This is a genomic window from Terrimonas alba (genome assembly GCF_042434975.1).
GTDB lineage: Bacteria > Bacteroidota > Bacteroidia > Chitinophagales > Chitinophagaceae > Terrimonas_B > Terrimonas_B alba.
The window spans coordinates 1-57,671 of sequence record NZ_JBHMQM010000006.1; the positions used below are offsets into that span (position 1 = coordinate 1).

The following is a 57,671-nucleotide window of genomic DNA, read 5'->3' on the forward strand; positions in this document are numbered from 1 at the left end:
AGGCATTGCGGTCGAACGTGTGTATTTCTGCTAAAATACGCTACTTCTTGTAACAAACAATTTTTTCAACTTGCTCTTTTTAAAGCGATTAGTAAAAAAAACGCTACTTGACTGAGTAGCGCAAATACAACTCAGGTTAGCGGTAAATCATCCAGAGGACTGATGATTTTAAGAAGATCTTTGTTACTTGTATGAAGATAACGCAAGGTCGTTTTGATATCATTATGACCAAGCAATTTTTGTATCATCGTTACATCGGTGCCTTTATCTATCAAATGGGTGGCAAAGCTATGACGCAGGCTATGAATACTACCCGGCTTTATTATGCCTGCCTTATTTTTAGCCGCTTGTATTACCTCCTGCAGACTGCGGGTGCTATAAGGCGTGCCTTTTGTAATACCTTCAAAAAGATAACCACTTTTATCAGGTTTATATTGCATCGCATACTCCCTTAGCATTACAAGCAATACGGGGCTTAGCGATACAATCCTGTCTTTTTTACCCTTCGCTTGTCTGACTAAAATGGTCATTCGCTTACTGTCTATTTCATGAGTCTTTATGGATACTACTTCACTGACACGTAAACCGGCACTATATGCCAGCATCAGCATTGCTTTGTGTTTTTTATTTTTTACACTATTAATGATAGCGGCCACTTCATCCTGGTTAAATATTTTAGGCAATTCGATTGGTTTCTTTGGCCGCGGTATTTCCCAAAAAAATTTTTCCCTTTTTAAAACCTGTTCAAAATAGAACTTGATACTGTTGATCCTGCTGTGCAGCGTATTTTCTGTCAACCCCAGCTTTTCATAGCAATAAACAAAATACCTTCTTAGCTCACCTGTTGTCAATTCACTTACCGGCTTATTTTTCAGAAGTTGCAATAATTGTAAAAACTCATTACGGTAAGTACTAATGGTAGATGGGCTATAAGCTTTCAGTTTTAACTGTTCAATGAATTTTTCCAAAGCCTGAAGGTTTTCTTTGCTTAGCTTCCACGCTGGCGAAACAAGATTAATTGTTTTGGCTTTTGCTTTTACTACTGTAGCCGGCGCTGTGGCAGCCATTACCTGTTTTCTTTTTTGCAAATATGTTTTTAAAGCCGAACTGTCTATTACAGCAATTTCTTTCAACGCTTTTATTGTGATGCTGTACGAATCCTTGTTCAGTGGCAGATACCAGCACTTATTTGTTTGGCTCCATTTAATACCCGGAATCTTTCTCACCACATTATTAATGACGCTGTGATTGGCATAGTATATACCAATACACTCCTGCTGGCGATGGTGAAGCGGCCGGAGGTTTACAGGTGGCATACTTGAATTTACAAAAAATAAAGACCCGATGCTGCATATAAAAGAGTTTCACCGGAGCGAAACTCTTTATAAAAAATCAGGGATATTTTTTAAAAACCCCTTTGGTTAGTTCCTCTTGGTTGTGGTAGTTCTTTGCGTGGTAGTTTTTCATCCCGCATCGCTGCATGGTACACAAAGGATGCTACGATCACGGAGATCTGCTGCAGATCTTCTGCAACCAGGTGATCATACGAATCCATATTGGTATGGTGCGTCCTTGTATCATACTCGATAGGATCCTATATAAACTGGAAACCGGGCAACCCTACGGCATCAAATGACAGGTGATCGGTGCCACCGGTATTGGAGATGGTAACCGTCCCTGCTCCCATTTCATGAAACGGCGCCAGCCATTGCGTAAAAATGTCTTTCACCTTTTCATTGCCCTGCAGGTAAATGCCCCGCACTTTACCGGTACCATTATCAATATTAAAATAGCTGGACAATTTAGCATGTTCCGGTTTCAATACCATATCAGCCGGGTCGGCAAAATGATTTTTTACATACCCTCTCGAACCCAGCAATCCCTGCTCTTCCCCACCCCATAGTGCAATACGGATGGTACGGCGTGGTTGTATGTTCAATGCTTTTAAGATGCGAACGGCTTCCATCATCACAGAGCAACCAGCCGCGTTATCCGTAGCACCGGTAGCTGCCTGCCAGCTATCGAGGTGACCGCCGAGCATGACGATCTCATCTTTCAATAATGGATCAGTTCCTTTTATTTCAGCCACCACATTATAACCCCTGGTGTCTTTCTCGTTGAACATTGTTTTTACATCCACATCCAGCTTGACGGGAACGCCTGATTTTGCCAGCCGGCAAATGGTTCCGTAATCTTCCGCCGTAATCATGATGTCTAAAAAATTATCCGGTGAACCAACGGTATAAGCTCCCCCACCCTGTACAAACAGTGTTCCGTCATGACCTCTCGGGCTGGCACTTAACATGGCGATGGCTCCTTCTTTTTCCGCCAGCGCTTTTAATTTGCCGGCAACAGAACCCGCTCCGCGGCTGCGTTGAAATTCCCGTATGCGGCGTTGCTGCGCCGTATCAGCAGCCTGGGTTTGACTACGGGGTTGTTGGGGTTTGGCATTCGCCATTTTATCCAGGTCTTCATCCGTAAAACGTTTCGCATCAGCCGTGAATGTTTGACGCAGCGTATCATTGCGGTACAATAAAACAATTTTGTTTTTCAGTTTGCCTTTATATTTTTCCAGTTCAGCAGAGTCTTTCGCTTCAATGATGATTATCTCTCCGCTCTGCAAACCTTTGGTACTCTTTGTCCATGTTTTAGGATAAGCGATCATGGGTTTGTAGTAAGGCGCTGTCAGCGCTACATAACTTTTTTGGAGCTCCCATCCTTTTCCAAATTCACCCCATGGTTCCAGGTTGGCATTTACCAATCCCCACTTGGTCAATTCTGTTTTGGCCCAATTGGCGGCTTTGGTATAACCGGGTGATCCCGCCAGCCTTGGGCCATTGGCATCGGTCAGGTGAAAAGCGATGTCCATCACCTTTGAGTTTTTTGTGCCTTCTTCTTTGATCTTGTTGATAGTGGTGAGATCCAGTTTTTCCTGTGCAAAAACGGACAGTGTAACAAAAAGAAATAACCCTAAAGCCGTTAGTTTTCTCATGTTGATTGTTGTTTAAAAAGTAAAATGAATTCCGGGTGAGATTGAAGCCCGGAACTTAGACGAGAGTGGAAAGTAAAAACTTTCGGAAGAACGCAGATTTTTTAAGACGGTTATGTTTAACAGAATTTGAGTGAGAAGTTGGATTCTCCACTATTAAAATTGCATTTATTATTCCCATGCGACCATAACGGATGCATTTCAAATTTTCGCTTTTTATTGTATTAACCCAAAGGCCACAGCAATTTACACAGAGGCCACGAAGGGTTTCTCTGGGGACTCTGCATCTTCCTTGTATATTTCTCCGTGGTTATATTTTCACCTGCTTAGTATAGCGACAAATTGGAGTAGGATCGACCCAAACAGGGTTGCCTCTGGAAAATAACTGCGCCAATCATCATAACCATATTGATCAGCGTTCCGGCTTATTTATTCACCGAAGTATCAGGCAATATAAAATTGATAGTATCCTTGGGGCCGCCGCAGTTCAGCATGCCATCCTTGTACTTCGGATGTTTAGTACCCAGGTAAGGGTTGCGCACCTCGTCGGTCTTGCTGAGCCAATACCCCGGCTGATCTTCACCAAACGCCATGGGACATTCCTGCCAATACAATTTGCCCTGGTCATATTTCACTACAATAAACAAAAGCCGCAGGTTCTCCGATAAATTATTTAAGGCAGTTCGCTTTTGATCAATAGCTGGTTCTTTTAATATATTGGCGATCTCAGTCCTGGCATTGCTCAATGGATCAAGCGCCGATTCGTAAATGCCGGTGGTATCTACCTTCAATTCTTCAATCTTTAAACTGTCCAGGGCTGTTTTCAACAGGTTGCCCTGCGTGGTTATCGCCGCAGTATCCCAGTTGACAAAGGCTTCCGACATGCCATAGTAAGCATCCAGCGCTGTTTGCACCGATTGATTGAATGCCGGGCTGTGTTTACTAACTGAAAGTGCAACTGGTTTAGGCCCTTTAGGCCCCTTTTTACCCTTAAATGCATACCATATATAGCCAGCCAGTAGCAACAATATAATGCCGAGAATAGCGAAAACCTTTTTCATGAGCCGTTTAAAATTTTACACAAATGTAAATCAAAGCCCGTAGAGCCGGTAATCCTTATTTTTGCGGCGAATTTTTCGGCGGGTGTGGAACTGTGAAAATGCCGAAATGGATGATTGGCTGAATAAAATTTGAGGAACCAAACTGCAGAATTGAAAAATTAAAAACTTTAAAACTTTCCATGTTAGCGGGACTACAAAATGTGACGTTTGAATTTGGCGCAAGGGTGATCATTGAAGATGCAACCTGGCATATACAACCCAACGAACGTATCGGCCTGATCGGGTACAATGGCACAGGCAAATCAACTATTTTAAAATTATTGGTAGGACAATACTCGCCTTCTGCCGGCACGGTAGAACGCAGCCGTACCACTTCTATTGGATACCTGCACCAGGATCTGTTGAGTTTTGATTCCAACGACAGCATTTTACAGGTAGCATTGGGCGCCTTTGAAAAAGTGTTGCAACTGGAGAAAGAAATTGAAGAGTTGGGTAAAGAACTCGAAAAAACGGGTGATGAAAAAACCTTGTATGAATACACCGATAAGTTGCACGAGCTGGAAACACTGGGTGGCTACAACATTCATCATAAGACGAAAGAAGTATTACAGGGGCTTGGTTTTTCCAATGCCGATCTCAATCGCCCTTATAAAGAATACAGCGGTGGATGGCGGATGCGGGTATTGCTGGCCAAAATGATCTTGCAGCAACCCGATTTGCTGTTGCTGGATGAGCCGACCAACCACCTTGACCTTCCTTCTATCGAATGGTTGGAAAAATATTTGCAACATTACCAGGGATCGGTAGTAATTGTGAGCCACGATAAATATTTTTTAAACCGCATGGTGACAAAGATCGTGGAAGTGTACCAGCAGCAATTGCATATCTACAATGGCAACTATGATTTTTATGAAAGGGAAAAAGCTATTCGTATTGAGATGCAGCAAAAGGCCTACGAAAATCAGCAGGACTACATCCGGCAGAATGAAAGACTCGTAGAGCGTTTCAGGGCCAAAGCCAGCAAAGCGGCTATGGCGCAAAGCATCATGAAAAAACTGGATAAGCTGGAACGGATTGAAGATGTGGCCATGGAGCGTCCTGATATCCGCATCAACTTCCGCGTGGATAAAGTGCCGGGCCGGGTATTGACAGAATTAAAACATGTATCCAAATCATTTGGTGATAATGTAATCGTGGAAGACACGTCTATTGAAATTGACCGCGGCGATAAGATCGCTTTGATCGGTGCCAACGGTAAAGGAAAGTCTACCCTATTGCGCATTATTGCCGGTGTAGAAAAAATAGACAGCGGTGAAAGAAAGTGGGGGCATAATGTTGAAGAAAGTTTCTATGCACAGCACCAGCTGGAAGCATTGAATGTGAACAATACGATTTTGGATGAAATGAAAGAGTGCGGCAGCCAGATGAATGAACTGGAATTACGGGGTTTATTAGGCTGCTTTTTATTCAGCGGTGATGATGCAGATAAAAAAATCAAGATCTTAAGTGGTGGTGAAAAAGCAAGAGTGGCATTAGCAAAAGTAATTGTCAGCAAAGCGAATTTCCTGATGCTGGATGAGCCCACTAACCACCTTGACATGCATAGTTGTGACCTGCTGATCGATGCGTTGCATAAATACCAGGGTAGTATTATCCTGGTAAGCCACGACCGGTATTTTGTTTCCAAAACAGCCAACAAAATTTGGGAGATCGTAGATCACAAGGTAAAAGAATTCAAAGGTGGCTATGACGAATGGGTGGTATGGAAAGAGAGAATGGCTAAGCAGGAAGCAGAGGCCAGGAAGGTACAAGGTGCAAGGAACAAGGAACAAGTAGAAATTAAGAAACCTGAAGTCAGCAATCAGAAGCCCGAGAAGTCAGAAAAGCACCTTCCCCCTGTTCAACCTTCTGACATCAAACCTCAGACTTCCGTTCCTATTAATAAAGAGGCAAAAAAGGAACTGCAGAAACAGCAACGTATTTTTCAACAACTGGAAGAACAGATCGCTGCGCTGAATACAAAGAAGGCGGTACTGGAATCTTCCCTGAGTGATCCTGCCACTTATTCTGATAAAAATAAATTTTTGCAGGCAGAGACAGAATATAAAAAAGCTGCGGAAGAATTGGAGAGATTAAATGCTCAGTACGAAAAGACTTTTGAACTGATCGTTTCATTGGAAGTCAAGTAGCCATTTTTTTGTTGGTATAAACTTTGTGATACCTTTTCTTTTGCAGCAATAGCATGCAAAAGAAATACCAGACATGTATCAAAACCTAAAGCCAATGAAAGTAAGCCACAATCATGTTTGTTGAACGCAGGCAAGGTTGTGGCAATTTTATTGGGTAAAAAAATTAAAACCATGCAAATGAAACAAAAAATCAGCAGGTTGCTATTATTATTTACCACGGTAGCACTTATCAGCAGTACATCGCCGGGATGCAAGTCGAAACCAAAGGATGCGGATGTAAAATCATCTGTTGAAACCGCCCTTCGGGCAAATCCTGAAACCAATGGATTAATGGTGGATGTAAAAGATGGCGTTGTTACGCTGAGTGGCGAAACAAAAAATGAAGAAGCAAAAACAAAAGCATCAGAACTGGCGACTGCCGTCAAGGGTGTAAAATCAGTGCAGAACAATGTTAATGTTGCGCCGCCGGCAACACCGGTTGAGATCACCGCCGATGATCCGCTTACAGCAGCGGTACGTGACGCTACCAAGGATTTTCCCACCGTGACGGCATCGGTAAAAGAGGGCGTTATCTCCGTGTCCGGAGAATTGAAATCAGCTGACTGGAAGAAATTGAAAATGTCATTGGATGGTTTGAAGCCTAAACGGGTGGATGCGTCCGGATTAAAAATTTCTAAATAACAACTAAAAACTACAACGATGGCACTACAGGATAAATACAAAGAACTCACTGATGCCGCAGCTACATCAGGGGTAAGCAATTTGCAGGTTCGTGAGCAGGACGGTGTTTTATACATCGATGGTGTGGCGCCCAATGGTTCGGTAAAAGATCAGCTTTGGAATATTTATGGGAAAATAGATCCCGATTTTCTCTCAGGAGATGTAGTGATGAATGTAAACGTGGCTCCTGCTGCACCCGGTACCAAAGCTAAGGTGACCACGGAGAAATCGAACCTGAATATCCGTAAAGGCCCTGGTACGGATCAGCCGATAGTGGGCAAAGCTGCTCATCATGAAATAGTAACCCTCGTTAGCAGGACCAACGACCAGTGGTGGCTGGTAAGAACAAAGGACGGAGAAGAAGGCTATGCCTATGCCCGATATCTCACACCGGAAGGAAGCTAAAAACTCAGCGTCTATAACAGAAAGGTTGTTTGCAAATGCAGGCAACCTTTTTTATTAGGTAGTCCTATCAAAAATCATTTGACCCCTGTTTACGCTTTTCGCCCCTACCCGTGCATTTTATCCCTAAACCCTTGCTGCACATCCCTGTAATTTGGCAAGGCCTTTACCGCAGGTATAGTTTTGTTGAACAACAAGATCACAATGAACAAAAACTTATTCCTGCTCTGTTTCCTTTTGTTATCGCTGCGGCTGGCGTCGCAGGTCACCATTTCAGGTGCTGTGAAAAATCAAAAACAGGAACCACTGAGCGGGGCCAGCATTTCCCTCGCAAACAGATACGACGGAACAACCTCAGCAATGGATGGCAGCTTTTCCTTTTCTGTGGACGATACCGGAACAGTAAAGCTTATTATTTCAAGCAGTGGTTACAGGTCATTTGAAGAAATAATCACGATCGGCGCAGCTCCTCTTGTTTTTAATGTGATATTAAAAGAAACTACAACAGAATTGCAGGCTGTTGTTATTTCGGCCGGAAGTTTCGAAGCCAGCGATAAAAAAAGAGGTACCGTATTAAAATCAATTGATATTGTTACCACAGCCGGTCAGCAGGCCGATATTGTAGCCGCATTAAAAACTCTGCCCGGCGCTCAGCAGGTAGGTGAAACGGAAGGGCTTTTTGTAAGAGGCGGAACCGGCGCCGAAACAAAAGTATTTATTGACGGAATGATGGTAAGCCATCCTTTCTATAGCAGTGTACCGGACATTGCACAACGCGGTCGTTTTTCACCCTTACTGTTTAAGGGCACGCTTTTCAGCAGTGGTGGTTATTCAGCGCAGTATGGCCAGGGCTTGTCTTCCGCATTACTATTGGAAAGTCTTGATTTACCTGCCCGGTCAGAAAGCAACTGGATTATTTCATCTGCGCAACTAAGCGTTACAGGACAAAAATTAAATCGCTCAAAAAATGGAAGCATCGGCGGTGGCGTGGCTTACTCTAATCTTGCTCCTTACTTCGGGATGGTGAAACAAAAATTTCAATATAACAAAGCGCCGGAGTTGATCAATACAGAGTTTCATGGCCGTCAAAAAACAAAGGAAGGAATGTTGAAGCTTTATGGCTACGTCAACGCCAACACTATTGCTTTTGCCAAACCAGGTGTAGAAAATGAAAACTGGCAGGAACAATTCAAATTGACCAACAAAAACCTGTACACCAATCTTACTTATACTACTGCGCTTAAAAGCAAGTGGAAATTGTATACCGGTATTTCGTTGAGTTATAATAAAGACAACATTCAGCGTTACGTGATCGCCAAAGACACGCTCAACAATTACTTTCTTCCTCATCTTGTTAATAGTACACACCATGCCAGAATCGTTCTTACACGAAACCTGGCAGGGGCCAGCAAATTGAATATCGGCGCTGAATGGCAGCGCATGACGGATAAGATAGAAGCAAAAGACAGTATTCCGTTTATAACGATACATGATAATTATATAGCGTCTTTTATGGAGGCGGATATTTATATCAGTTCAAAATTCGCAGGAAGAGCCGGTATGCGCTCAGAACACAGCAGCCTGTTACACCAGTCTGCATTTTCACCGAGACTTTCTCTGGCCTACCAATTCAATGATAAAAGCCAGGTATCATCAGCGTTTGGTTTTTTTTACCAGAAGCCGGAAACTCCTTACCTGTTTCGCAACAGCGATCTGTCTTTTACAAAAGCAATACATTATATACTCAATTACCAGTATGCCGCCGATGGAAAAATGCTTCGCCTGGAGTTATTTCATAAAGAGTATAAAAATCTGATAAGATATCCTTTCAATAATCCCGCCGCATTGCATAACGATGGTTACGGCTATGCAAAAGGGATAGAACTTTTCTGGAGAGATAAAAATACATTCAAAGGTTTCGATTACCGGGTGGCTTATTCCTGGCTCGATAGTAAACGCAAATTCCTGGATTATCCAAACAAGGTACAACCTGCGTTTGTAGCTACACATACAATCAATTTTGTTATCAAAAAATTTGTAGCCCCTATCTCCACTCATTTTTCAATGACCTATACTTACGCAAGCGGACGTCCTTATTATAACCCCAACCGTGCCGTTGCCGGCTTTATGAAAGACAGGACGATTGATTTTAATACTATGGGATTTCAGTTTAATCATCTCACACAAATCGGCAGGGCCTATATGGTATGGATATTTAACATGAGCAATGTGTTAGGTAACCGGCAGGTATATACCTATCGCTTCGCCGCTTCTAAGGACAGCCAGGGCAATTATCGGAGCGAAGCCATCACACCTATGGCAAAAAGATTCTTCTTTATTGGCGCCTATATCAGCATTGGTGTTGACAGGAGAAAAACAGTTATTGATTAGAGAGGAACACGGTTAATACGGACAGAACGGATTTGCACGGTAACAGAAAGCGAATACAATAATACAAGCAAAAAAATCTGTGTGTATCCATCTTATCCGTGTCATCCGTAAAAAAATAATTCTTTCAACTTAAAATTAAACACATGAAAAAATCTATCATCGCTGGTCTGTTGCTTATAGCAGCCAGTTGTAAATTGACCGGCCAAACAGCTGTTGAGTCAACCACCGGCATGAGCAAAAAATTTGTTGCAGCTATGGAAGCCAATTTGAAACTGCTGGATACTGCCAATGCTCCCGCTACTTTTATTATGCTGGCCAATAATTTTGAGCGCATTGGTAATGCAGAAAAAAACCAATGGCAACCTTTTTATTATGCCGCTTTTTGCTATGCGATTATGGTGGCTAACGTTCCGGATAAATCAAAAATTGACTTTTTTGCGGAAAAAGCGGCAAGCTATCTTGTATCCGCTGATGATTTGGAAAAAAATAATTCCGAAATCAGCAGTCTGCACGGTATGATACTTTATACACGTGTCTTGGTTGACCCGATCAGTCGCTGGCAAACGATGGGTAAAGAAGCTATGGATTACTTAGTAAAAGCCAAACAGCAGGACCCGTCCAATCCACGTCCCTATTTAATTGAAGCCAGGGCCAAATTGCACACACCCGAAGGATTAGGCGGCGGAGCCAAAGCTGCAAAATTGGCCATTGAAGAATGTCTCGCCAGGTTTAAGACCTTTGTCTCCGCAAACTCTTTAGCCCCGTCCTGGGGACAGGCGCAGGCTGAACGATTGTCAAAATCGATAGTTGCTCAATAATGATGCTGACGTGTTTAAATAGATATCTTCGTACCAACAGGTAAATCAGTATGCATATTTTCAAACAAAGCTTTCCCTTTACTTCTTCCTGGAAAAGCCAGCTAAAAACGGCACTGGGCTTTGGCTTATTCGTATTGACTTTCCTGTTGGTGTTTAAACCGTTTGGTTTGGACGCTATTCCCATGAACTGGCTATGGCTTGTCAGTATCAGTTATGGTTGCATTACATTCGGCTGTATTTTTTTAATGTTACTAACATTACCGTTTCTGTTTCCGCATTTTTTCAAAGAAGATAAATGGACTACCGGCAGGCAAATCCTGCATACCATCGCAATAGTAGTAGTGGTAGGTTGGGTCAATTATCTTGTGTCGCCTTTCCTGGTAGAGACCACTTACTCATGGCGGGATATGTTATGGTTCCAGGGAATTACATTGGCCGTTGCCTTGTTGCCCGTCACAGTTTTTACTTTATGGAAACAAAACAGTTTATTAAAAAAATTTGAGCGGCAGGCTGTGGTGCTGGAAAAAAAATTAAAAGAAAAACTGGACATTGAAAAGCAACAGGAATCTTTCGCTTTACCACAAGAAAAAAAAATTGATTTTCCCGCGATAGAGCTCACCGGCGATTACCAGGGAGAAAAAATAGTATTACAACCTGAAGACCTTTATTTTATTACCGCTGCCAATAATTACATCAAAGTTTATTTTGTCAAAAATGCCCGCCTGCGTGAAAAGGACAATGATGACAAGATACAGCTAAAACCTTCCTATTCCATTATCCGCATGACCATGAAAAAAGCTGAAGAAATGCTGGAAGCATGGCCGGTCTTTTTCCGTTGTCACAGGGCTTATATTATTAACCTCGATAAAGTGGCGCATGTGGAAGGCAATGCCCAGGGATACAAAATCCGGTTGGCACATACGGAAGAACTTATTCCTGTATCCCGCAACCTGAATAGTGAATTTTCGGACAAGCTGCTGGCGATAAGAGATAATGCGGCTTTGTCAACTGGTAAGTACTGATCAATAAAATTCATCCTTGCGTTTCTACTGCCGGCCACAAATTTTCAAACCTTTTTTGATAAGGATGCCGGCCTTCTTGCAGATGAAAGTGATACGGCTACATAAATCGCTTCCTGCTATTTTCTTTTCTCCCCATTCTCCAATAATCTTCTTAACTTTTATGAACAATCACATTGACCATGAAACCAAAGCCACTTCTTATTCCGGCAACCATAGTTGTTACCCTGCTTCTCGCTTTTCGTATTCATGAAAACAACACCCATTCATCCCGCTTATCTTCCATCCGGGAATATAAATTGGAAAATATTATCCGTTGCACCCCGGACTGGAATGAGCTGAAAGATTGGCTCGAAGAAGTGGACATCCCACCTATGCCCGGCGCCGGCAATTATAAATGGAACATCCATTCCAACAGCGATAGTGCCCAATTTTATTTCAACCAGGGCATCAACATGTATTATGGCTTTCACATTATTGAAGCCATGGCATCCTTTAAAAAGGCGGCAAGGTTTGATTCTTCCAATGCTATGTTTTATTGGGCACAGGCTTTGGCCTATGGACCGAATATCAATGATGGCGGCAGTTATACTGAAAAACAAGACGCTTACGCCACTGCACAAAAAGCATTGGCGATGTCAGCTAATAGCAGCGATAAAGATAAAATGCTGATCCTGGCGCAGGCCGTTCGCTATTCAAAGGATTCTGCTGAGAGCCGTGAAAAGCTGAATCAGTTGTATGCCGATAAAATGAAGGAAGCTTATGCAAAATTCCCCGATGATGCCGATATTGCCGCTTTATATGCCGATGCATTGATGCTGCAGCATCCCTGGGATCTTTGGTACACCAATGGTAAACCAAAAGAATGGACGCCCCGTATCAGGGAAGTGCTGGAAAAACTATTGAGCAATAATCCCAATCATCCCGGCGCCAATCATTATTATATCCATGTGATGGAGCCTTCTCCTTTTGCTGCCAAAGCGTTGCCCAGTGCTGATCGGCTGGGTGAGTTAAACCCTGGCCTTTCTCATTTGATACACATGCCATCACATATTTATTTGCGCACCGGCAATTATCAAAAAGGTTCGTTGGTGAATGAAAACGCCGTGAAGGCTTATAAAAATTATTTGCAATTGTTTGCACCGGTAGCTGCCGGCGATTTTATCTATCTCATACACAATCTGCACATGCAGACCAACCATGCCATGATGGAAGGTAACGCGGCATATGCTATTCAATCAGCCAATGAAACGGTGAATAGCGTTCCTTTGGCGTATTTGAATACAGGCGATGCATTTGGAAATTATGCGCAGTATATCCAAATGACTCCCGTGTTGGTCTATATCCGTTTTGGTAAATGGAATGAATTATTGTCGATGGCGCCGCCGGATAAGAGCCATGTGTACTCAACTATTCTTTATCATTTTGGAAGAGGCATGGCCCAGGCCCGCCAAGGCAAATTAAAAGAGGCCAAACAGGAGTTGGAAGCGTTGCTGTCATTAAAATCCGATTCATCATTAACATTGCGCATGCCTCCTTTCTCACCAGTGCTGGATGGTGCAATCGTTGCAGAAAATTTACTCAGGGGAAGCATTGCCCTTGCCGGGAAAAAATTTGATGAATCAATCGCTGCTTATAAAAAGGCTGTTGCAACGGAAGACGATATCGTGTATAACGAACCCCGTGACTGGATGCTTAATCCAAAACATTATTTAGGCAATGCTTTGCTAAAAGCTGAAAAATTTGATGAAGTAAAAGATATATTTGAAAAGGACCTGCGTATCAATAATGAAAATGGCTGGGCCCTGTTTGGTTTATACCAGGTATTCATGAGCCAGGGCAGAAAAAATGATGCGGAAAAGATGTTGGCCCGTTTCAAAAAGGCTTTTGCAAAAGCAGACATCCAGTTGTATGGCCCTGTTCTTTAATGTGTTTTTTTCAGTAACCAATATTAACATCCCCGGCTTTATTTGATTACGAAATCAGGATGAAAGGAATTAATTTCACGTAGTGATCAATTATTCCAGCCTGATGAAGTTTGTGATTTCTGTCTTTTCTCTTATTGTCTTTTCCTGTTCGGCCCTGGCACAAACAAATCCCGCCCGTCCAAAAATCGGCGTGACATTTAGTGGAGGTGGCGCCAAAGGGCTGGCACATATCGGTATTTTAAAAGCTATTGACTCTGCGGGTCTAAAAGTAGATTATGTTACCGGCACCAGCATGGGCGCCGTAATTGGAAGTTTGTACAGTATTGGGTATTCGGCTGACTCACTGGTGAAAATTTCCCGTTCTATCGATTGGGACCTTTTGCTGAGTAATCAATCGGGACTGCGTAGTTTGTTTATGGAAGAAAAAGATGAGTATTCCAAGTACGATATTGAACTGCCCTGGGTGAATAACCAATTTAAAATATCTACCGGTTTTTTAGAAGGCCAGGAGTTGTGGCTAAAATTTTCAGAACTGTATTTTCCTGTCAGCAATATCAAAGATTTTTCACAGTTCAATATCCCATTCAGGGGCATTGCAACAGACGTCGGAAATGGTGAGGCCATTGTTTTAAAAGATGGCGAGATCATTACGGCGATTCGTTCCAGCATAGCGATTCCGTCTTTATTTACCGCTTCCAGTCATAATGGAAAGTTATTGGTGGATGGGGGTATCAGCCGCAACTTCCCGGTAAGGGATGTAAAGGAAATGGGTGCCGATTATGTAATAGGCAGCACCGTCGCTACGGGATTGTTGCCACCGGAAAAAGTAAAAAATATTGTTCAACTGTTATTACAAATCGCTTTTTTCAGGGAGGCGGAGGATGTAAAAAATGAAGTGCCGCTTTGCGATATCTATATTCCGTTTAACCTGGAAAAATACAGCATGGCCAATTTTAATGATACTGAAGAAATACTGGAGATCGGTCTCGAAGAAGGAAGAAAAATGTATCCTAAGTTCAAGCATTTGGCTGATTCGTTAAATGAAAAATATGGGATACAACCGGTAGATCATCAACGCCTGCCTGTTTTGAAAACTGTTTATATCGATTCGGTGCGGGGCAATGGCTTTGATAACACGACCAAAGCTTTTTTTCTGAATACCATGAATTTCAAATTGCATAAAAGCTATACGGCCGTTGAAATTGCCAATATGGTGCGACAGGCATTTGGAACAAGGTATTATAATCGCATCACGTATTCACTGGAACAAAGAGCTGACAGCAATTATACCATCGTTTTTGATGTGGCTGAAAACCCGCTGAGTTTTTTAAAAGCGGGGTTGCATTTCAACCGGTTTTCGGGCATCGGCGTTATCGCCAACATCACGACCCGCAATTTTCTTTTACCCAATTCACGCAGCCTGGCCACCGTGAATATTGGCGAAAGCTTTCGTATCAAAGGGGAACATCTGCAATACCTGGGGCGGCGGAAAGATTTTGGGTTTACATTAAAAGCACAACTTGATCGTTTTGATGTTACCACCTATGACCTGTATAAACGAACAGGTCTATACAAACAAAATTTTGCAGAAGTCAGTGAAAAATTACATTTCTCACCGGGTAAAAGTTTTACGATTGGCATTGGGCACCGCTTTGAGTGGATCAATTACAATCCCCGCATTTCATCTTCTTTTGAATTCAAAGGGAAAAATAATTTTTCAACGGTATTCTCTTATTTAAAACACAATACGCTGGATCGAAATATTTTTCCGCGAAGAGGTATTAAACTGGATGCTGAATTTGGAAGAGTATTGACACAACAAGTAAGAATCAATTTCCTTATCAGTGGTGAGCCGCCAACAAATCCTGATTCATTGAGGACATCTGGTCATCCCTATTGGCGGACATCTTTTTCAGCAGAAGGTTACTTACCGCTCAACCACCGATTCACCGCCTTTGCCAATATGCAAACCGGCATCAATTTTAATTACTCCCGCAATATCATGAATGAATTTGTGATTGGCGGCCTGACAAAGATTGTGCGCAACCAGGTATTGTTTGCAGGATTGCAGGAAGCTGTTATTTACTCCCCGGCCATTGCCACTTTCCAGGGTGGACTGCGAACTTCTTTGTTTACCGGTGCTTATTTGACCGGCCGGGCCAATGTTCTCTTTAATAATTTTATCAGCCGGAGCCACTTTTTTAAATACGAAGATTTGTACACGGGTTATGCCCTCACCTTCTCTTATAATTTTGCCTTAGGCCCTCTTGATGTGAGTGTGATGTATTGTGACCAGACAAAAAAAGTACAGTCCTATATTAATCTTGGAATTCCTTTTTAAGACGATTGATTGAAATATCGTGGTCGCGGGCCAACATCATCATGCCTGTTTACGATATAATACAGACCAATTTCGCCATTGAAAAATTGTCTGGTCGTCGTAAGTGTCAATTTTGTTTTATTCGTTGGTTCAGTAAACAACGGAATGCCTTTTCCAAAAATCACCGGGTTCACAAATATCCAGTAGCTATCTATTAAATCAAGCTGCATCAGCGTTTTTGTCAAAACCGGACTGCCAAAGAGTAAAATGTTTTTTCCGTCCCGGCTTTTGATAGCATTAATTTCATCCTGTATATTTTCACGGATGACGCTTGTATTGGGCATACCTTCATCTGTCAGCGTTTTTGAAACAACGATTTTGTGAGCCTTATTATACCAGGTCGAATAGGCAACGGTGCCACCAGAAGCATTAGGAGTATCTTTAGCCGCCGGCCAGTAACTATTTAATAATTGATAAGAATTTCGTCCAAATAAAGCGGCATCCGCCTCTTCCGTCAACTGGCATACGAAATCAAGATTTTCTTCACCCCCGGGAAAATCATCAAATTCACCCTTAAGGCCGGCTACAAAACCATCCAATGAGGTATGAACAACCAGAATTAATTTTCTCATCTGTTTCGTTTGTGGAGGTTAAATTTTCTTTTGGCCTGGTTCGTTTTTGACTGCATGCTTTGTGAAGCTCATGCTTCGTCAAGCTCAGCATGACAGAAATTAATTACCGTTTTTCAGCTTCATATAATGCTCCCTTTGTTTGGCATCGAAATGTTCTATCGAATAGCGCAATAAGGTACGCGGCATGGTAGCAGCATGTTTATCCAAAAAACTCAACAGTCTTTTTTTATCCTTAGCACCTGCAAAGCGAAGCATCCAGCCTGTTGCTTTATGAATCAAATCTTCCTTGTCTTTTACCAACAGCTCAGCGATCTTAAAAGTGTCATCGAGGTCACCCTGTCGTATAAAGTAACAAGTACTTAAAATGGCGGTTCGCCGTTCCCAGATATTCTTTGATTTAACAAGCTTGTACAATGAATTCCTGGGCTTGTCAAACAGGTAACTACCAGTCATATGTAAACAACCGAGGTCAACAAGATCCCAATTGTTGATCCTGTCATGTCGCTTCATATACAAATCATAAAATGACTTGAGTCGATCCGCTGTTATCTTTTTTGTTCTTGACTCTTTATCCATAATGCTAACGGCGCCTGCCCGTATTTCATGGATCGGGCTTTCCAATAATTTTTCGATTTCATTTACCGGCATACCAGCAAATTCCTTGGCCAAGCTAAACAGCTGCCCCATCTTTACCCCAATGAATTTATCGCCTTCTCCATATTGTCCTTCACCGGATTTGAAATAACGCTGTATCTTTTTTAATTCAACATCCGATTGATGTTTCTTTACCTCTTCGATAAAATGCCCGGCAGTTAATTGCTTTTTTTCAGCAGTAATTTTTACCGTCTTTTTTGGTGTGGCTGTTTTGGTTGGCATATAAGCTATTTTTTTAACCTTTTCCTTGCCTCATCCAGTTCTTCATTGTCTTTGATTCTTATTTTGACAATCTTCTGCACCAATGATGCAGGCAAAGGTTTGGCCGGAGTAAAATGAATAGTTGTTCCGGTGGTTTTATAAAGTTGCAGTTCTTTTTCGAGTGTTTTTAAAATGATTTTATTGATGACAACAAGGGAACAATGATCTTTGAAAGCCGCAAAGTGCACCAACGGGCCCAGGTATTTGTAAGTTGGGATTTGATAGCTGATGATCTCCTCTGCTTTCGGTGCCGCTTTGATGATTGTTTGCCGGAGCTTTTCCAGCATGCTCTTCATGTCCGCAGGGACCATTTCGAGGTATTCATCCACAGTTTTGGCTGGCGTGGTTTTGACTTTCATTTTTTGCAAGAAAGTTTACTGGTGATGTTTTAAAATCAAAAAGCAATTCCTGGGTTTAAAAATCGCTTTTAATTAGGGATAGCTATTTTTGATCGTAGGCTTTTTGCAGGGCAGCTATATCCAGCTTTCTCATTTGCATAAGTGCTGTCATAACATTTTTTGTATTGCCGTGTTTACTGTCGCTCATCAGCTTGTCAAGGATTTTTGGTACAATCTGCCACGACACACCAAATTTATCTTTTAGCCAACCGCACTGACTTTTTTCTCCACCTTCGGAAAGCTTCTCCCAGAAATAATCGACTTCCTGCTGGTCTTCACAGCTTACAAAAAAAGAGATGGCTTCTGTAAATTTAAACTGCGGACCGGCATCAAATGCATGAAATTTTATTCCATCCAGTTCTACCGTAGCTCCCATTACCTGGTCTTTTGGAAACGGAGTGCCTTCTCCCCAATAGTTGATACTGGTAACTTTTGAATTTTTAAAAATAGAGGCATAGAAGTTTACAGCCTCTTCTGCTTTTCCATCGAACCATAAAAAAGGAGTGATTTTCTGATTTTGCATATGGTCTGATTTTTTAGGTTGTTATTTTATTGGTTTGAATAATGTTGATCTCTGCCTGTTTCACTACTTCGTATACAATATGACTGGCTGCCGGCGTATCGGTGCTGGCTAATTTTTTTAAACTGATCGGGTGCTGGCCGATAGTTTCAAACAAGCGGGTACCGGCATTCAACAAGATCGGGGCAATATGTATATGCAGTTCATCAACCAACCCGGCTTTGATAAATTGCCGGATTGTATAAGCACCGCCCATGACACAGATATTTTTGCCACCTGCAACGATCTTTGCCTTTTCTAATGCATCCTGAATGCCCTTTGTAATGTAGGTGAAGCCTGCTACTTCTGACGTTGGCTTTTGACTGCACAATACGAAGGCCGGTATTGTAAATGGCGTAAGACCTTCCCAGGCGCCGTTGATGGCTGTAGAATATGTAATATTTCCACAAATCACTGCCCCGGATGAATTCATCAGCTCATCCAATACTTCATTGTCGGCAGGAGTCTTTTCTGCAAACAGCCAATCATGAAGACGTTGACCATTCCTGCCCATCGGGTGTTCTTCTGTTATGCCCGGCCCGGCAATAAATCCATCCAATGACATGGTAATATCTGCAATTATCTTTTGCATCGTTTACAGATCATCCTGGTTAAACACCAGGGTGATTTTCTACTGTAAATTTGCAATGAAAATAAAAACCAGGCAGGGTGTAAAAACGTCAGTTTAAGGGGTAACTTCCGCCAAATAGCAGCAAACCCCGCACCATTAAAATTGCAGGAGAACTCAGTCGAAAAGATAGCAAGACTGCCTATGAAGATTGCTGCATCGCCTTTACAAAATCACTGACAAGATAACTGATCAGTTTCCCGGTAGAATTATCCGTGCGACCGTCTGACAAACGAATAGCACCTTCACAAATATGCAGGTAGGCCGGCTTTGCATCTGCGGCGGCGAATGAAACATATTGCCTTGCATGAATCGGCGTAATCCCGGTTGGCGTCATGGCACTACTCAGTGTATGTTGTACAGCATCTAAATCAAGCTCGACACCGCACAATGTATCTTCCGTGAAGCCGGTAGCATGGGCTACTGCCTGCATAAAATTTCTTTTGCCATGAATAAAAATATCTTCAAAGGTTATGCAGTCGATAAACGGATTATTTACAATGTCCATCCAGATATTTTGTGGCAGATAGTTTTCATGTAAACCAACAATACAATACTTCTGCAGGTAGCCATCTTCCTCTGCATAACGGAAGGGGTTGCCGCTGTGTCTTCCTTCCAATGGGCGATAATCTGCATGGGCATCCAGGTTAATACAGTTGATCTGTGCCAGCGGAATTGTTCCCGCCTTATACCAACCCTTTGCAGCGCCTTTTATCAGCGGGTATGCATTATTGTGCCCACCACCTATCACTATCGGGATCTTTTGGTATTCGGTGATGATCTTCGCCATTTTCTCTACTTCGTCGTCAATACTGTTAACAGCATGACGATAAGCTTCCAGCTTCTCTCCTTCATCATGTGCCGTATGATCGATCAGGTAAAGGATATCACCAAAATCAAAATGACCTGCCAGCGCAATATCATCACCACTTAAAAAATCATTGCTCTGGATATTTAAGAAGGATTGCAAAAAAGAGAACCAGGCCGTGTCTGTGCCACCCAGGCCGGGATTGGCTTTTACGCCAATATCTTCGGGTATGCCAAACAAAATATACTTAGCGGTGGTGGTTTGAAGAAACTCTTCCAGTTTACTGCTATTGGGAATAAAATGTAACCGCTCCCCCAGCTTTGTCTCAAACTTGCGAATCCTGGTGAGTGAAAGAATATCCTGTTTGGTGTAAAACTTAAAATGTTGCATGCAAATTGTTATATCTGACAATTTAAAGAAAATAAACTTGCATCAGGGGTGATGATTGATTTTTATTTCAACACTATTGAGTCTCTTCTGCGGTATCGGGAGATTTTGGACTTCCCGGGTTAAATATTTTTTTCACTGCCTTGCCCAGTTTGTTGAGGTTATCAATTTGCTCCTGTATTGGCGCCAGTGTAAGATCACCTGATTGAACACCGCTTTCTAAAAACTCCACTTCGGTTTGCTCGGGGTATAGCAGGATGAAATTATTTTCCGTAAACTGCTTTAGAATTTTTGTTTGCAAAGTATCCATGAATGACTGGTAAGACAAAGTGCCTTTTCTTGCATTGACGATCACAATAAGATCATCTCTTGTAATTAGACCGGAAAGAACCAGGAAATCATCAGCGGTTTCGAAATCGCTATAGTTCACTTCCACCGTTATCTTTCTCTTACGGAGTTCGTCCTGAAAAGCCTGCCTTGTCGCGGGGTCACTGCATACCACCAATCTTGCTCCTGCCTGGCGGGATAGTAACAACATTTTTTTTAGCCAATGCTTGAACCCGATCTCATACTGTGCATTGGGTGTAACAAGCAGGAAGATTTTTCTTGCTGTGTTAACGGGGTGCTGAAAATTGCAGATATAAACTGTTTCCCATACGGTATCGATAATGTTTTGCGTATTGGTTCCAAACAGTGAATTCACGAGGAAGTTTGTAGTGCTTCCACCCTTTTCACTCCACTGCAATACCACATCGGAAACAAATCTTTCTTTCACAGCTCTCGCTACGCCATTACTCATGTTCAGATCAACCCTGTTCAAAACCTGTAATTTGGTGTCCGTTTCTGCGCCGTGTTTAATCACTTTTTCAAGCTTCTTCTGGTTTAGCTTCACTCTTCCTTTCGCTTCCGCATCATCCTGCACAACTGATAAAAGATCGATGGGCAATTTGTTAGTATCGCCTTTGATCATCACGGCAAAATCAACCAGCTCTTCCATTTTTTCAATATCCACAAAAGGAATTAACAGCTTTTCCTGTTCATTCACGACCTCCGGTAATTTATTGGCTTCCGATATCGCCAAACGTTTGCCCGCATTTGCTGTAACAAACGATCCGACCATGCAGGTCACCAGGATCAGGATGATGGTTCCATTCAACACATTTTCATCTATCAATCCAATGTTGAAACCAATAAGAATAACAGCGATGGTAGCCGCAGCATGTGATGTGCTTAAGCCAAAGATTACATTGCGCTGTGTGGAGGTGTAACCAAATATTTTTTGCGTGATAAATGCGGCAAGCCATTTGGTGAACACGGCCATTGCCGTCAACGTACCGGCAATGATCAGCGCATCAGGTCCTTTTAGCAACACCCGCAGGTCCACGATCATACCTACACTGATCAGGAAAAACGGAATGAAGATCGCATTGCCTGTAAATTCAATGCGGTTCATTAAAGCTGATGTATGCGGTATTAGTTGATTGAGTGCTAACCCGGCGAGGAACGCCCCGATTATTCCTTCCACGCCCGCCAATTCTGCCAGCCAGGCGGCCAGGAAGACCATCGCTAATACAAAGATGAAATGCGTGGTCTGATCATCTTTTATCCGCTTAAAAAACCAGCGGCCGATAAAGGGAAATCCAAATAATACACCAAAGGCAAATAGCAAAAACGATCCGCCCAGTTTTAACCAAAACGCCTGGTTTAACTGGCCGTCAGCGGCGCCTGTAATAACAGCCAGGATTAATAACACAGCTGTATCTGTAATAATCGTTCCTCCGACTGCAACAGTTATCGCTTCATTTTTGGTGATGCCCATCCTGCTGGCGAGTGGATAGGCCACCAGTGTATGCGTGGCAAACATGCTCGACACCAGCAACGAACCCATAAAGCCGAAATGCAAAAATTGATAGCACAATAAAAAGCCAAGGCCCATCGGAATAGCAAAAGTGAAAAAGCCAAATACCATGCTTTTGTATTTGTTCTTTTTAAACTCGGCCATATCCAGTTCAAGACCGGCCAGGAACATGATGTACAAAAGCCCTGCCTTCCCAAAAAGATCAATACTGCCCTTCGCTATAATATTGAAGCCGTGGTCACCAATGGCCATACCGGCCAGTATTAATCCAATGATACTGGGTATTCGCAATTTGCGCAACAGTATTGGCGCCAGTAAAATAATGAATAAAACAATGGCGAAAATAGGTACCGGGTCTTGCAAAGGAAATCTGATCTCCAGCAAATTCATAGTTTCAAATTAAAGGGTGAACAGCAAGCCCGTTTTGCATTATGGTCAAATCAAACAACAATTGATTGAACGCAACAAAAATAAGTTATAATATGTCAGGACGTTCTGAAAACTGGCTTTCCTCTACAAGCTGATCGGGCTTCTTTTTATAAAAAATCATGCCAAGAGCCATAATGATACTGGTAGTAAGAATTATATAAAAAAGAATGCCGTCATTAAAGTTGTTTAGCTTGAGGTGAGCAGGGATTTTATAAAAAAGAACAATCGTTATTAACCCGCGGGGGATAAAAAAGGTTTCGGGAAAAAGGTTGGTGCGAACGAAAAATTGCAGGTAGAGAATACGGACAATAAATAGTGCTATTACCATCAGGCTACCCACTATGATCACTTCTTTTTCTGAAAGAAATTGTAATGAAATTGAAAACCCAAACAACAAAAAGAAGAAGGTACGAATGAGAAAAGAAGTCTCAGCCGTCACCGAATGTAAAAGATGGCGTAGCGCATCTACCTGCTCATGTGGAAAATGATATAATACTTTCTTCCATCTCAATTTTTCCCAATTATTGATCAATAAGCCAAAGGAAAGAATAATGAGTAGTGAGGGTAAATGAAAAATCTTGCCGCCGGCGTAGATCAATATCAGCAGCGAAAAGATGAGGAAGAATTTGATGTTCAATTTTGTTTTGGCTAAAATGAGCAGAAGCAAAAACGATAGCAGCACAGAAAGAATTATCGATAAGCCGATATTGACACCAAACATGCCGATTGACCGCCATTGCAGGATATCACCCGCGGTAAAATAATTGAACACAATAATGCCAATGATATCGGAAAAGGAAGCTTCATACACCAGGAATTCCTTTTTTGTGCATTCAGCGGATTGATGCTTGGAATAACAATCGAGCTACTCATGATCGAAAGCGGGACGGCATATACCAGGCATTTATTAAAGGGCTCGCCGAGCCAGTAGTTAAGAATGATGGTAAGTAAAACAGTGGAGAAAACAAAAATGAAAAGGGCCGAGAAGAATGAATCACGGATCAGTTTTAGCTTATCCTTTCCTACTTTCAGATCCAGGCCAGCCTCCAGCACGATCATAATCAGACCCACCACCCCCAACGATTCAATCAGCTGATCAGAAAAGAAAAAATTCCATTGATAAAGATCAGCAACCGCCCGGAAGCCGATGCCGGCAAATAATAGCAGCAATACAGAAGGTATACGAATATAGCGACTGACAATTGAAAACAAGTACGACAAAACAACCAGGCTACAAATAACAATCAATATTTCCTCGGTATTTAATCCATACATCCGGTGAAATTAAGAAAAATGGTTAGACCCACTCTCCTTTCAACATCACTTTATCAATAAGATTATGACCAAATGAATAAGGAAAATAAGCCAGTGATGGAATCGGTTTTGTAATGATCAGGTTAGCTTTTTTACCGGGCATGATGCTGCCAACCTCATTTTGCAATTCCATAGCAAAGGCGCCATTGATCGTAGCTGCATTGATGGCTTCTCCGGGCAGCATCTTCATTTGTATGCAGCTCATCGCTACCACCAGGTTCATATTGCCACTGGGCGATGATCCGGGATTATAATCGGTTGCCAAAGCGATAGCGGCACCGCTATCGATCAATTGCCTGGCAGGTTGAAATGGCATGCGCAAAAAGAAAGCTGCTGTAGGCAACAGTGTACCGATTGTATCGGCATTCGCCAATTGACCGATATCATCTTCGGTCATCGTTTCTAAATGATCGAGTGAGAGGGCGTTTAATTCTATTCCTGTTTTTATACCGCCAATACTGTTGAGTTGGTTGACGTGTAATTTTGGTTTTAGCCCATACATCATGCCAGCCTTACAAATCCTTTCAGTCTCTTGCGGAGAAAAGAAACCAGTTTCACAAAACACGTCGATGTAATCGGCCAGGCTTTCTGCGGCTATTACAGGCAGCATTTCATTGATGATAGAATCAATATATCCCTGGTGATCTTCTTTAAACGCCAGCGGGTAAGTATGGGCGCCTAAAAAAGTGGCTTTGATAGAAAGTTTCGATTTTTCTTTTAATTTTTTAATCACCCGAAGCATTTTCAATTCACCTTCTACAGTTAGTCCATAACCACTTTTTATCTCAATAGCACCGGTTCCCAGTTTGCTTACTTCTTCCAGTCTCTTCCATGCCCTGGTAAAGAGCTCGTCTTCCGAAGTTTCATTTAACTTGTTTGCCGAATTCAATATGCCGCCACCTTTTGCTGCTATTTCAGCATAACTCAATCCTTTTATTTTATCAATAAATTCATTCTCCCGGCTGGCTGCAAATACAAGGTGGGTATGGGAGTCGCACCAGGCTGGAAGGATCATTTGACCGGATAAATCGACAGAAGATGACGGCTGATGGTTGACAATAGACAGCAATTCCTCCATTCTGCCATATTCTACTATTTCATCATCTTCGACAAGCAGGTAGGCATTCTCAATACAAGGCAAATGCGCCAGTTCTTTTCCCCGCAGCAATTCATTTTGCAAGCGGGTATTCACCAGTAGTTTGATGTTTGTAAATAGTGTGGCCGGCATAGACGCAAGATAAATAGATTAATGGCTCTTCAGTTCTTCCAGTTGTTTGCGGTAATCATATTGCAGGTCTTCATGCAATGTATTTAAAACTGTTTGCACTTTTTTTAACTGTGACTGGTAAATATTACTGATCACCGTATTGTAAAGCGAGATACCCGATTGTTTTAACGTGACGCAAAAATGAAGCCTCAACTCAACTTCTGTTTGTTTAGAGGCACTGTACCGACAGTATTTATTGATGATGCGGATGATCTTGCGAAGGCTTTTTTTGGCAAAGTACAGGTGTGATTTATTGATTTCAGCAAATAGCTCATCCATTTCCTCCTTCACGGCTTGCACATAGGCGGTTTCATTATGCGCCTCAAACAACAGGTAGGTGAGCAATTCTTTATTCTCTTTTTTAAATCTTGCCAGTCGTAAACAGAGCTCGGTAATGGCAACTGGTTTCAAGGCCAGCAATTCCTGTTTTATTTCATGAACGGTAGCAGCTTTCATATGGGCGAAGATATTTATTTGTGCCTGATAAGATATTATTCATAAAGTGAAACGTTTGCGTTTTTATCTCCGTGCCTTCGCGCCTCTGTGTTTCAAAAGTGTCAGCAGTTTATCTGAAACACCAAGGCACAAAGGCACGAAGACATCGGTTTTCGTTTGATTAGATAATCATTTATAAACCTACTGGCTGACATATCTACTTTTTAGCAAACTGATATACTCGTACTAAGCGATTGTTTATGATATTTGCACTCCAAAATTGGGAATGAAATGAGAATTGCGATTAATGGCATGGGAAGAATTGGCCGGCTATTGTTTAGAAAAATGGTAGCACACCCGGAAATTGAATTGGTGGCGGTAAATGATATTATGCCGGTTGACAACCTGGCTTACCTGCTGAAATATGATTCTGTCTATGGCACATTTGAAAAGAAAATACAGGTGGAAGAACAGGCATTTATCGTTGAAGGCAAAAAGATAGTTGCCCTGCAGTCGGATCATCCGTCTAAACTTCCCTGGAAAGAATTGAATGTGGATGTAGTAGTGGAATGCTCCGGTAAATTCACGAAAAAGGAACTGGCTGAAGAGCATTTAAAAGCCGGTGCGAAGAAGGTGTTATTATCTACTACGGGTTCGGATGATATTCCCCTGATGATCTATGGCTTTAATCAAAATGGGTTGTCGGACGATACCACGATTATTTCACCGGGAGGCTGCATGACGAATTGCTCTGTACATATCTTGTACCTCTTGCAGTCGATCGGTATCAAATCAGCGCAGGTAAACATGTTGCATTCATATACGTCAAGACAGGAGCTGATCGATTCACCCGCCAAACAATTTCGTCGTGGCCGGGCGGCCTCCGAATCCATTATCCCCGTTGAGATCGACCTGCATCACTCTATCGAACGCCTGATGCCGGGACTAAAGGGTAAACTGGCCGCTGTATCTACCCGGGTGCCTGTGGCAAATGGCGCCATGGCTGATTTCTCCGTTGTATTAAGTGATGAGGTGAGCGCCAAACAAATCAATAAGCTATTTGAAAAAGCGGCGAACAGCGAATACAAAGGCGTATTGGATTACACCGAAGACCCGCTGGTTTCCCTCGATATCAAGGGCAATGCACATTCCTGCATTATTGATGGTACGCTTACTTCCGTTGTGGGTAATCATTTAAAACTGATCGCCTGGTTCGACAATGAAAATGGTTTTACCAGCCGTATGGTTGACTGGCTGCAATACTGGAAGAAATTGTTTTAATTCGTGTATGGAATATTTTGTCCATCAGCGATCCATTGTGCGGAAAATATGGGGTAAGAGCGACACGATACTTTTTGTGTTTGCCGGTGCATCTGCTGAGTTTGCATTGAACAAAGCAGTGGACTGGTTATATTTCACCGGCCGGTTACCCGCTGATCCGTTGGGCCGTTTATTTTCCACCGTGATGTATGCCCGGCAGATTGTTTTTTCCAGCACAGAAGATGCTCATAAAGCGATTGATAAAATAACTGCCATCCATGGCGCTATTGAAAAAAGCCGCGGTGCTCAAATACCAGACTGGGCCTATCGGGACGTGTTGTTTATGCTCATCCATTATTCCATTGCCGCTTTTGAAGTGCTGGAAAGAAAATTGACCGATGCCGAAAAGGAAGACCTGTACGATGTATTCTATCGCATGGGCCAACGAATGAATTTAAAAGACCTGCCCACCAATTTTAATCAATGGCTGATGATGCGGGATGAGCACCTGCACAATGACCTGCAAAAAAGTGATTATACAATAGATCTTTACAAGCAATACGAAAAGCACCTGGGCAGTGTTCGATTTTTAATTTTAAAAGAATCACAAAAACTCGTTGTGCCACCTTATGTCAACCAGTTATTACAGCTTGGCAAAATCAACTGGATAAGCCCCCTCATTGCTATTTATAAACTTAGCCGCCTGATGAAACTCGATGGGCTACTAAAAGCAATCATTCTTCCACATAATTATAAGCGGCAGATAAGGGAGTTGGATGTGAGGATGGCGTGAAGCTTTTGTCGGGAAGTTTTTTTGGCATTTGGCGGATGGAGTCAAAAGTGACTATAACAATCCATCACTCATTTCATACTTACCACACTGCACTCCCTTGCCTGTGGAATGGAGAATAAGGTAATAAGGTTGAGTTCTCTATGTGGTATTTTCTACTAAGGTTAAGATTGAGGTGTTCTGGGAGACAACAGGAAATTTAGATAAGGTTTTTTAAAATGAATGAATGAAAATTTCATGTCATTCAATACTGTAGCTGAATAAGGTAGTAGGGTTAGTTTTCTAGATGGCACTCGCTACTAAGGTTAAGGTTGATATGTTCTGGAAAGACAAGAGGAAATTTAAATAAGTTTTTTTGATAAGTAAATTTCTTGTATTCTCCAACCTTAGTAGAAAATAAGCTAACTTAATACTCAACCTTATTACCTTATTCGTATGAAGATAGAATATAACAACCTCTACACTCATTTCATACTTACTACACTACATCGCCAGCCTGTCATCGCTGAAAAGCACAGGGAACGAATTGAAAAATATATTACCGGTATCATAAATAACAACGAATGTCATCTTTATGCGATCTATGCCAATCCGGAGCATGTCCATTTTCTGGCATCCCGTTCGCCTAAAATATCCGAGGAAATACTGGCTTCCATTGTTGCGGATAGCTCGCAACGATTTATTAACCAAAATAAATTATCTGTAGGTTTATTTAACTGGCAGGATTCTGCATCAGCTTTTTCAGTCTCAAAATCCGATGTTGATAAAGTTTGTAAATACATTCTCAATCAACCGGAACATCACCGTAAGGTTAGTTTCACAGAAGAATATGATGAGTTCATAAAGTTTTATCAAAAAACCTTGCATTCATTTGAAAAAGTCAATGGAAAATAAGATGATAGGGTTTAGTTTTTTAGTCTCTATTCTCTACCAAGGTTAAGATTGAAACGCTTTGATGGACAAGCGTACTTTTGGCGAGCACGATGCATAAGTGCTGCCCTTCCCTATCTTTGTTCATCAACGACACTACTGCTTAATCAGGGAAAAATATCTATTTCAATCCAGTTAAATCCGTTACATGTTTTACCTGCGATCATTAACAATCTTATTTGTGGCACTGCTTTTCTTTTGTTCAAAACATAGTTATGCCGCTCCACAAAAAGATACGATACCGGGGTTAAGCAGGATGGATAGTTCGGTTCATTTTCTTGTTGTTGGCGACTGGGGGACACAAGGTTCACCGCCTCAGCGAAAAGTTGCCGCGGCAATGGCTGCGGCTGCCCGGCAATTGAACATCTCTTTCGTCATTGCTACCGGTGATAATTTTTATCCTACCGGAGTGAATAGCATACACGATTCGCAATGGGTGCATACTTTCGAAAATGTTTATGCCGATTCTTCCCTGCAATGCCGCTGGCTGGCAGTGCTGGGCAATCATGATTATACATTGGATCCTGATGCGCAGGTAAATTATACTTACGGCAGCAAACGCTGGTATATGCCACGAAGGTATTATGACACCAGTGTCATCATTGGGCATGATTCAATGTTGCTGGTTTTCCTGGATACAGAACCGATAGAAAAACAGTTGCGGGGTATACCGGCTGATACAAATAAATACTCATCTTCTTATGCAGATGAACAATTGGATTGGTTTAAAAAAACATTGAGCAGCAGTACCGCCAAATGGAAAATTGTAACGGGCCACCATCCCCTGCATACCGGCGGAAGCAGGCGGCATAATATAAGAGTAAAGAAACTTCGGCGATTGATTCAACCGGTGCTGTATGCTAATAATGTCAATTTTTATTTATCCGGTCATGAACATCATCTCGAATTGCTGAAACGAAAAGGGCGTCCCACTCATTATATTATTTCAGGCGCCGGATCGGACACCAGGCATGTGGGCTGGCTCAAGCGATACCGCCGCTTTGCAGCCCGCAAACGAGGCTTTGCAACTATCTCCATTTCACCGCAGGGCGGCCTCGTACAGTTTATCAGTGATGAACAAAAGGTGATATATAAACGCCAACTGTGAAAAAATTGACCCACTTACGGCAAGAGATTACATACAACATAGTTTTCCGTTACTGAATTTATATGGCATATAAGTTGCGATTTTACATTCAATAGCCGATCTATGAGGAGAAGTATACTCTATTGTTTATTGCAATTATTGACGCTGGCATCCTGCAAGCAATTCCTGTTTCATCCCAATGAAGTAGGGCCCGATGAAAAAGGATTAAATAACTATAACATTGAGCGAATTGCCAACCTGGATACAGCGCCGGTTTTCAATTTTATCTTATTAGGCGATACCCAACGGTTTTACGAAGACCTCGATGATTTTATCAATCATGTTAACTCACTAAACAATATCTCTTTTGTTTTGGTAGCGGGTGATCTGGTTGACTTCGGGTTAAACAGGGAATACAATTGGATCGCATCCAAATTTGGAAAATTTAATATTCCGTATATAAGTGTTATTGGCAATCATGATATGCTGGCTAACGGACGAAAGATCTTTACTGAAATGTTTGGACCTGAAAATTTTACTTTTTTCTATGGACGAAACAAATTCATTTGTCTTAACAGCAATTCAAGAGAAGTGGATTTTGATGGCCATGTTCCCGACATCAACTGGCTGAAGCAACAATTAAATGATAGTATAGCAAATAATATTTTTGTGCTTTCACATGTCCCGCCATTTAGTGTTGATTTTGACAAAAGGCTTGAACCGGCTTTTTCGGAATCACTCGCCGCCCAAGCGAAAACAAGGATTTCCATGCACGGCCATGAGCACCAATTCAAATTTCTGAATCCGTACCCGGGTGGACTACCTTACCTGGTCGCTGCGGCAACCAATGATCGAAGCTATGCCCTAATAACTGTGAATCGAGAACAAATTTCTGTCACTGAAAAGCATTACTGATGAAATGTCCATGGATTACAGTATGCGTTTATTTATTATTCACTGTTTGTGCGCAGGCGCAATCCGCAAAACCGCGGGCTGGAATCGTGCCGCACCATGTCAAAGTACAATATGCAGGATCGATTGGATTTATTTCAGCCGGCGCCGGCTATGAATTTGGGAAGAAGAAGAAATTGCAGGGTGATCTTTTTTATGGTTATGTTCCTGAAAGTGTCGGTGGCGTTAACATTCATTCTATCACAGCCAAGCTAACCTGGTTACCTGTTTCGAAGTCTTTAAAAAATGATCTTAAACTCGATCTGCTCACGGCAGGCATCCTGGTCAATTATAGTTTTGGAAGGCGATATCATCTCTTTTCCCGCACCAAATATTCCTTTGTTTACTACGGTTTCCCGACAGCTGCCCACACAGCGGTGTTTGTCGGCGGCGCCATTACAAAAAATAAATTTGGCGTGTATTACGAATTCGGAACAACCGACCGGGACCTGGTAAGTTTTGCCAGCAACCCCAAAGCGATAGGCTTTTTCGAAATAATCAATATCGGAATCGGCGCACGGATTAGTCTGCGGTGAACAGGTGAGAGATGTTTACAATTGGATTTATTTGTTACCGTTCACAATGAAAGTTTCGGTGAGCGGATGCAAGCAGCGGGGCAAGTGTTCATTCATCGACGAGTCCGCTTTGCACATCTCCTACGCAGTGAGACTCGTCTCGGAAAGAAACTCCCTGTTGTTGGCAGCAATAAATTGTCAAAAGATAACTGGCAATTCAAAGTCTACTATTTTGGCTCCATCTTCAATTTCTCGACCTTTCAGACTCATATAAGTTTTTCCATTTTTTTCAATCCTGCCAAGAGTAAGCTTATACTGTTTCATTTTTAAATTGCCAAGGTCTTTTAGGTCGTCAAGGTTAAAATCACTTTTACGCCGTTGTTGGTGTTAGGCGATGCACATTTTCAAATTTAGTTCCATATCACCAACAACCGAACTAAGAACACTTCAGTATTATCAGAAAGCTTCTTGAATTCAGTTGTTGGTGTGTGTCGTTTACAGCCGGAAGTTGTTTAAAACAGCAACACCAACAACGGCGTAGAAACTTGAAACAATTTTTCAAACTCTTCTTTCAGAGCTAATTACTAAACGCTACTCCCGTTTGTAGCGCAAATACAGCTCACCTCAAAACGGCCTATGAAAAACCAAATTCATTCTGCCGGCTTTTAAACATCATCGTTTACCTACTTTTGCTCCCATGAAAAAGCGATCTCATTCCGTTAGCGATATTCTTTCCCGGCTAAACATCGATGAGCTCAATGATATGCAAAAGGCATCCATTGAAGCCATTGAAAAAAGCGATAACATTATACTGCTGTCGGCTACCGGCTCGGGTAAAACACTTGGTTTTTTGTTACCCATCCTTTCCCTGCTCGACGAGACCAATAAGAAAACACAGGCTCTCATTATCGTTCCCTCCCGGGAGCTGGCATTGCAGATCGAAAAAGTTTTTAAATCGCTGGGAACAGCTTATAAAGTCACCTGTTGCTATGGCGGGCATAAAAGAGAGATCGAAGAAAATAACCTGGTAGAACCTCCTGCCCTACTGATCGGTACTCCCGGCAGGCTGGCTGATCATATCCGCCGGGAAAATATTACAACAGCATCCATTAAGACACTCGTGTTGGATGAATTTGACAAATCGCTGGAAGCAGGTTTTGAAGAAGAGATGGCATTTATTATTGGTTCCCTGCCCGCCATTGATAAACGCATGCTGACATCGGCAACAGAAGCCTTGGAGATACCTGCCTTTGTTGGTTTGAAAAACCCGGTAAAGCTAAATTTTTTAAATAATGGCGATGAAACCCCAACCGGGCTTGCTATAAAAATGATAAAGAGTGATGCAAAGGATAAACTGGAAACCTTGCTGAAACTGATCTGCCACCTGGGCAACCGGTCGACAATTATATTCTGTAATCACCGGGAGTCAGTGGAACGAACCAGTGAGTATTTAAAGGAGCAGGGCATTGTCAATGTGTTTTATCATGGCGCTATGGAACAACAGGAAAGGGACAGCGCCTTATTTAAATTCCGCAGCGGTACTTCCAATATTTTAGTAACAACTGATCTTGCAGCCCGGGGTTTGGATATTCCCAATATCCGGTATATCATCCATTATCATTTGCCGCATACCGAAGATATATTCACGCACCGCAATGGAAGAACGGCCCGGATGGAAGCCAGCGGAACCGCCATATTGATCCTATCGCCGGAAGAAAAGCCACCGGCTTACCTGCCGGCAGATACCGAATCCATCGAATTACCTGCGACAAATGAGTTCCCCGAGAAACCCAAGTGGTCAGCTCTCTTCATTGCAGCAGGTAAAAAAGACAAAGTAAACAAAGTGGATATCGTGGGCTTTTTGGGTAATAAGGGCAATTTGAAAAAAGAAGATATCGGCTTGATAGAAGTAAAAGATTTTTTTTCGTTTGTAGCCGTAAAAAAAATAAAGATGGGCGAAACCCTGCGCTTAATAAAAGACCAAAAGATCAAAAACAAAAAAGTGAAGATGGCAATTGCGAAGTGAGGGTTTGGTAGTTGGCAGTTTGTGGTTTGCCGTTGAGTTTTGGAGTTTTAAGCTTTAATATTAAGACCATTGTTGCCCCCAAGGACACGCTCTACTCCCCACTAGCCATTCCCTAATCACCTCTCCATCTGCTTTATCCATTCTTTTATCAGCTTCACTCCTTCTTTATGTACCTGCTCTCTTCCCAGTTCGGGCATGGCAATGCCGGGGTCATTGGTTTGCATACGGAATGTTAGGATCGATTTATGCGGCTGACCGGGTACAATATCAAAGGCATTCTTTCCTGCACCACGGCCTGCAGCTACGGGACTTTTCATAATGCCGAGTTCGACAGTGGGATCCTGGTCGTAATGTAAAAACAAACCGGATGTATTAGCCGGCCCCTGCGGATGATGACAGGTGCCGCAGTTCACATCGAGGTAAGCTCTTGCTCTCGATTCAATGGACTGAGAGGCGTCATCGATGCGGGCCATTTTTGCAATGCTGCCAGGATCCGGCAAACCGCTGAGTATGCCTTGCTGCTGCCAGTAGCTTAACTGGTTTTGCGTTCCTGAGGTATACGCATACTCTTTGTTCAGTTGTGCAGCTGTCGGACCGATCGGTTTCATTTTTCCCTCCCGGATATGGCAACCCTTGCATTGATTTTTATTCGGGATGATATAATCAATATTGATGCGCTTGCCATTGCCATTGATATAAGATACTTTTTTTATGTCGCCGGCCACATCATAAAACGCTTCCGTTTGTTCATCGTTCCATACGTAGGGATAGGCCGTCCAGCCGTTCTCCTCATTTACCAACAGACGGGTTTCTAATATCCTTCTTCCTTTGTCTTTTCTCCGGAAATCATTTTCGTAATAAAAATTCTTAATGATTACGGTGCCTTTGGGCAGTTGCAACACATCTTCTTTGGCATAAGTTGCCTGCATGCCGTCAGGTAATCTTATAAAACGTAATTTCTCTGCGTAGTTGGAAAATAATACGGAGTTGATATCATAGGGCACTACCGTTTTGACCGGTTGCAGGTCAGCCATCTTACCGGTGAAGAAATGATAATCCGATAATTTATCTTTTCTTTCAAAAACCGGTTTTCGTAACGGCCGAATCAGCGCCACATTGACGACAACTAAAAAAGAAAAAACACTAATGATGATGAATTGCTTTTTCATGTTCAACAGCTTGTTATCGATTTTTTGTCAGTAGCACGAAGGATACAACGATAACACGACGAACACAATGACCGCTTAGTGTCCTTTGTGCAATCTTTGTGTTCTTTGTGTTCCATTACTTATCCTCATCTATTACTCCTTAACCAACCTCACTTCATCCTGAATCGTCCCATTACAATCGTATGGCGACATCTCTCTTGTTATACCTTTAAACTTATTACCCGCTTTAATATTGCCAATACTTTGATTGGTATTGTTGCGGATGCAGATGGCAGTTTTTTTTACTTTGTCGTCCACAATACCATCATAAATAATATGTGGCACTTTTTTACCAAACCGCACTTTTAACCGGAACATTAATCCCATTCTTCCCTTCATGGTAGTTCGGACATTTTTGCGTTCATAAACATTATCGTGAATAAAAATTTGGTCGGGATAGGGATAATAGGATTCGTCTTTGATCGGAATTTCTGAAATATAATAACTCACTATTGCCGTGCCGGCTGTGCGGTTGTTGATGATGCGGTTATTATAGATCTCAACATTATTTGTAGCCAGCACCATCATACCCGTTCCCGGGGGCACTTTGCCAACTATATTTCCCTTTGGTGCGAAGTTGGGATAGTTGTTATGATGAACATGGTTATTAAAAACCCGGACATGTCCGCCTTTTTTCTGAACAAGGTTTGGCAGATCGAAGATCAAGATGCCGCCGGTATTGTCCGTTGCTTCATTGTTGTACACATCGGCGTATAAGGTATTTTCAATTTCTATTCCTGCTACATTGTGGTAGGCTTTGCTGTTACGAACGATCACCGTTTGCGACTGCCCCACATAAATGCCTGCGTCGGATGCACCAATGGCTACACAACTATCGATCAGCACATTTTTACATTGCACGGGATATAATGCATAAGCACCATTGTTCCTTGATGGTTTACCTGTCCATTCTGCTTTTACATTTTTAAGGGTCAATCCATCCACCAATTGTGCTTTTATTAAATCTCCCTTTGAATCCTGTACCGTGATATTCTCTAAAGTAATATTAGAGGAGTTGGTGATCTTGAACCCTTCAGCGCCTGCCAGTTGACCCCTGAACGATAAAATGCTTTTATCCATCCCTTTTCCACGAATGGTAATATTGTTCTTGCCATCCATCCACAGTGCCATATTCAATCGAAAGCGGCCCTCCGGAATTTCTATCACGGAGCCATCGGGTGATTCGATAAACTGTGCCTGCAGTTGACGGCGCAGGTCTTGCGCAGAAAGAACGGAAAATAAACAAAGGAAAATAGCAAGCAAACAGGCAGCTTTCATAAAAAAGCTTTTACTGTAATTTACAAAATATCGATGGAGGATTTCAGCAAATGAAGATTGTACTAAACTTAAAATTTTCTCCTTCCGATATTTGAAGGAACTTAAGAGAGTTCTATGAGAATATCTATGTTTCTATTGTGGTTCATTGCTCATGCAGATTTGCAACCACAATAGAACATAGGTCACATAAGGGTTAATACATAGAGGTCCGGGAACATTAGTTGATTCTTACACGGGGATCAACCACACCATACAGGATGTCCGCTAAAATATTAATGAGGATAAAAAAGCCTGCAGAGATGAGTACCGAGCCCATCACCACGGGGTAATCGAGCTTTTCCAACGCATCCACCGTTACTTTACCGATGCCCTGCCAGCCAAAAATATACTCTACAAAAAAAGCACCCGCCAGTAGTTCTGCAAACCAACCCGTAATAGCTGTTATGACCGGGTTTAATGCATTGCGAAGGCCATGTTTCCAGATTACGGTTCTTTTACTCAATCCTTTTGCATAAGCCGTGCGGATATAATCCTGGTCGAGCACATCCAGCATTGCACTACGGGTGAGTTGCGTGATGATCGCCAGCGGACGTATGCCTAATGTAATGGCTGGCAGAATAAGATTTTCTGCGGTTAATCTCTTTTCCCCCGTTACATCGTCGATCTCAAACCAGCTTCCCGAAATATGCAGGCCCGTCCAATCGCTTAATAAAAATCCAAAAATATAAGCGATAATAATACCCATAAAAAACGATGGCGCCGAGATGCCAACAATACTGGAAAAAATGGCGGAAGTATCTACCCAGGTGTTTTGACGAACCGCTGCTACAACGCCTAATGGTATGCCGATTATCACAGCAATGATCATAGCGGCAATAGCCAGTATCAGTGTTCCCGGTAAGGCTTGCATTAATATGCTGCCAACCTCCCGTTTACTCTGATAGGATTTTCGCAGGTAAGGTATTTTAAAACCAATTTTATTCTCACCACCGATGAAAAGACCTTTCAATCCTTTGGACTTGATCTCTTCTTTACTATGCATGCCAATGGGAGATACATCATTGAGATAAAAAAGAAATTGTTTCACCTTTGGCTGATCGAGATACATTTCTTTCCGGATATTAGCTTGCGTAGCCGAGTCGCCGGATTGCCCCATTACCAATCTTGAAGGATCGCCAAAACCCTGGAACAACAGGAAAACCAACACGACAACACCGGCCAGCACCAATATTCCATACAATAATTTTTTGGCGATGTATTGCAGCATGACTGTTAATTGCCGTTACCTGTCTGCTGAAGGCTGTCTAATTCTGCAGTAGATCCCTGGCCGGGCGGTGGAATAATTTTTTGAACAACTAATGATCCGAGCTGCGCTACAATTTTATCCATTCGTGAATGACTCTGCTTGTCCTGCACAGTTCCCCTCCTTAAAAGGTAGACACATGGGTCAGTGCGGGCCGCGGTGCGAATGGCAGTATAGTCACATTTGAATACAGGTATATCAGCAAATGAAGTGGCAGAAAAATTCTTTATCGCTTCTTCCATTCGGTTGGTAACAGCATATACCGGGATATTTTTTGCTTTAGCTGCTTCATACACTTTTGCAAATTCATCTCTCCATACTGAAAGCGGCGTGGCAAAGTTTTCACAGAAGAGCAGCACCGTATAAGGCTGACGTAATACAACACCTGTAGAATCTTCGCCGCTAATGCCGGATAAAGCAAACCCTTTGATCGGTGGTTCAGCGTTTCCTTTCCGGATCAATTTATCAGTGCGGCTTACATAGTTGTAAGAGTCCAGGTCGGCAGGCAGATCAGCCGGCGCAAACTCAAACTGCTTGCCTCCTTTTTCATAAATAAACCGAATAGCAAAACTATCAGGCAATGCACCTGCCGGCACCCGCATTTGTTCAGTAATATTATTTCCTTTTTTAAAGGGTAAACAATCAATCGGGGGTAAATACCTGAGCGCATACCATTGCAACCCAAAACTAAACAGTGTCACCAATGCCATGATCAGCAGGTTCGCTTTGTTGCCAAAAACAGGTGTGATCTTTTTGCGATTGGCAAAAAGAAATAAAATTAATACGCTAAGGACAATGTCTTTCAGGAAAGAGGTCAGCGGGGTGATCGGAATGCAGTCGCCAAAACAGCCGCAGTTTTTAAACTTGCCTGACAGGTAAGCATAGCCGGTAAGGAAGGTAAAAAAAACAATCAGCAATAATAGCAGCCAGCTAAAAAGCTGCATCCGCCAACCCAACAACAAGGCTGCACCGGCAATGATCTCAAAAGCGATCATGACTACAGACATCCACAAGGTATGTTCATTGAAGCTGGCCATTCCCCATAGCTCAAAAAACTCCTGCATTTTGTAGCTTAATCCCAATGGGTCGATTGCTTTTACAAGGCCGGAAAAAATAAAAAGCAATCCAACGATAATCCTGGCTATGTTGATGAGAATTTTCATGATTGTTTAGTTAGTGATGAGAGTTGTGGGATACGGGTTCGGATATTGATCTTTTGAAAATACATTGTTTATATTTTGGATAAGTTCCCATATTTCAAGGGTCCCTGTAATTCGGGCCCGTTACAAATAAGTATAACGTTAATATCAATATCAAATTATCCCGCATCCTGCAATCTCGTATCCTGTACCCCGTACCCAATCCTGTAGCTGCTACTTTCCCCCTAACAATATCAACGCAAAAACTGCATAGTTAATAATATCATTATAATTGGCATCGATGCCTTCGCTGATCAGCGTTTTCCCTTCATTGGCCAAAATTTGCCTGATGCGCTGGAGTTTCATCAATATGAGATCGACAAAGCTTTCCTGGCTCAGGCTTCGCCATGCTTCGCCGTAGTCATGATTTTTGTCTTCCATCAGTTTTTTGCTGGCTTCCACATATTGGTCATATAGGGATGAGACGGTCAATAATTCCAGTTCTTCCGGTGCGTCAGCCGGCAGATCAAGCTGGATGAGCCCAATGATGGCATAGTTGATGATGCCCTTAAATTCCCCGCTGATGTCATCCGCTACTTTTTGCTGTTTCTTTTCCTGTATGGTTCGAATACGCTGCGCCTTGATAAATATCTGGTCTACGATGGAAATGGTGCGCAAAACCCGCCACGCTGTTCCATAGTCTTTTGCTTTCTTTAAAAAAATTTCTTTGCATGAACCGACTACTTCATCGTATTGCAGGTTGGTGTTCGTCATAATGGTCATATCAGTTACTAACTTATCTTAGCTTCAAAAATAGCGAAACAAGACTTAATGTACACGTTGAATTGTAAAGGCAGACTATTGGTGATTGACACGCCGGTTGTAATGGGCATTATCAACACTACACCTGATTCATTTTATGCCGCCAGCCGCCAGCAAAACATCCATGCCATTTTGCAAAAAGCGGAAGTGATGATAAAAGAGGGTGCGACTATTTTGGATATTGGCGGGCAAAGTACCCGGCCGGGGAGCATTGTTGTCGGCAGAGACGAAGAGTTGAAAAGAGTAATAGAACCCATCGAAGCAATCCGTAAAAATTTCCCGGAGATCTTTATTTCTATCGATACCTATTACGCAGCGGTAGCAAAAGAAGCGGTTGATGCCGGGGCGGCTATAGTAAATGATATCAGCGCCGGAAGCATGGATGAAGATATGTGGCAAACCGTCGCCTCCTTGCAGGTGCCCTATGTGTTGATGCACATGCAGGGTACACCGCAGGATATGCAACAGTCACCTCATTATGATGATGTCACAAAAGCCGTCCTTGATTTTTTTATTCAAAAGACAGGTGAGTTAAAAAAACTGGGTTTGCATGATATCATCGTTGATCCGGGATTTGGATTTGGCAAAACCATCATGCACAATTTTACGTTGCTGCAAAATTTACCTGTCTTCAGCATGTTAGACAAACCTCTGCTCGTGGGTATTTCACGCAAATCAACCATTTATAAAACGCTCAGGGTTAGTGCGGATGAAGCACTCAACGGAACAACGGTATTAAACACTATCGGGTTGCTGAACGGAGCACATATATTGAGAGTGCATGATGTGAAGGAGGCGAAACAAGCAATAGATTTGATCACTGCATATAAGGATCAGCAAAATTTTTCAACAAAATAAAAAGAGCATCCTGTTACAGATGCTCTTTTTCATTAAGACATTTTAATCAGGCCTCAATGTGTCTTAGGGTAATTCAATAGATCCGGATTACATATAACTCTAAGTACGGTAAGTTCGATGATGACTGTTTCATAGGGTTATAGAATTGGATCTTGGACTAAAAACGGGGCCAACTTTGACAGTTCGTTAAAAAAAACCGCCCTATTTCCAGAGCGGTGTAAAGGTGCAACATTATTTTGATTTAACAATCAACGTCAGGTTGAGTTCTATCAATTTCTTCTCTGTGGCATTGGCTGGGCAGTTTGACCCGGCATTGTATCCGATACTGAAAGCATTTCCACATCAAAAATCAGCGCAGCAAAAGGTTTAAATGCAGGATGGTTTTTTCCATAAGCCCTGAAGCCGGGAATATATAATGTTCCTTTTCCTCCCTGTTTGAATAATTTCAATCCTTCATCCCAACCTGCAATGACTCTGCCGCGACCTAATTGTAAGGGATAAGTACCTGAATCAAAGACGCTGTCTTTCTCCAATGTCCTTCCGGTATATTTTACCGTTACATATTTTCCTGAGTCAGCCATTGGACCAGTTCCCTGTTGGGTAATGGCAACAAACGTTCCTTTGCCCGTCTTCTGTGCGGAAATATTTTTACTTTTCAAATACGATTCCATAGCAGCAATTCCTTTAGCAGCTTCACCAGATTTTTCCATTTCCAATTCATCTTTCAGGCGTTGCTCTCTTTGCTCCTTTTCCATTTTCGCCATTTGCTCTTCCTGCTCTTTCATCTGGCGGGGACGATCTTTTTCCATTTCTTTTGCCTGGTCAGCCTGGTACAAACTATCATTTCTGATAACATCTATGATCCTGAAACTGGTAATAAGCCTGTCACCTTTCTTCATAAACGGGGGCATTTCAGGCATCAATCCTTTTGAGAGCAATGAATCAGTGATGGCAACTGTTACTACACTATCACCCTTTCTTAACAAATGAAAAATTTCGGCGGGATTATAAGTGTTCCCGGGGTTGGTTTGCATTTTGGCATATACAGGCATTTTGCCAAAGCTTGTCTGCAAAACCGAATCGTTTAATTTTTGAGTGAAATGGAGTTTGAGATATTCTCCTTCTTTAATTGTTGAGTCTTTACTGTTTGATATTATTTTGTAAAGCATCCCACTCTTAGCTTTCTCATACTTCACCCCATTACAGGAAGCTAATGCAGCGATACCCGCAATCGTCAGCATCGAATAAACCTTTTTCATTTGTATAATTTGTATTGTTTTTTGATGTATATATTTTTTGTCTTCCAGTCTTTATCATAACAGCCTGCCTGAACTGTAGTTATTCCAACAATGCCTTATTTTCTCTTACTGCATCTTTAAATTTTTGTACGGTCACTTCCAGCGAATCGCTGCTGCGCCCACCCGATGCATTAAAGTGCCCTCCGCCATTAAAATATTTGCGGGCAAAAGTGTTGCAATCAAAATCACCCTTGCTGCGGAAACTCCATTTTCGTTCTTCGTCCCTGTCAATTACCAGGCCTACTAATTTGATTCCCTGGATGGATTGGGGGAAATTAACGAGGCCTTCGGTGTCGCCAGTCTTAATATAATATTTAAATAAATCGCTTTTTGGAATGGCAATCAGTGCAGTATTATATTCATACATAATCTCCATGCGATGCAGAAGCACATGGCCGGTGAAGCGTAGTTTATTTTCTAAAAAATTGTCAAAAAGGTTTTCATGCACCTTGGCATGCTGCAGTCCTTTTGATTTTAGGTCTGCGACAAGAGTATGTACTCCCGAATGCGCCGAAGGAAAACGAAAGGATCCTGTGTCAGAAACCACTCCCGCATAGATGCATTCACCAATGGTTTCATCGATCCTGTCCTGGTGTCCCGAGTTGACTATAAAATCATAGATCATTTCACTCGTTGAACTTTTACCCGTGTCGCTTATTCCGTAATTAAATGATGGAGCATCAGGCTCCTGGTGATGATCAATTAATATTTTGGTACAGGAAATTTGAGCCAGTTTTTCCGTCATTGTTTTGGTACGGTGAAAGATATTAAAGTCCAGGCAAAAAAGCCATTCAGTCTCATCGAGAATAGCATCGGCTATTGCTTTGTTGGCTTCATAATCGATCACTTCATCGCAACCCGGCATCCAGTTGAGCCATTTTGCCCAGTTGGTCGGTGAAATGACGGTAACGGTATGACCAAGCTGTCTTAAAAAATGAGCAAGCCCAAGGGATGACCCCATCGCATCGGCATCAGGTTTTTGATGCATGGTAATGACCACTTTCCGGGGTTGGGCCAGTTGCGGAAATATCTCCTGTATAGGTTTCATAAAACGGTTGCGAAGATAAGGGTTCTCACTTGTAGAGTTTAAGCTGATTTTGGTTTTGCAGCCAATAAAAATCAATGTTTTTGAAAACTTTAGAACTTGTTACCTAAAACTTTAGCTACATTTGCGCCCCAAAAACAAGTACATGAGCAATAGAACATTTACCATGATCAAACCGGACGCCATGAAAAATGGGCATGCCGGTGTTATTTTAGACAGGTTTATCAAGGAAGGATATAGAATCGTAGCGCTAAAAGTTACTAAACTCAGTGCTGAGAAAGCAGGTGAGTTTTATGCAGTACACAAGGAAAGACCGTTCTATGGCGAACTGGTTGAGTTTATGAGCAGTGGTCCTATTACCGCGGCGATCTTAGAAAAGGAAAATGCTGTTGCCAGCTTTCGTGAGTTGATCGGCGCCACCAATCCTGCACAGGCTGCGGAAGGCACGATCCGCAAAATGTATGCAACTTCTCTGGGTGAAAATGCCGTGCACGGAAGTGACAGCGATGAAAACGCTAAAATCGAGAGTGATTTTTTCTTCTCTATGCTGGAAAGAGTTTAATCGATAAATAATCTTAAAAAAGCCGGTTATCAGCCGGCTTTTTATTTACACCTTCTTTTGTTCTATTACTATTATTCTTTTTGACTTTGGGACTTGTTTTTACCCGTAGGAGTTTCGATCAAAAGCTTCCTGAATGAAGCAATTAAGCTGGTCATATCTGTAAATTGAATTTTGCTTTCCCGGCCCGGTGCCATTCCCGGTATGACTATTTCCCCTCCTTTTCTTTTATTACAGAAGTCAAAAACCGGGCAGTCGTCACGACATCGATGTGTTGACAAATCAGCTTCAACTTTATATAGCCCCTGTTTAGTGTTCATGATTTCAGTTTACTTAAGGTTTATCTACCTCCCTGAACAACAGCATATCCCTGACCCTTGACGAGGCTCCGTTATAAAACCCCGTTTCATATTCATACCGTGCAGGATTTTTAAACGTGCCAAACAGTATGTCGAATAAAGGCAGGTCAGAATAGTTATAAGCATGTATACCTCTTGCATGATGCACCGTATGGCTTTCGGGGCGCTGAATGAAATACCCCAGCCAGGTGGGAGTTTTTATATTGGCGTGCTGAAAAATGCCCAGGAAGTTTGTCACCAATAAGGTAATCGTAATCGCCTGCGGGCTCAGACCTGTAATGATAGAAAAACAAATGGTTCCCAATGCCGTCCAGCCGATCATATCGAGCGGGCTAAAATAAAAGGCGCCGTAAGTATCGAGCCTTTCCGCACTGTGGTGCATTTGGTGAAACATCCTCCACAAATATTTATTGCGATGCATGCTGCGGTGCCAAACATACATGCCGGATTCATACAACAAAATTCCGAACAATGCACCACCCACGCTGCCCCAACCAGCCAGGTCCAGCAATTGGGTAGCAGGAAGAAACTGCGCTCCTAACAGAGGCAGGTAGGATGAAAGGTAGAAATAGAAAAAGAAAACAGCTACTCCCCTAAGTTTCCAGTATTTGACCGGCGGTAATTTGCGGCCGGGAAATATGGCTTCCCATAACATCAGCAGGGCATACATCCCCATAATTACCAATGATATGGGGTCGAGTAAAATGTCGAGTGGCGTTGGCATAACGATTAAGTTTAATGATTGATGGTTTTACCCTGCAAAACTGCATTGAAAAGAAGGCCGGTAAAATAACCAATGAAGAGAATTACCTACCCCAAAATGGGGAGGATAGAGCGAATAGTATCGCAAAATGCGATTGCAGAAAATCAAGAAGAAGACCCTTTTCAAAAAAAAAATGACCGCCTGCCGCGATCAAATCAAAAATTATCCGGCTGCAAGGGAAATACTAACCTTATCACCTTTTGAAAAATGATTGTGATTGGTTTTTACTCTTACGGATTGATTGCCGAGCATTACATCTACAGTATAAAAACTACCCCAGAATAATGTCTCTTTTATTAAACCGTTGCCAGCCTGATCACTACTTTGCGAGATGGTTAGTTGTTCAGGTCGAACAATTATCGAATCACCCTTGGGCATTGGAAAAGATAACGGGTCAACGAAGGCCAGGCTTTTTTTATCTATCAGATTATACTCACCAAAAAGGCCAGCGCAATATTCGTTGACAGGCTGGTAGTATATCTGCTCCGGTGTTCCTTGTTGAATGATCTCGCCATCCCGCATCACAAGGATGGTATCAGCCCATGGAAGAATGTCCATTGCATCATGTAAGACCATCGTGCAGGTGATCTTCAATTTTTCTTCCAAATCACTGATCACCGATTTAATAATGCTTTTATGAACGGCATCTAAATTGGAGAAAGGTTCATCCAGTAACAAAAGTTTAGGCGAAGTAGTCAATATCCTGGCCAAAGCAATGCGTTGTCTTTCGCCACCAGATAGCTGATCTGTTTTTCTCTTCAATAAATGCTCAATGCGGCAAAGCTGGTATAAGTTGTAAGCCTCATCTTCCGGTAATTTGTTCTTACTCTCCAATTCTTCTTCCACCCGGTAATTATTTCTAAGCTCAAAATGTTGTGACAGGTAAGCGATAGCAGAATGGCCGGGTAGTAATTTTTCAAATGGCCCTTCCACCCTTTTGTTTTCGAAAATGATCTCGCCGGCACCTGGTTGCACCAGGCCTGCGATCATTTTTAGCAGTGTTGTTTTACCGGAACCCGTTTCGCCGGCGATAGCGATCTTTTGTGAAGGTTGTTGGGTAAAGTTGATATTCTTTACGGTATAATTTTCTTTTTCCAGCTTGCTGATGCCCCGCACGGTTAACCAATCCATGCCGCAAAATAAAGCATAACATCAATATCACAAGTATTGAAAAGAGGTGACACAACTTATTTTCTCTTTTCTCCTTCGTTGTTGCCAGCTAATTTGAAATAGGTCGCTTTAAACCGATTATCAACGATTTCGCCCTGTACTTCCGCTTTGCGGACCGCTTCGCAAAAGCCGTCTTTGGCATGGGCGTCGCCATGATCGTCGATGGATGTGCCATCCACGAAATATGATTTTCCATTTATGCGCACAGCCAAATCACAACTTTGTCCCGGCAGTCCCAACCGGCATTGACCACAGGCTGCTTCCACCAACTGAATTTTCTTTGACGGGTCGGCAATGCCGATCCCAATTTCTTTAACCTGTGATTTAAAAAAATCCCACGCATATAAGTACACATCAATATCATTGGGATAATCATGCTTTCCTCCCACTACTTTCAGCAATGTTACTGATGGTTTGTTTGCGTCACGGTAAGAATAGCTTTCAATGACCTTACCATCTTTAGGGTCAGTATCGGGCAAAACCTTCTTTATCGCCTCGCCATTGTAGCCGGCCAATGAGGACCAGTAGTGGAAACTACTATCAGTACTCCTTACCACACCATAACTGGAATTGTTTACATACATTTCTCCGCCATGATATGGGTTAGTACCATCTTCAGTTCCATTCACAATGAGAACGGGCAAAGCTTTGCGAACGGGTGTGCAATCCATGGAAGCGGAATCCGGCATATTGGCTACGATAGCAGCAATGCCTTTGATCTTATCCGGCATGGTCAATCCTAATTTGTAGGCCATATGGCCACCGCCTGAAAAACCGGCTGCAACAACTTTGTTTTCATTAATACCATATTTATCCCTGAAATAGCGGATCATTTCTTTAAAGAAATTTGCTTCATTAATATTTTCTTTATTCGCAGCAGATGTAGCAAACTTTCTGCATTCATTCCAATACTGCTTATAACCCTCCGGGTAAACAATCAGCAAGTTTTCTTTTGCTGCAATTGCTTCCAGTTTGGTTGCATGCCTTGCAATCCGTTTGCCACTTCCGCCAGAACCGTGCATGATAAAAAAGAGGCTTCCATTGAGCACACCGTTTATGGGTTTATTAAAATGAAAGTGGCGATAATTACCATCTATCAATAATGAATCGGAAATGAGCTGGCTATAAGCTACAGATGTTACCAGTACGAACAGGAATCCGAAAAAAAGTTTCATCAGGTAAATTTGATTTGTATAAGATTTAAAGTTATCGGTTTATGGCGTATCCAACTTTTGAATAACTTTTTTAATAGTGAATCGCCATAATCACCTCCAGTAAAAATTTGTTTCCGTTACTTCTGCTTTTGGCAGCTTCTATTAACACAACACCAATTGCCGGAATAAACGCTCCAATGTTTCACCGGCATTTTTACACAAGCCCGGATGAACAACCGATGTCTGTACAATCGTACTTCGTTTAGCTGTCAACCAGCGAAAGCGGGATGCCATATCTAATGCAGCAATAGGTCCCGCATCCGGTTTGCCCAAACTGATTCGTTCAAATGCCTCCAGGTGGGACTTCAATTCTTCGGGTTCTGCTTTGGGACAAAGAGCCAGTAATCTTTTTTCGTCGACGGTGAATTTCATTTGCAAAAATTTTTGCTGACGGCAATACAGGATGACGCCCACGTTCAGGAATTCTTCCCGCTCCACCATTGGCACTACCCGGATGATGGCATATTCAAATAAGTGATTCTCTTGCATGCTTAGCTTCTTTTACAAATATGCCGGAATGATTGATCCTGTTGATTAAAAAATTTTGATAGACTTCACGCATTGCCACCGGATCACCTTCTTCTTCATTTTGCAACCAGGCATCTGGTATTAATTCCACAATCAATTTTATTTTCGCAGGGGTAATGATTTTTTTTAGTTCTTCATCAGCCTTATCAATGTCGTTTGCCAATGGCAACAACACATGATCTTTTACCTGTACAAAAGGTTTCATCGAATGTTCTTTCCAATTGTGCCAGGAATGATGAAAATATAATGCAGCGCCGTGATCGATCAGCCAAAGTTCATTATGCCAGGTAAGCATATTCGTATTGCGGGCCGTGCGGTCTACATTGGTCAGCAGGGCATCAAGCCAAACAATTTTTGATGCCAGTTCACCGGGCACTTTATCTACAGCGGGATCATAAGTGATAGCGCCGGATAAAAAATGTAAGCCGAGGTTTAATCCTTCACTTGCCCTGAGTAAGTCCTGTATTTCTTCATCGGGTTCGGTGCGGCCAAAGGCTTCATCCAATTCGGCAAAAACAATTTCCGGTACTTTCAAGCCAGCAGCTCTTACTATTTCACCACCGATCAAATCAGCGATCAACGCTTTCGGCCCCTGCCCTGCGCCCCGAAATTTCAGCACATATAAAAAATCATCATCGGCTTCGGCAATAGCGGGAAGTGAACCACCTTCACGCAATGGTGTCACATACCGCATCACCTGCACTGTTCGTATATCCGGCTTTTGTTCACTCATGTCAAAAAATCAATCGCATTTACAACGCAAAATCAAATCAATATAAGCGGCTAAATTATTGTAAAGTTTGGGATTGAGAATAAAAAGGAAGGGCTTAAAGCGCCTCATTTGAACAATAGTGAGCTTTTTGATAACACAAAAAAGCCGCATATCTCGAAAAAATGACCGCTGTTACACTTTGGCTATTTCATAATACCATCAGGTCTTAACATTGGCGAATGAAAACCTGCCTGCTGCTAATCGCTACCTGTTTGCTCTTCCTGGTTGCTAACAGTAATCCCGGAGATTCTACGATTGCCAAGAAGAAATATTTTACTAAACGACTGAATGCGGAGATTAACCTCGACGGTATTCCCGATGAAGCTGCCTGGAACGCGGTTGAATGGGGTGGCGATTTTATTCAGTGGCAACCCAATGAAGGAAAAGCTCCATCGCAACCGACCAGCTTTAAAATATTATACGATGATAAATTTTTATACGTTGGTTATCGTTGTCATGACCTCGCTCCCGATTCTATCATCGGGCGAATGAGCCGGCGGGATGAATTTCCCGGCGACTGGGTCGAGATTAATATCGATAGTTATCACGATCTGCGAACAGCGTTTTCTTTCACCTTATCAGTTTCCGGTGTTCGCGGTGATGAGTTTGTTTCGAACAATGGAAATAACTGGGATGTAAGCTGGAATCCCATTTGGTATGGCAAAACTCATGTCGATGATAAAGGCTGGACAGCTGAGGTAAAAATTCCATTCAGCCAATTGCGCTATGGCAATGAACCGGAAAAAATTTGGGGCTTCCAGGTAACCCGGCGAATATTCCGCAAAGAAGAAAGAAGCACCTGGCAATATATTCCGCAAAACGCCGGCGTATGGGTGAGTGCTTTTGGTGAATTGCATGGCTTGAATAATATCCCGATGCACCGGCAGGTGGAAATTGCTCCTTATGTAATTGCCCAGGCTGATAAATATAAAAAAGAAGCAGGCAATCCTTTTGCAAAAGGCTTTGATACAAAACTGGCAGGCGGGCTGGATGGAAAATTTGCCGTGACCAACGACCTCATTCTCGACTTTACTATTAATCCTGATTTTGGCCAGGTAGAAGCAGATCCATCACAAGTTCGTATCGATGGATTTCAAAATTTTTTCCAGGAACGAAGGCCTTTTTTTGTCGAGAGCAGGAATATTTTTGATTACCAGTTGACTGGCTCTGAAGCGGGTGGTGATTATGATGCTGACCTGCTTTTTTATTCCAGGCGAATTGGAAGTTCGCCGCATGGTTATCCCAATCTCAATACCGGTGAATATGCGAAAACACCTTTTAACACCACTATTCTTGGCGCCGCCAAATTCAGCGGCAAAACAAAAAATGGATTAAGCATTGGTATCCTGGAAAGCATTACTGAAAGAGAACTGGCAACTATAGATAAGAATGGCTCCCGAAGACGGGAAATGATTGAACCCCTGACTAACTATTTTGTGACACGCATTCAAAAAGATTATAAAGGAGGGAATACAATTATTGGTGGCATCATCACCGGTGTTAACCGTGAAAAGGGATTGAGTGATCAATTGCACCGAAGCGCCTATTCCGGCGGGCTCGATTTTTTGCGGTATTGGAAAAATCGTACCTGGTATATCAGGGGCAATATTGTGTTTAGTCATGTAACCGGAACAAAGGAAGCGATCTTAAACACACAAACAAGTTTTGAACATTTGTTTCAACGGCCAGGCGCCAGTGAAGTTTCCGTGGATAGCAACAGGACTTCGTTGTCAGGTATGGGTGGAACAATCCGGTTTGGAAAGATCGGTGGTAGATCAGGTAAACTGGGGCAGGTTTTTAAATTTGAAACAGGCGCTACTTTTCGTTCACCCGGGTTGGAGTTAAATGATATTGGCTTTATGTATTCGGCCAATGAGATCAATCATTTTACCTGGGCGGGTTTTCATTTTCAAAAACCATTTTCCATCTTTCGCAATGCCCGGTTGAATTACAATCACTGGTCGAGATGGGATTACGGCGGCCAGTTTTTATACCAGGCTTTCAATTTTAACTCACATGCTACTTTTAAAAACAACTGGCAATCGGGTACCGGTTTTACCTGGAACCCCTACGAAGTTCTAAACAATGCATTGAGAGGGGCTTCATCTATCCGGCGACCACCGGGTATTGGCCATAATGTTTACCTGACCACGGACTATCGAAAAAAAGTGTATGTCAATTTAAACAGCTTTAATGCGTGGGGATTTCCCAAAACGGTAAGGAGCAATAATGCCAGTATCGGTATTTATGTTCAACCTGCCAATGCATTCAAGTTTAGCATCAGTGCAGATTACTCTTACTACTGGCGCCGCCAGGATCAGTTTGTTACCAATATAACTTTCAACAATAGCACCCGTACTATTGTGAGCCAGGTAAAACAAAAAACGCTTCGCTTCACAGCAAGATTGAATTATAATATTACACCGGACCTTACACTACAATATTATGGGCAGCCTTATATTACCCGGCCATTGTATGACAGGTTTGCTTTTGTCACAGACCATTTAGCCAAACACTATGATGACAGGTTTCATGTGTTTACCGCCAGCGAGATCAAAACTGACAACGGTTCTTATTTGGTGGATGAAAACAGGGATGGTGCTACTGATTATAGTTTTGATAAACCGGATTTCAATTTTGTACAGTTCCGGTCCAACCTGGTGGCAAGATGGGAGTATAAGCCGGGTTCGGAACTCTATCTTGTATGGTCACAAAGCAATACCCCTGATGCTTATGCCGAACTAGACACGCCAATATTCAGAAGTTTATTTGACAATGCTTTTGCGGAACAGGGACGAAATATATTCCTTATAAAATGGACGTATCGGTTTTTGAGATAGATCTTTGTGTATGCATAATGCCATTCAACCCGCCATGCGACTTCTAACTTCAATTATTGTGCTTTTGTTTATTAGCTGTAACAGCCCAACAAAAAAACATTCTCGTTTTGGGAGGCTCAGAAAAGTAACTTCAGTTTTTAAAGAAGTTAAGGACTTGCATTTTGAAAACGAATGACTGAGTAACGACAACGCACTACCGCTTAGAATATCAGCACAGCAGAAAGTCCCGAACGTTAAACCTCACCCACCCTTACTCGCCTGCGATATAAACCAGGCATTGGCCAGGAGATATAAGACCAACAATAAAACGGCCATGATCATATCAAACCTGTGAGCCTTGGCCTGCTGATTTCTCTTCACGAGTTTTAGTGAATAGGCGGTGGCGGTGATTACACAAAAAATAAAAAACAAGGTAAGTCCATGCAAGGTATCCACCAACGTGAAAGAAGTGGATTCGGGCAACGAAGAATCAATGATATACTTATTACCAATCACGGCAAATAAAGAACCGACGCTTAACCCGAAACGGGAATCAATGCCGTCAGTATGAATAAAGAAGCAGATATAGGCGATCAGGAAAGCGATATACATGCCTAAGAAAACTTTCCAGAAAAGGCCAGCCGCATCCCTGTTGATGCTTAACCTCACCCGGTAAGCACTGTACTCTGTATGCGGCTTTGCAAAACTCTCATCACCAAAAGCAGTTTCATATGCTTTAATGCCCGTTGAAATAATACAGCTATCTATCGTCCACCCACGAAGGGTGAACCTGGGATCAAAGTGGTTACCTACAGTATCCGGTACAAATACAAGAAATCTCGAATCAAATTGCGAATTCTCAATTGATAGCCGAAGCTTTTGTTCATCAAACGGAAAATTGGCGATGCGCCAGCTGTCTTTCATTACGCATTGTAATTTCATTTGCATGTACACCTTTTCGCCGGAACTATCAACCAATGAAAAAGCTTTTTCAACAGATTTTGCCTGTGGTATTTCCAGGTTATTATAAAAGTCGAAATCCCGGTTTTTATATTTTAACCACAACCAGAAATTGATGGTGTATTCTTTTTCCTTGAAATCAATGTTATGAATGCTGGTAATATAAATGCCGACGCTCACGGTATCCGGTTTGTTGTCTTCTGCATGTGAGCCATTGCCAGGTAATAATGCAACGAGGAGTAAAACGAAAGGACAAAGGATTTTCCTAAACATCATGTCGGGTTTATCGCTGGAAAGATAGAAAACAGATCAGTAACATCAAAACATGCCTTTAAAAGCAGCCCGTTAACTATTTATTTTTTTATAATACTCACAAACGGTATTCATCAGGCATATCTCACATTTAGGTTGGGGGCGACAGATCTCCCGGCCAAGGAATGACATGGCCATGCCCGCATCCCATTGTTGCTGCGGGAGTATTTCTTTAATTTGTTTTTCTATCTTTTTCGGATCTGTGCCATGGGCAATGCCCAGTCTCGGCGCCACCCGCACCACATGCAGGTCAACGATCACTCCTTCGGCAGGTTTACCAGCTTCCCGCAAAATAACATTGGCCGATTTACTGCCCACGCCTTTCAACTGGGTGAGTTCATCGTGGGTGAGCGGAATATTTTTATCTTCTTTTATTTGTTGTGCTATCCCGATCAACCACTTCGCTTTAGTACCAAAGTTCCTGACCTTACTGATATAAGGAAACAGCAGTTCCTCCGTAGCCTTTGACAGAGCCTTCATATCGGGGAAGGCTTCGAATAATTTTGGCGCAAGCTGGTTGATGTTTTTATCAGAATCCTGGGCCGACAAAACGACCATCACCACCAGTTGATAAATGCTTTTATATTCCAGCGGATGTTGTTTGTCTTTGTATTTTTTGAGGAGAGGTTTTATTGCCCCGGACCAGTCTATCTTAGCCATAATTTTATTTTAAGCATTAAATCTACAATAAAACAGCAATTGAAAAGATATTTACCTGGCCGGAAGTTGCATGTGAATTAGTGGAAATGGCTTGCCCAGCCCGTCAGTTTCACTTCGTCCTGTTTCCACGAAACCGAGATGATTGTAAAATCCAATTGCCTGTTTGTTTTGTTCATTTACATCCACAGAATTGGCATGTAATTCATGTATCGCAAATTCAGTAAGCGCCTTGCCAATCCCTTCTCCCCTGCTCCCGGGATGGATAAACAGCATTTCGATTTTTTGATCAGCAACTCCCAAAAAACCTTTTATGTGAGCCTTTTTATCCTGGTAAATAAAAAGATCTACCTGTGGTAAAATACCAGGTAACAGGTTCCTGATCACCTGCAAATAATCTTCCGGCAAAAAATGATGCGTTGCCCGCACAGAAAGTTCCCAGATAGCTATGATGGAATTATAATGCCGGTTTTCCGCCTTTATTATCATGCCTCTGACGTGCTTTTTGCGACCGAAATTACGCCATCCTTCAATTTAAAAACTCGTGAACAATACGGCCTAACATGTTTACATCGACCTTTTCCAGGGGATGTGGCGTATTTTCAAGCAACTGAAATTTGCCATTTGCCAATGCCTTTTCCACCTGCGTTGTTTCTTCTATTGTAACCATTTTGTCCTTATCACCCAACAGCAGTAAGCTGGGAGTTAAAATAGTTTGATAATCGTTTAGCTGCAAATCATTATTATCGCCGAGCTGAACCAATAACTGTTTTGTCTTTTGCAAAACGATTTTCCAATCGTTGGGATAATGACGTTGTTGCAGCTGTTTGGCGAAGGCAGGAACTTTTTCTTCGATGGTATCAGCATTTAGCATGGCCGCTTCTTTTGCAACGATGTCGGGATTCCACTGAAATTTAGTTGCCAATGTAACAATCCGGCTAACCAACGCCGGCGAATGCCTCGCAAGGTATAAAGCTGTATAGCCGCCCATGCTGTAACCAAAAATATTCGTTTGGCGAATATTGTTTTTTTCGAGATACGCCATGACATCACCGGCAAAAACGGGAATGGAAAAATCATTTGCAGGAAAAGGTTCGCCACCGTGCCCGCTGAAGTTTAGCGTGTGAATGATATAATGGTTGGATAATGCATCGGCCAATGATTGCAGCTGGTCTTTGGCACCGATGGCGCCGTGAAGCAGTAAAAGATGTTGCATCCATAAAATTAGCATCCTAATTTCAATGCACCGGTGAAATTGAAAAACTTAATTTTGCGTCATGAACAGCGAAACCGGGAAATGGGTGATTATGGCCGGCGTATTGATTGTACTCGCCGGCGTGATCATTTATTTTTTTTCAGATAAACTGCAATGGATAGGCAGATTACCCGGCGATATCCGGATTGAAAAAGCAAATTTCAAATTCTACTTTCCCATTACAACCATGATCATTTTTAGCGTTTTGTTTACGATCATCATACAGGTGATCAAAAAGTTTTTTTAAAGTCTTCTGTTTTAAATCATCGCTTATTGCCTTTTGTTTCCTTACCGTTTTGCAAAATGCTCATAGCTACTATTTCTTTCTTTTCATTGCGGTAGAAATTTATCTGTGCTTCCACTCCTTTCAGAAAAAACTGGTCTTCTTTTTCGGGGTGCAATTGCAGTGCTTCCTGTCCCTCAGGTTTGCCGATCAGTTTGCCATTTTCAAAACTTACTGTAATGATGAGTTGTGGCGATAGATCATAAACGCCAATGTATTGCTTCAACACGTCAGGTGGCAGGCTGATAGACTTTTTTTCTTTTGGTAGCTCATAAGGCTTATCATAAAGAATCGCCAGGATGCTCTTCGTGATCTTATCAAGATGCGGGTTAGCAACATTGGCCAATAAAATGATGCAGGTATTATCATCGGGTATGCTGACCATGTTGCTGTTAAAACCATGGATACCGCCGCCATGTCCAATTGTTCTTTTACCGGCACTGCTGTCGGTCACCCATCCATAACCATAATTATTTTTTACCGCCGTATATGCTTTTTGCTTCGATGATTTTGACATAATTGTATTAGCCTGTAGGGACAGGTGCCATTTGTACAGGTCGCCAGTGGTGGAATAAATAGCACCGGCAGCATACGAAACTGAAGAATCTACTATCGGAGCAGGAATATTCGTATCATCTGTTAACCGGAAATAACCAATTGCTTTTTCTTTATTGGCCAGGTGAGTAAAATCGAACCCGCTGTGATCCATATGCAACGGATTAAAAATATATTTTCGTACAGCCTGTTCGTAAGGCATTTTTGTTACGTCTTCAATTATATAACCCAAAAGCATATAAGCAGAGTTGGAGTATTGCCATTTTGATCCCGGTGAAAACTGCAGTGGTTTGTCCTTAAACAGTGCCATCATTTTTTCACGGTTGGAAGGTTTGGCTACTTCTGTTGACATAAAAGCCCGGTCGTCGGTGTAGCTGTAGATGCCGGATGTATGTGTAAGTAAGTGTTCGAGGGTAATACTGTCGCCGTTTGGATAAGCAGGAAAATATTTACTGAGTTTATCTGTTGTATTCAGTTTTTTTCCTTCCTGTAGTTTTAACAATATGGTTGCGGTGAACTGTTTGGTAATAGAGCCAATCTGGAAAATGCTGTTCCTGTCATTCCTTATCTTATCCCCCGCATTGCGAAGCCCATAACCTTTATCGAGCAATATCTTCCCCTTGTGAACGATGAAAGCAGAGCCATTGAACTTATCCTGGCCGGCATATGCATGCAGCAGTTCCTCAAGCCTGGCATTCTGGCCCGAACAGGCGCTAATTACAAAACAGGAAAAAACAAAAAGCAAATGTTTCATTGGTTTATTTTTTATGATGAAATGAGCCATATCAGGGTCAAATAACTTTGACCACCCGGAAGCAATATAAGTTACAGCTATATCCAAATCTTTTTAAGAAAGAAAATTGCGAAGCGATTCTTTGGTCTATTCAACGGGCCAGTGAAAACAAAGCCCATATCCATCCGGGTCAGTAAAATGAATGGCTTTAAAACCATAACCTGTTATGGAGGGCTTATTTATTTCCAATCCCTTCGAAAGAAAATGTGCATATAAGCTGTCTATATCAGGACAGCCAAAGTAAAGGGCAACATCCCCATGGCCGATATTCCGTACAGGATCGGGAACGACCGGTCGGTCAGGCTTTTCATAAATAGTATTCAACATCAGGTCTATTCCCTGCAAGCGCAGCAAAACCCAATCGCAGTCATCGCCCTGCGCTGGTTGTGATTGCATGGCTACTTCAAACCCCAGTTTATCCCGGTAAAATGATATGGCCGTTGGCATATCATATACCTGCAGGTAGGGAGCCATGCCTTTTATTTCAATTTCGCCGGCTTGCTTGTTTTCTGTGTGCATAGTATAGGAATTTATGCGTGAGAAGCGTGATGAAGGCAGTTGAGTTCATTCTGGGTCTTACGTCTTCAACAATCAGACGGTCTCACCGGGGTTTGGCCAAAGCCAACCCCCGGTGAGCAGGTCATCAAACCAGTTACGCCGAGGTTGGTGTTTTTCACCAACCACAGTAATAGAAGTTGCTTCGTAACCAGTCAAGCAAATTCGGCATTTTCATATCGATATGCCCATTTTTATCACCGAATATCCCCAGTTTTTTACAGCCACAAACCTTGAATGGAAGAAACTCTTGCAGCCTGATAAGTATAAGGATATTGTTATTGGTAGCTTTCGGTTTCTTGTTGAAGATAAACGAATAAAGCTATATGCTTTTGTTATAATGCCCAATCACATCCACCTTATTTGGCAGATGCAACTGCTGATACATCCTCAGCATGTGCAAAGAGATTTTCTAAAATACACAGCGCAAAAGATAAAACATGATTTAAGACAACACCATCCGGCAGTGCTGGAAAGGTTCAAGGTAAATGCCGCTGACCGGGAATATCAGCTATGAGAACGCAATCCACTAAGTATAGAACTGAGAACAGATAAAGTTTATCAACAGAAACTGGATTATATTCATTGGAATCCTGTCAGGGCAGGTATATGCAGGTTGCCAGAAGAATATAAATATTCCTCCGCGCTGTTTTATGAAACCGGTATTGATAATTGGGGGTTTCTTTCTCATCACCGGGACTAATAATAAATAGAACACAGGTAGCGGCACAAGGTTTCCGACAGCAGTGCGGTTGGTGAAAAACACCAACCTCGGCGTTCTGCGTGTTACTTTTTGGAAGACCGACAACAGCGAAAATCATTTTGACTACTTCTTTTTTGAATTCCGCGTCATATTTGCGACGGCTTGTTTTGACAGATTTGCGTTCCATAAACTCTGTAAATTTATTGGAATTCTCTGTCCGTGAAAATTAGGCCATCTCATTCAGCCGACATAGTCGTTAAGTCCGTTGTTGGCCACTGTGTCCATTCCATTCAATTAATTAAAATTTTCCTTAAAAAAAGCGTATCCGTAGTTCTTTTCATATTCAAAAAGACTGCGATTGAATCGTTAAGTTCTAAAATCTTTGTGGTCAGACCAAGAAAATCTAATTATTGAATCGTTAACAATATTCCATTTTTGCCAATTTATTATGTCCGGATTGGAATTCATCTTTTTAAATTCATTATCAAAGTACATCACTTCATCAAGCTTATTTGAATGAAATCTATAAAAGATGTTTGAAGAGTCTAAAGAAAGTTTTGATGAATGTGAAATTCGCCAAAGGGTATTGGCTTCGTTAATCAATTTTTGCTGAATAGCATTCTTGCAAGAAAATAATATCAGACCAAAAAAAACAATAACATAAAATCTCATGACTAAAATAGGGTTGTTCAGGGACATAGCGGCCAGCGCATAAATTTATGGCACTCAAATCGCATTTTCGAAGAAAAGCAGCCTTGATTTTCAAAATTTTGCTCTTCGGCATTTCAATTGTTGTTGCGCCAATACAACCTATACAGAAACGGGCGGATAAATTTTTGTTTACCCGCCCGTTTATATTTTAGTTACTGCTATCTTATTTCGCAGGCGTAATAATAATATTCCGGTAATCGATCGGACCATGGTCACCCTGGATATATAGCGGGCCTGGTTCTCCTTCTTTGCTATCCAGTGCGCCGCCGGTGATGCCAGGAATTTCCTGGTTACAAATGATCATCTTTCCATTGGCAACAACGGTGATCATTCTTCCGATTAAGGTGATGTCGTAAGACTGCCATTCTCCTGGCTCTTTCGCTACCATTTCAGTGGGTGTGATGAAGCCATATACAGCGCCCAATTGATCTTTTAACGTTCCCATTCCTTTGCTGTCAGCTATCTGCACTTCATAACGGCCACGGAGGTAAACACCGCTATTGCTGCCTTTAGGATAACGAAACTCGATATGCAATTTGAAGTCGGTAAATTTTTTATCCGTTACCAGGTTAGATCCTGACTTAGGACTTCTTAATAAACCCGATTCCACTTTCCACTGGTTCTCTCCCATCGCATGCCAACCGCTCATAGAACTGCCATTGAACAATTTGATTGGTGTCCCCCAAACAGGTGCTTTTTCCCGGCGCAATGATGGCGCCCGGTGTG

General features: G+C 42.2%; 54 protein-coding genes (1 of these 54 running past the window's edge). 20 read left to right on the forward strand and 34 right to left on the reverse strand.

The features are described 5' to 3' along the window. Positions 1-131 precede the first annotated feature (131 nt). The 4 genes from ACFEL9_RS17105 to ACFEL9_RS17120 all read right to left on the reverse strand — a co-directional run bounded on the left by ACFEL9_RS17105 (position 132) and on the right by ACFEL9_RS17120 (position 4,050). Complete coding sequence (locus ACFEL9_RS17105; RefSeq protein WP_385892619.1) at positions 132-1,316, reverse strand: tyrosine-type recombinase/integrase; 1,185 nt, start codon at positions 1,314-1,316, stop codon at positions 132-134. Positions 1,317-1,405: 89 nt separating this feature from the next. Then, positions 1,406-1,555, reverse strand: coding sequence for a hypothetical protein (locus ACFEL9_RS17110; RefSeq protein WP_385892622.1), 150 nt, complete (start codon positions 1,553-1,555; stop codon positions 1,406-1,408). Positions 1,556-1,594: 39 nt separating this feature from the next. Continuing rightward, positions 1,595-2,992, reverse strand: a complete 1,398-nt coding sequence (locus ACFEL9_RS17115) for a M20/M25/M40 family metallo-hydrolase (RefSeq protein WP_385892624.1) — start codon at positions 2,990-2,992, stop codon at positions 1,595-1,597. Positions 2,993-3,414: 422 nt separating this feature from the next. Further along, positions 3,415-4,050, reverse strand: a complete 636-nt coding sequence (locus ACFEL9_RS17120) for a DUF3347 domain-containing protein (protein ID WP_385892626.1) — start codon at positions 4,048-4,050, stop codon at positions 3,415-3,417. Positions 4,051-4,229: 179 nt separating this feature from the next. Here ACFEL9_RS17120 and ACFEL9_RS17125 point away from each other — a divergent pair, with 179 nt between their 5' ends. The 8 genes from ACFEL9_RS17125 to ACFEL9_RS17160 all read left to right on the forward strand — a co-directional run bounded on the left by ACFEL9_RS17125 (position 4,230) and on the right by ACFEL9_RS17160 (position 15,858). Beyond that, the gene (locus tag ACFEL9_RS17125) at positions 4,230-6,239 is read left to right on the forward strand and encodes an ATP-binding cassette domain-containing protein (protein WP_385892629.1); all 2,010 of its coding nucleotides are present in this window, start codon (positions 4,230-4,232) and stop codon (positions 6,237-6,239) included. Positions 6,240-6,416: 177 nt separating this feature from the next. Continuing rightward, positions 6,417-6,920 (forward strand): BON domain-containing protein, encoded by a 504-nt coding sequence (locus tag ACFEL9_RS17130; protein ID WP_385892631.1) that lies wholly within the window; start codon positions 6,417-6,419, stop codon positions 6,918-6,920. Between the two features lie 18 nt (positions 6,921-6,938). Beyond that, positions 6,939-7,364, forward strand: a complete 426-nt coding sequence (locus tag ACFEL9_RS17135; protein ID WP_385892634.1) for an SH3 domain-containing protein — start codon at positions 6,939-6,941, stop codon at positions 7,362-7,364. Positions 7,365-7,565: 201 nt separating this feature from the next. Continuing rightward, positions 7,566-9,752 carry a TonB-dependent receptor gene (locus ACFEL9_RS17140; protein WP_385892637.1) on the forward strand — a complete coding sequence of 729 codons (2,187 nt, stop codon included), beginning with the start codon at positions 7,566-7,568 and terminating at the stop codon, positions 9,750-9,752. 143 nt (positions 9,753-9,895) lie between these two features. Then, on the forward strand, positions 9,896-10,570 hold the full coding sequence (locus ACFEL9_RS17145) for a hypothetical protein (protein WP_385892640.1): 675 nt from the start codon (positions 9,896-9,898) through the stop codon (positions 10,568-10,570). A 50-nt stretch (positions 10,571-10,620) separates the two neighbouring features. Further along, positions 10,621-11,592 carry a LytR/AlgR family response regulator transcription factor gene (locus ACFEL9_RS17150; protein ID WP_385892643.1) on the forward strand — a complete coding sequence of 324 codons (972 nt, stop codon included), beginning with the start codon at positions 10,621-10,623 and terminating at the stop codon, positions 11,590-11,592. Positions 11,593-11,771: 179 nt separating this feature from the next. Beyond that, positions 11,772-13,517, forward strand: a complete 1,746-nt coding sequence (locus tag ACFEL9_RS17155) for a tetratricopeptide repeat protein (RefSeq protein WP_385892646.1) — start codon at positions 11,772-11,774, stop codon at positions 13,515-13,517. Positions 13,518-13,599: 82 nt separating this feature from the next. Beyond that, on the forward strand, positions 13,600-15,858 hold the full coding sequence (locus ACFEL9_RS17160; RefSeq protein WP_385892649.1) for a patatin-like phospholipase family protein: 2,259 nt from the start codon (positions 13,600-13,602) through the stop codon (positions 15,856-15,858). Here the strand turns inward: ACFEL9_RS17160 and ACFEL9_RS17165 are convergent. The 10 genes from ACFEL9_RS17165 to ACFEL9_RS17210 all read right to left on the reverse strand — a co-directional run bounded on the left by ACFEL9_RS17165 (position 15,855) and on the right by ACFEL9_RS17210 (position 25,488). Beyond that, complete coding sequence (locus tag ACFEL9_RS17165; RefSeq protein ID WP_385892652.1) at positions 15,855-16,469, reverse strand: dihydrofolate reductase family protein; 615 nt, start codon at positions 16,467-16,469, stop codon at positions 15,855-15,857. The two genes, ACFEL9_RS17160 and ACFEL9_RS17165, sit on opposite strands and share 4 nt — an antisense overlap. 99 nt (positions 16,470-16,568) lie before the next feature. Further along, positions 16,569-17,345, reverse strand: a complete 777-nt coding sequence (locus ACFEL9_RS17170) for a DNA alkylation repair protein (RefSeq protein WP_385892655.1) — start codon at positions 17,343-17,345, stop codon at positions 16,569-16,571. 5 nt (positions 17,346-17,350) lie between these two features. Then, on the reverse strand, positions 17,351-17,743 hold the full coding sequence (locus tag ACFEL9_RS17175) for an iron chaperone (RefSeq protein WP_385892657.1): 393 nt from the start codon (positions 17,741-17,743) through the stop codon (positions 17,351-17,353). An 82-nt stretch (positions 17,744-17,825) separates the two neighbouring features. Beyond that, positions 17,826-18,305, reverse strand: a complete 480-nt coding sequence (locus ACFEL9_RS17180) for a VOC family protein (protein WP_385892659.1) — start codon at positions 18,303-18,305, stop codon at positions 17,826-17,828. A 13-nt stretch (positions 18,306-18,318) separates the two neighbouring features. Then, complete coding sequence (locus ACFEL9_RS17185) at positions 18,319-18,933, reverse strand: dihydrofolate reductase family protein (RefSeq protein WP_385892662.1); 615 nt, start codon at positions 18,931-18,933, stop codon at positions 18,319-18,321. Between the two features lie 178 nt (positions 18,934-19,111). Next, on the reverse strand, positions 19,112-20,167 hold the full coding sequence (locus tag ACFEL9_RS17190; RefSeq protein ID WP_385892665.1) for a formimidoylglutamase: 1,056 nt from the start codon (positions 20,165-20,167) through the stop codon (positions 19,112-19,114). A gap of 73 nt (positions 20,168-20,240) precedes the next feature. Then, entirely contained in the window at positions 20,241-22,412 is a 2,172-nt protein-coding gene (locus ACFEL9_RS17195; RefSeq protein ID WP_385892668.1) for a cation:proton antiporter, read from the reverse strand. A gap of 85 nt (positions 22,413-22,497) precedes the next feature. Continuing rightward, positions 22,498-23,262 (reverse strand): cation:proton antiporter, encoded by a 765-nt coding sequence (locus ACFEL9_RS17200; protein WP_385892670.1) that lies wholly within the window; start codon positions 23,260-23,262, stop codon positions 22,498-22,500. A 486-nt stretch (positions 23,263-23,748) separates the two neighbouring features. Beyond that, positions 23,749-24,993, reverse strand: coding sequence for an imidazolonepropionase (gene hutI / locus ACFEL9_RS17205; protein ID WP_385892673.1), 1,245 nt, complete (start codon positions 24,991-24,993; stop codon positions 23,749-23,751). Positions 24,994-25,011: 18 nt separating this feature from the next. Next, positions 25,012-25,488: a hypothetical protein gene (locus ACFEL9_RS17210; RefSeq protein ID WP_385892675.1), complete on the reverse strand. Its 477-nt coding sequence runs from the start codon at positions 25,486-25,488 to the stop codon at positions 25,012-25,014. 270 nt (positions 25,489-25,758) lie between these two features. Here ACFEL9_RS17210 and ACFEL9_RS17215 point away from each other — a divergent pair, with 270 nt between their 5' ends. From ACFEL9_RS17215 to ACFEL9_RS17245, 7 genes are all read left to right on the forward strand, one after another. Continuing rightward, positions 25,759-26,748 (forward strand): type I glyceraldehyde-3-phosphate dehydrogenase, encoded by a 990-nt coding sequence (locus tag ACFEL9_RS17215; protein WP_385892678.1) that lies wholly within the window; start codon positions 25,759-25,761, stop codon positions 26,746-26,748. Positions 26,749-26,755: 7 nt separating this feature from the next. Continuing rightward, the gene (locus tag ACFEL9_RS17220; protein ID WP_385892680.1) at positions 26,756-27,520 is read left to right on the forward strand and encodes an oxygenase MpaB family protein; all 765 of its coding nucleotides are present in this window, start codon (positions 26,756-26,758) and stop codon (positions 27,518-27,520) included. 432 nt (positions 27,521-27,952) lie between these two features. Then, complete coding sequence (locus tag ACFEL9_RS17225) at positions 27,953-28,411, forward strand: transposase (protein WP_385892683.1); 459 nt, start codon at positions 27,953-27,955, stop codon at positions 28,409-28,411. A 184-nt stretch (positions 28,412-28,595) separates the two neighbouring features. Beyond that, on the forward strand, positions 28,596-29,555 hold the full coding sequence (locus tag ACFEL9_RS17230; protein ID WP_385892685.1) for a metallophosphoesterase: 960 nt from the start codon (positions 28,596-28,598) through the stop codon (positions 29,553-29,555). A 102-nt stretch (positions 29,556-29,657) separates the two neighbouring features. After that, positions 29,658-30,449, forward strand: a complete 792-nt coding sequence (locus ACFEL9_RS17235; RefSeq protein WP_385892688.1) for a metallophosphoesterase family protein — start codon at positions 29,658-29,660, stop codon at positions 30,447-30,449. Continuing rightward, entirely contained in the window at positions 30,449-31,021 is a 573-nt protein-coding gene (locus ACFEL9_RS17240) for a hypothetical protein (protein ID WP_385892691.1), read from the forward strand. The genes ACFEL9_RS17235 and ACFEL9_RS17240 overlap by 1 nt, the downstream gene beginning before the upstream one ends. A gap of 676 nt (positions 31,022-31,697) precedes the next feature. Continuing rightward, the gene (locus ACFEL9_RS17245; RefSeq protein ID WP_385892694.1) at positions 31,698-33,026 is read left to right on the forward strand and encodes a DEAD/DEAH box helicase; all 1,329 of its coding nucleotides are present in this window, start codon (positions 31,698-31,700) and stop codon (positions 33,024-33,026) included. A 116-nt stretch (positions 33,027-33,142) separates the two neighbouring features. Here the strand turns inward: ACFEL9_RS17245 and ACFEL9_RS17250 are convergent, their stop codons facing one another. The 5 genes from ACFEL9_RS17250 to ACFEL9_RS17270 all read right to left on the reverse strand — a co-directional run bounded on the left by ACFEL9_RS17250 (position 33,143) and on the right by ACFEL9_RS17270 (position 38,737). Continuing rightward, positions 33,143-34,195 (reverse strand): SO2930 family diheme c-type cytochrome, encoded by a 1,053-nt coding sequence (locus tag ACFEL9_RS17250; protein WP_385892697.1) that lies wholly within the window; start codon positions 34,193-34,195, stop codon positions 33,143-33,145. Positions 34,196-34,327: 132 nt separating this feature from the next. Further along, positions 34,328-35,512: a parallel beta-helix domain-containing protein gene (locus tag ACFEL9_RS17255; RefSeq protein WP_385892700.1), complete on the reverse strand. Its 1,185-nt coding sequence runs from the start codon at positions 35,510-35,512 to the stop codon at positions 34,328-34,330. Between the two features lie 217 nt (positions 35,513-35,729). Beyond that, positions 35,730-36,779 carry an ABC transporter permease gene (locus ACFEL9_RS17260; RefSeq protein ID WP_385892703.1) on the reverse strand — a complete coding sequence of 350 codons (1,050 nt, stop codon included), beginning with the start codon at positions 36,777-36,779 and terminating at the stop codon, positions 35,730-35,732. Positions 36,780-36,784: 5 nt separating this feature from the next. Next, the gene (locus ACFEL9_RS17265) at positions 36,785-37,978 is read right to left on the reverse strand and encodes a BT_3928 family protein (protein ID WP_385892706.1); all 1,194 of its coding nucleotides are present in this window, start codon (positions 37,976-37,978) and stop codon (positions 36,785-36,787) included. Positions 37,979-38,188: 210 nt separating this feature from the next. Next, positions 38,189-38,737, reverse strand: coding sequence for a DUF1599 domain-containing protein (locus tag ACFEL9_RS17270; RefSeq protein ID WP_385892708.1), 549 nt, complete (start codon positions 38,735-38,737; stop codon positions 38,189-38,191). A gap of 48 nt (positions 38,738-38,785) precedes the next feature. Here ACFEL9_RS17270 and folP point away from each other — a divergent pair, with 48 nt between their 5' ends. Further along, the gene (gene folP, locus ACFEL9_RS17275) at positions 38,786-39,634 is read left to right on the forward strand and encodes a dihydropteroate synthase (protein WP_385892711.1); all 849 of its coding nucleotides are present in this window, start codon (positions 38,786-38,788) and stop codon (positions 39,632-39,634) included. Between the two features lie 269 nt (positions 39,635-39,903). Here folP and ACFEL9_RS17280 read toward each other — a convergent pair whose 3' ends face one another. Beyond that, positions 39,904-40,893 (reverse strand): FKBP-type peptidyl-prolyl cis-trans isomerase, encoded by a 990-nt coding sequence (locus ACFEL9_RS17280; RefSeq protein WP_385892714.1) that lies wholly within the window; start codon positions 40,891-40,893, stop codon positions 39,904-39,906. 79 nt (positions 40,894-40,972) lie between these two features. Further along, positions 40,973-41,980 carry a DHH family phosphoesterase gene (locus tag ACFEL9_RS17285; protein ID WP_385892716.1) on the reverse strand — a complete coding sequence of 336 codons (1,008 nt, stop codon included), beginning with the start codon at positions 41,978-41,980 and terminating at the stop codon, positions 40,973-40,975. A gap of 142 nt (positions 41,981-42,122) precedes the next feature. Between ACFEL9_RS17285 and ACFEL9_RS17290 the strand changes: the two genes are divergently transcribed. Beyond that, complete coding sequence (locus tag ACFEL9_RS17290) at positions 42,123-42,539, forward strand: nucleoside-diphosphate kinase (protein ID WP_385892718.1); 417 nt, start codon at positions 42,123-42,125, stop codon at positions 42,537-42,539. 71 nt (positions 42,540-42,610) lie between these two features. Here the strand turns inward: ACFEL9_RS17290 and ACFEL9_RS17295 are convergent, their stop codons facing one another. The 6 genes from ACFEL9_RS17295 to ACFEL9_RS17320 all read right to left on the reverse strand — a co-directional run bounded on the left by ACFEL9_RS17295 (position 42,611) and on the right by ACFEL9_RS17320 (position 47,303). Continuing rightward, on the reverse strand, positions 42,611-42,856 hold the full coding sequence (locus tag ACFEL9_RS17295) for a hypothetical protein (RefSeq protein ID WP_385892721.1): 246 nt from the start codon (positions 42,854-42,856) through the stop codon (positions 42,611-42,613). 13 nt (positions 42,857-42,869) lie between these two features. Then, positions 42,870-43,619: a sterol desaturase family protein gene (locus ACFEL9_RS17300; protein ID WP_385892723.1), complete on the reverse strand. Its 750-nt coding sequence runs from the start codon at positions 43,617-43,619 to the stop codon at positions 42,870-42,872. 201 nt (positions 43,620-43,820) lie between these two features. After that, positions 43,821-44,789, reverse strand: a complete 969-nt coding sequence (locus ACFEL9_RS17305; RefSeq protein ID WP_385892726.1) for an ABC transporter ATP-binding protein — start codon at positions 44,787-44,789, stop codon at positions 43,821-43,823. A gap of 56 nt (positions 44,790-44,845) precedes the next feature. Further along, positions 44,846-46,003 carry a DUF6370 family protein gene (locus ACFEL9_RS17310; protein ID WP_385892728.1) on the reverse strand — a complete coding sequence of 386 codons (1,158 nt, stop codon included), beginning with the start codon at positions 46,001-46,003 and terminating at the stop codon, positions 44,846-44,848. Positions 46,004-46,144: 141 nt separating this feature from the next. Continuing rightward, positions 46,145-46,531 (reverse strand): DUF3037 domain-containing protein, encoded by a 387-nt coding sequence (locus ACFEL9_RS17315; protein WP_385892731.1) that lies wholly within the window; start codon positions 46,529-46,531, stop codon positions 46,145-46,147. Further along, positions 46,509-47,303, reverse strand: a complete 795-nt coding sequence (locus ACFEL9_RS17320; protein ID WP_385892734.1) for a HipA family kinase — start codon at positions 47,301-47,303, stop codon at positions 46,509-46,511. Before ACFEL9_RS17320 ends, ACFEL9_RS17315 begins: the two co-directional genes overlap by 23 nt. A 218-nt stretch (positions 47,304-47,521) precedes the next feature. Here ACFEL9_RS17320 and ACFEL9_RS17325 point away from each other — a divergent pair, with 218 nt between their 5' ends. Beyond that, positions 47,522-50,182 (forward strand): DUF5916 domain-containing protein, encoded by a 2,661-nt coding sequence (locus ACFEL9_RS17325; RefSeq protein ID WP_385892737.1) that lies wholly within the window; start codon positions 47,522-47,524, stop codon positions 50,180-50,182. Between the two features lie 240 nt (positions 50,183-50,422). Here the strand turns inward: ACFEL9_RS17325 and ACFEL9_RS17330 are convergent, their stop codons facing one another. From ACFEL9_RS17330 to ACFEL9_RS17345, 4 genes are all read right to left on the reverse strand, one after another. Then, entirely contained in the window at positions 50,423-51,394 is a 972-nt protein-coding gene (locus ACFEL9_RS17330; protein WP_385892739.1) for a ligand-gated ion channel, read from the reverse strand. Positions 51,395-51,466: 72 nt separating this feature from the next. Then, positions 51,467-52,093: an endonuclease III domain-containing protein gene (locus ACFEL9_RS17335; protein ID WP_385892742.1), complete on the reverse strand. Its 627-nt coding sequence runs from the start codon at positions 52,091-52,093 to the stop codon at positions 51,467-51,469. Between the two features lie 51 nt (positions 52,094-52,144). Then, entirely contained in the window at positions 52,145-52,579 is a 435-nt protein-coding gene (locus ACFEL9_RS17340; RefSeq protein ID WP_385892745.1) for an acetyltransferase, read from the reverse strand. A 40-nt stretch (positions 52,580-52,619) separates the two neighbouring features. After that, positions 52,620-53,306: an alpha/beta fold hydrolase gene (locus ACFEL9_RS17345; RefSeq protein ID WP_385892747.1), complete on the reverse strand. Its 687-nt coding sequence runs from the start codon at positions 53,304-53,306 to the stop codon at positions 52,620-52,622. 61 nt (positions 53,307-53,367) lie between these two features. Here ACFEL9_RS17345 and ACFEL9_RS17350 point away from each other — a divergent pair, with 61 nt between their 5' ends. Further along, a complete protein-coding gene (locus ACFEL9_RS17350) occupies positions 53,368-53,592 on the forward strand; it encodes a DUF2905 domain-containing protein (RefSeq protein WP_385892750.1) in 225 nt (74 codons plus the stop codon). 16 nt (positions 53,593-53,608) lie between these two features. Here the strand turns inward: ACFEL9_RS17350 and ACFEL9_RS17355 are convergent, their stop codons facing one another. Next, positions 53,609-54,937 carry a serine hydrolase gene (locus ACFEL9_RS17355; RefSeq protein ID WP_385892752.1) on the reverse strand — a complete coding sequence of 443 codons (1,329 nt, stop codon included), beginning with the start codon at positions 54,935-54,937 and terminating at the stop codon, positions 53,609-53,611. A gap of 126 nt (positions 54,938-55,063) precedes the next feature. Then, positions 55,064-55,495, reverse strand: a complete 432-nt coding sequence (locus tag ACFEL9_RS17360; RefSeq protein WP_385892755.1) for a VOC family protein — start codon at positions 55,493-55,495, stop codon at positions 55,064-55,066. 220 nt (positions 55,496-55,715) lie between these two features. On the opposite strand from ACFEL9_RS17360, the gene ACFEL9_RS17365 reads away from it, so the two are divergent. Continuing rightward, complete coding sequence (locus ACFEL9_RS17365) at positions 55,716-56,048, forward strand: transposase (protein ID WP_385892758.1); 333 nt, start codon at positions 55,716-55,718, stop codon at positions 56,046-56,048. Between the two features lie 1,060 nt (positions 56,049-57,108). Here the strand turns inward: ACFEL9_RS17365 and ACFEL9_RS17370 are convergent. After that, positions 57,109-57,671 carry the 3' portion of a 3-keto-disaccharide hydrolase gene (locus tag ACFEL9_RS17370; protein ID WP_385892760.1) on the reverse strand. The gene runs 418 nt beyond the window's last position, so the window shows 563 of its 981 coding nt (coding positions 419-981); its start codon lies off the right edge, out of view; it ends in the stop codon at positions 57,109-57,111.

What these genes read in the sequence shown, in the direction of transcription:
- ACFEL9_RS17215 (WP_385892678.1), top strand. Translation starts at nt 25,759, where the DNA reads ATGAGAATTGCGATTAATGGCATGGGAAGAATTGGCCGGCTATTGTTT.
- ACFEL9_RS17225 (WP_385892683.1), top strand. Translation starts at nt 27,953, where the DNA reads ATGAAGATAGAATATAACAACCTCTACACTCATTTCATACTTACTACA.
- hutI (WP_385892673.1), bottom strand. Translation starts at nt 24,993, where the DNA reads ATGCCGGCCACACTATTTACAAACATCAAACTACTGGTGAATACCCGC.
- ACFEL9_RS17120 (WP_385892626.1), bottom strand. Translation starts at nt 4,050, where the DNA reads ATGAAAAAGGTTTTCGCTATTCTCGGCATTATATTGTTGCTACTGGCT.
- ACFEL9_RS17345 (WP_385892747.1), bottom strand. Translation starts at nt 53,306, where the DNA reads ATGCAACATCTTTTACTGCTTCACGGCGCCATCGGTGCCAAAGACCAG.
- ACFEL9_RS17355 (WP_385892752.1), bottom strand. Translation starts at nt 54,937, where the DNA reads ATGAAACATTTGCTTTTTGTTTTTTCCTGTTTTGTAATTAGCGCCTGT.
- ACFEL9_RS17305 (WP_385892726.1), bottom strand. Translation starts at nt 44,789, where the DNA reads ATGGATTGGTTAACCGTGCGGGGCATCAGCAAGCTGGAAAAAGAAAAT.
- ACFEL9_RS17140 (WP_385892637.1), top strand. Translation starts at nt 7,566, where the DNA reads ATGAACAAAAACTTATTCCTGCTCTGTTTCCTTTTGTTATCGCTGCGG.
- ACFEL9_RS17175 (WP_385892657.1), bottom strand. Translation starts at nt 17,743, where the DNA reads ATGAAAGTCAAAACCACGCCAGCCAAAACTGTGGATGAATACCTCGAA.
- ACFEL9_RS17235 (WP_385892688.1), top strand. Translation starts at nt 29,658, where the DNA reads ATGAGGAGAAGTATACTCTATTGTTTATTGCAATTATTGACGCTGGCA.
- ACFEL9_RS17170 (WP_385892655.1), bottom strand. Translation starts at nt 17,345, where the DNA reads ATGCCAACCAAAACAGCCACACCAAAAAAGACGGTAAAAATTACTGCT.
- ACFEL9_RS17110 (WP_385892622.1), bottom strand. Translation starts at nt 1,555, where the DNA reads ATGGATTCGTATGATCACCTGGTTGCAGAAGATCTGCAGCAGATCTCC.
- ACFEL9_RS17350 (WP_385892750.1), top strand. Translation starts at nt 53,368, where the DNA reads ATGAACAGCGAAACCGGGAAATGGGTGATTATGGCCGGCGTATTGATT.
- ACFEL9_RS17190 (WP_385892665.1), bottom strand. Translation starts at nt 20,167, where the DNA reads ATGCAACATTTTAAGTTTTACACCAAACAGGATATTCTTTCACTCACC.
- ACFEL9_RS17310 (WP_385892728.1), bottom strand. Translation starts at nt 46,003, where the DNA reads ATGAAACTTTTTTTCGGATTCCTGTTCGTACTGGTAACATCTGTAGCT.
- ACFEL9_RS17280 (WP_385892714.1), bottom strand. Translation starts at nt 40,893, where the DNA reads ATGAAAAAGGTTTATTCGATGCTGACGATTGCGGGTATCGCTGCATTA.
- ACFEL9_RS17155 (WP_385892646.1), top strand. Translation starts at nt 11,772, where the DNA reads ATGAAACCAAAGCCACTTCTTATTCCGGCAACCATAGTTGTTACCCTG.
- folP (WP_385892711.1), top strand. Translation starts at nt 38,786, where the DNA reads ATGTACACGTTGAATTGTAAAGGCAGACTATTGGTGATTGACACGCCG.
- ACFEL9_RS17210 (WP_385892675.1), bottom strand. Translation starts at nt 25,488, where the DNA reads ATGAAAGCTGCTACCGTTCATGAAATAAAACAGGAATTGCTGGCCTTG.
- ACFEL9_RS17135 (WP_385892634.1), top strand. Translation starts at nt 6,939, where the DNA reads ATGGCACTACAGGATAAATACAAAGAACTCACTGATGCCGCAGCTACA.
- ACFEL9_RS17295 (WP_385892721.1), bottom strand. Translation starts at nt 42,856, where the DNA reads ATGAACACTAAACAGGGGCTATATAAAGTTGAAGCTGATTTGTCAACA.
- ACFEL9_RS17300 (WP_385892723.1), bottom strand. Translation starts at nt 43,619, where the DNA reads ATGCCAACGCCACTCGACATTTTACTCGACCCCATATCATTGGTAATT.
- ACFEL9_RS17265 (WP_385892706.1), bottom strand. Translation starts at nt 37,978, where the DNA reads ATGAAAATTCTCATCAACATAGCCAGGATTATCGTTGGATTGCTTTTT.
- ACFEL9_RS17115 (WP_385892624.1), bottom strand. Translation starts at nt 2,992, where the DNA reads ATGAGAAAACTAACGGCTTTAGGGTTATTTCTTTTTGTTACACTGTCC.
- ACFEL9_RS17150 (WP_385892643.1), top strand. Translation starts at nt 10,621, where the DNA reads ATGCATATTTTCAAACAAAGCTTTCCCTTTACTTCTTCCTGGAAAAGC.
- ACFEL9_RS17240 (WP_385892691.1), top strand. Translation starts at nt 30,449, where the DNA reads ATGAAATGTCCATGGATTACAGTATGCGTTTATTTATTATTCACTGTT.
- ACFEL9_RS17245 (WP_385892694.1), top strand. Translation starts at nt 31,698, where the DNA reads ATGAAAAAGCGATCTCATTCCGTTAGCGATATTCTTTCCCGGCTAAAC.
- ACFEL9_RS17270 (WP_385892708.1), bottom strand. Translation starts at nt 38,737, where the DNA reads ATGACCATTATGACGAACACCAACCTGCAATACGATGAAGTAGTCGGT.
- ACFEL9_RS17220 (WP_385892680.1), top strand. Translation starts at nt 26,756, where the DNA reads ATGGAATATTTTGTCCATCAGCGATCCATTGTGCGGAAAATATGGGGT.
- ACFEL9_RS17130 (WP_385892631.1), top strand. Translation starts at nt 6,417, where the DNA reads ATGAAACAAAAAATCAGCAGGTTGCTATTATTATTTACCACGGTAGCA.
- ACFEL9_RS17185 (WP_385892662.1), bottom strand. Translation starts at nt 18,933, where the DNA reads ATGCAAAAGATAATTGCAGATATTACCATGTCATTGGATGGATTTATT.
- ACFEL9_RS17320 (WP_385892734.1), bottom strand. Translation starts at nt 47,303, where the DNA reads ATGAGTGAACAAAAGCCGGATATACGAACAGTGCAGGTGATGCGGTAT.
- ACFEL9_RS17105 (WP_385892619.1), bottom strand. Translation starts at nt 1,316, where the DNA reads ATGCCACCTGTAAACCTCCGGCCGCTTCACCATCGCCAGCAGGAGTGT.
- ACFEL9_RS17335 (WP_385892742.1), bottom strand. Translation starts at nt 52,093, where the DNA reads ATGGCTAAGATAGACTGGTCCGGGGCAATAAAACCTCTCCTCAAAAAA.
- ACFEL9_RS17315 (WP_385892731.1), bottom strand. Translation starts at nt 46,531, where the DNA reads ATGCAAGAGAATCACTTATTTGAATATGCCATCATCCGGGTAGTGCCA.
- ACFEL9_RS17230 (WP_385892685.1), top strand. Translation starts at nt 28,596, where the DNA reads ATGTTTTACCTGCGATCATTAACAATCTTATTTGTGGCACTGCTTTTC.
- ACFEL9_RS17145 (WP_385892640.1), top strand. Translation starts at nt 9,896, where the DNA reads ATGAAAAAATCTATCATCGCTGGTCTGTTGCTTATAGCAGCCAGTTGT.
- ACFEL9_RS17325 (WP_385892737.1), top strand. Translation starts at nt 47,522, where the DNA reads ATGAAAACCTGCCTGCTGCTAATCGCTACCTGTTTGCTCTTCCTGGTT.
- ACFEL9_RS17365 (WP_385892758.1), top strand. Translation starts at nt 55,716, where the DNA reads ATGCCCATTTTTATCACCGAATATCCCCAGTTTTTTACAGCCACAAAC.
- ACFEL9_RS17180 (WP_385892659.1), bottom strand. Translation starts at nt 18,305, where the DNA reads ATGCAAAATCAGAAAATCACTCCTTTTTTATGGTTCGATGGAAAAGCA.
- ACFEL9_RS17290 (WP_385892718.1), top strand. Translation starts at nt 42,123, where the DNA reads ATGAGCAATAGAACATTTACCATGATCAAACCGGACGCCATGAAAAAT.
- ACFEL9_RS17250 (WP_385892697.1), bottom strand. Translation starts at nt 34,195, where the DNA reads ATGAAAAAGCAATTCATCATCATTAGTGTTTTTTCTTTTTTAGTTGTC.
- ACFEL9_RS17285 (WP_385892716.1), bottom strand. Translation starts at nt 41,980, where the DNA reads ATGAAACCTATACAGGAGATATTTCCGCAACTGGCCCAACCCCGGAAA.
- ACFEL9_RS17360 (WP_385892755.1), bottom strand. Translation starts at nt 55,495, where the DNA reads ATGCACACAGAAAACAAGCAAGCCGGCGAAATTGAAATAAAAGGCATG.
- ACFEL9_RS17195 (WP_385892668.1), bottom strand. Translation starts at nt 22,412, where the DNA reads ATGAATTTGCTGGAGATCAGATTTCCTTTGCAAGACCCGGTACCTATT.
- ACFEL9_RS17330 (WP_385892739.1), bottom strand. Translation starts at nt 51,394, where the DNA reads ATGTTTAGGAAAATCCTTTGTCCTTTCGTTTTACTCCTCGTTGCATTA.
- ACFEL9_RS17340 (WP_385892745.1), bottom strand. Translation starts at nt 52,579, where the DNA reads ATGATAATAAAGGCGGAAAACCGGCATTATAATTCCATCATAGCTATC.
- ACFEL9_RS17260 (WP_385892703.1), bottom strand. Translation starts at nt 36,779, where the DNA reads ATGCTGCAATACATCGCCAAAAAATTATTGTATGGAATATTGGTGCTG.
- ACFEL9_RS17165 (WP_385892652.1), bottom strand. Translation starts at nt 16,469, where the DNA reads ATGAGAAAATTAATTCTGGTTGTTCATACCTCATTGGATGGTTTTGTA.
- ACFEL9_RS17125 (WP_385892629.1), top strand. Translation starts at nt 4,230, where the DNA reads ATGTTAGCGGGACTACAAAATGTGACGTTTGAATTTGGCGCAAGGGTG.
- ACFEL9_RS17255 (WP_385892700.1), bottom strand. Translation starts at nt 35,512, where the DNA reads ATGAAAGCTGCCTGTTTGCTTGCTATTTTCCTTTGTTTATTTTCCGTT.